The organism is Streptomyces tibetensis (assembly GCF_007655005.1).
In the GTDB taxonomy this organism is placed as follows: domain Bacteria; phylum Actinomycetota; class Actinomycetes; order Streptomycetales; family Streptomycetaceae; genus Streptomyces; species Streptomyces tibetensis.
Window position 1 is genome coordinate 1 of the sequence record NZ_SZVW01000029.1, and the last position, 53,214, is coordinate 53,214.

Consider the following 53,214-nt stretch of genomic DNA (forward strand, 5'->3'; position numbering starts at 1 on the left):
CTGCTCGCCGTCTGACACAACCGATCATGTGTTGCGACGATCCCTAGAAACCGCCGAAACCGCAGGTCGGGGGCCTACTGGTGTCGAGTTACTTCTTCTTGCCCTGGTTCTTGACCGCCTCGATCGCCGCTGCCGCCGCGTCGGGGTCGAGGTACGTGCCGCCCGGGTTCAGGGGCTTGAAGTCGGCGTCCAGCTCGTAGGAGAGCGGGATGCCCGTGGGGATGTTGAGGCCCGCGATGTCCGCGTCGGAGACGCCGTCGAGGTGCTTGACCAGGGCGCGGAGCGAGTTGCCGTGGGCCGCGACCAGGACCGTGCGGCCGGTCAGCAGGTCGGGGACGATCGCGTCGAACCAGTACGGCAGCATGCGGACGACGACGTCCTTCAGGCACTCCGTACGCGGGCGCAGCTCCGGCGGGAGGGTCGCGTAGCGCGGGTCGGAGAACTGGGAGTACTCGGCATCGACGTCCAGCGGCGGGGGCGGGGTGTCGTAGGACCGGCGCCACAGCATGAACTGCTCCTCGCCGAACTCGGCGAGCGTCTGCGCCTTGTCCTTGCCCTGCAGGGCGCCGTAGTGGCGCTCGTTCAGGCGCCAGCTGCGGTGGACCGGGATCCAGAGGCGGTCGGCGGACTCCAGGGAGAGCTGCGCCGTGCGGATGGCGCGCTTCTGGAGGGACGTGTGCACGACGTCGGGGAGCAGGCCGGCGTCCTTGAGCAGCTCGCCGCCGCGCGTCGCCTCCTTCTCGCCCTTCGCGGTGAGGTTGACGTCCACCCAGCCGGTGAACAGGTTCTTCTCGTTCCACTCGCTCTCGCCGTGGCGGAGGAGGATCAGCTTGTACGGTGCGTCGGCCATGCCTCAGAGCGTAATCCACGCTTTCGCCCGTTCGCGTGGCTGCCCGGCAGGCGGACGTTTGACGGAATCTGTTAATTGAGTGGCCCCCGTCAACCATCTGTTTGTAATGTGCGCTTACTGCCAGCGCTACTTACATGCGCTTTCCGCGCCTGTTGCCTCCGGGGGACCCATGCCGTACGCCCTGCGTGCCCGACGCGCCGTCCGGGAGACGGTCTCCGGTCTCCCCAGCGCGTTCTGGTGGCTGTGGACCAGCACGCTCGTCAACCGCCTCGGCGGCTTCGTCGCCACGTTCATGGCGCTGTACCTGACCCTCGACCGCGGCTACTCCGCCACGTACGCCGGTCTGGTCGCCGCCCTGCACGGGCTCGGCGGGGTGGTCTCCTCACTGGGCGGCGGGGTGATGACCGACCGGCTGGGCCGGCGGCCCACCCTGCTGATCGCGCAGTCCTCGACCGCCGCGTCCGTCGCGCTGCTGGGCTTCGTGCGCGACCCGGTCGCGATCGCCGGTGTCGCCTTCCTCGTCGGCATGGCGAGCAACGCCTCGCGGCCCGCCGTGCAGGCGATGATGGCCGACATCGTCCGGCCCGAGGACCGTATCCGCGCCTTCTCCCTCAACTACTGGGCCATCAACCTCGGCTTCGCCGTCTCCTCCATGGCCGCCGGGTTCATCGCCGAGGTCAGCTACCGCGCCGGGTTCCTGATCGAGGCGGGGATGACGCTGGCCTGCGCGATCCTCGTCTTCCTGCGGCTGCCGGAGTCCAAGCCGGCCGAGCGGGTGGTGACGGCGGGCGTCCGGGACGACTCCGTGAGCCTTCGCACCGTCCTGCGCGACGGGCGGTTCATGAGTGTCGTCGGACTGTCCTTCCTCGTCGCGCTGGTCTTCCAGCAGGGATCGGTGGGGCTGCCGGTCGCCATGGGCGAGGCCGGCTTCTCCCCGGCCGAGTACGGCATGGCCATCGCCGTCAACGGCGTGATGATCGTCGTCCTCCAGATCCCGGTCACCCGCTTCATCGAACACCGGGATCCGCGCCGGCTGCTGGTCGTCTCGTCCGTCCTCGCGGGCTACGGCTTCGCGCTCACCGCCTTCGCGGGGTCCCTGGGCGTCATCGCGCTCACGGTGTGCGTGTGGACGCTCGCCGAGATCGTCAACGCGCCGACGCAGACCGGTCTCGTCGTACGGCTGTCCCCGGTGCACGGGCGTGGGCGCTACCAGGGCATGTACACGATGTCCTGGTCGGTGGCCGCCCTCGTCGCCCCGCTGCTGTCCGGGTTCGTCATCGACCGGTTCGGGGCGGCGTGGCTGTGGGGGCTGTGCGCGCTGGTGGGGACGGTGGCCGGGGTGGGGTACGCCGTGCTGATGCGGCGCCTGCCGGGCGAGGAGAAGGTGGCCGAGCCGTCGGTGGAGGTGCGGCCGCAACCCGAGGTCGGTGCGGGGTGAGCGGGACCTGCCTGAGGTGCACACCAGGACGGCTTCCCACCCGGGACGGCCACCTCCCCGTCCCGGTGAGGCGCGCTACGTCGTGACCCTCCGGCCCGTCACATCGGCAGGGACCCGTCACATCGGGAGGGGCCCGTCGCGCCGACAGAAACCCGTCGCATCGGGAGGGGCCCGTCACATCGGGAGGGAGTACAGCCGCACCCGCCCGGGCGGCCAGTGCGCGTCGCCGCGCAGGGGGGTCACCATCGTCCGCAGCGGCATGGTCACCACACCGGAGCCGGGTTGTTCGACGAGTACGTCGGTGTCGAGCGGGTGCCATCCGAGGCGCCGGTAGAGCGGCACCAGGGGCGGCCTGCAGAACAGGAGCGCGTGCCGAGGGCCCTGCGTGCGAGCGTGGTCCAGGGCCGCCGCGAGCACGAGCCGGGCCAGGCCACGGCCCCGTACGCCGGGCGCTACGGCCACTCCGCCGACGCCCATCACCTCGGTCTCCTCGCCCTCGACCGCGACCGGCAGTCGCAGCAGACCGGCGTGGGCCACGAGCCGGCCGTCGAGCCGGACGCCGAAGTGCTCCTCCTTGGGGAGCCAGGTCAGACCGGCTGCGGCAACACCGAAGGGGTCGTCGCCGCTGCCGAGGATCTCGTCCTGCTCGGTCTTCGTGTAGCGGGAGAGCCGGGTGACGGTCGGTGTCCCAGGGGGCTCGTTCGCCGGCTGGTTCGCGGACTGGTTCGCGTGCACGGGCTGGTTCGCCGGCTGGTTCGCGTGCGCGGGCTGGTTCGCAGACATACCGGCATGATGATCCACCGGGTGCGCGGCCGGCGCTGGCAGGTTTCCTTCTGGCGATCGACGAAGCCCGACCGTCGGTTGGGTCCCGGACGACATCTCCGGGCCGCCCCCGGACAGGCCGGGGATACAAACCATTCCCTCTGGAGCTGGAACCCCCGGAAGCCGGCCGCGCACTGGTGACCATAAGGCCGGGCACCGACAACAGGCCCGGGCGTCGGCGCCCCGCCTCCGACCACGCCGGGCAGGAGGGGTCTGCCGACGCCCTCCCGGAACCGCCGTCCACAACGCCCGCCCGAAACCGGCCGCTCTACCCGTCCACGAACCCGAGCTCCGTGTCCGGCCGGCACTGCGGGCAGGCCTTGACCCCCTCGGCGAGGGCCCGCCGGGCGTGGTCACGGTCGACGCCCTTGCTGCGCCGGCTCGCGTTCCAGCAGCCGCCGACATGGACGTACACCGCTTCCTGGCCGGACAGACCGTGCTCGATCAGCCAGTCCGGCGCGGGGGGCCGGGCCAGGAGACCGCGTCGGTGTTCGGTCCGGCGGCGTTCCTCGTCCGCTATCCATCGGCGGGTGCGTGCCAGGTCGCGCTCCTGCACGCGCTCCAGGAAGCGGAGCAGCGCGAGTCGCGACTCTGGATCGTTCATGCGTTCGATTCTAGGAGCAGGGTGCTCCCGCGGCACCCACCCCACCCCATCTACAGCGGCGGCACCCCTTCAAGTCCTCCTCAGGTCGTCAGGCGGCGGCTCAGCCAGACGTACGCGGCCATGGCCAACGAGCCGCGTGCCATGAAGTCGGCCCAGACGGAGAGCAGCAGGGCGGGGTCGTCCGTCCTCAGGACAGCCCAGGTCAGCGCCGACGTGAGGGCGACCGTCACGGCCAGGACGCACGCGTACGCGGTACCGGCCCCACGGTTCCGGCCGAGCCGGGTGCCCAGCAGCCCGGCGGGGATCTGCACCGCCACGTGGTAACCCACACAGCTCAGCGCGATCGTCAGGAAAATCATGAACGGCGGCACGTCCGCCGACGAGTCGTGGGCCCGGGCCGTCCCGTAGGCGTCCAGGGCCCAGGCCGGTGGCACCAGGAAGGTGAGGAGCAGCACCGCTCCGCTCAGATGCATGGCGGCAAGGTGTGTCTTCACGGTCCCCCCACGGCCCGTCGGTACCGCGCCCCACCTCGGCGTCGGCAGTCTGCAGAGGTTACCTCCGAGGTAATCGACGCGCCCCGCGCGCCCCGGCAGGCTGGGTTCCATGACACCTGCCGACACCGCCGAAGTCACCCGCTCCACCGTCCAGAGGTTCCTCGAACTCCGGCTCGCCGGCGACACCGAGGGGCTGACGGCGCTCTTCGCCGACACCGTCGACTGGATGCTCGCCGAGAACCCAGCCGCGCCGTGGATCCGGCCTCGGACCACCGCCGCCGAATGCGCGGCGCAGGCCGATGAGCTGGCCCGGTACACCGTCCCCGAGGACGCCCGCGCGTCCGTCGACACGTTCCTCGTCGACGGGACGGACGCCGTGCTGATGGGGCATCTCTCCGGGACCGTGCGGGCGACCGGCAAGTCCTTCGCGGGGCCCTTCGCGCTGCGGCTCACCGTCGAGGGCGGGCGGATCACCCGCCACCACCTGTACGAGAACAGCGTGTCGATCGCCGCGGCCTGCACGCCCTGACGCCCACCGCCCGAGTCACCGGGGCCGTGCCGACGTCACCCCCTGCCCTCACCCCGCACGACCCGGACGTACTGCCGCCGGTCCTCGTCCCGCACGACCACCCCCAGGGCAAGCAGCTCCCGGCGCAACTCCCGGGCGTCCTCGGCACCGCCCTCCTCCGCGCGGGCCTGCGCGCGGGCCCGCAGCAGGGCGTCCGCGCCCGCGGGCAGGCCGGGAGTGCCGGGGACCCAGCGGCGGAACGCGGTGCGGTGCGGGTCCTCCTCCGCCCATGAGTAGCCGTGTGCGGTGAGGGCGTCGGCGAGGCGCCGCCAGTTCAGGCCGCAGTGCTCCCGGGCCAGTTCGAGGCTGTCCGGGCCGAGCAGGACGAGCTGCTTGCCGTCCCGGAAGAACACGGAGATCTCGTCGCGGGCGAAGTCCTGGACGCTGCCCCGGACGGCGAGGGTCACATGAGTGTCCCGGACGCGGACGGACAGCGACTCGTGCGCCGCCGTGAAGCCGAGCAGCAGGCCGCCGAGCACGCCCACCGCCGTCGTACCGAGGGTGAGGGCGGGTTCCGGGACCGATGTGAGCAGTTCGGCCGGGCCTTCGAGCGGTGCCCACGGCAGGGCGAGCAGCAGGCGGGCGAGGAGCGGGAGCAGCGCGCCGGCCACGGCACCGCAGGCGACGCAGAAGAGCACGATGGCCCAGGCCGATTCGGTGAGTTCCGTCGCCCTGCCCGCCTGCGGGCGGGGGCTCTTCCGCATGGGAACGTTCCTGGCTTCCTCCATACGGCCAGTCTCCTGAGCAGCCGTCCGCCCCGTCGTCAGCCGTTGGTCTACGCCCCCGCGACTTTGGTCGCCCGCCGGGCCGCCTCCCCGGCTCACGGGTGCATCCGCGCCCCCTTCACCACCTTGTCCACCGCGTTCTTCGGACCATGGACCGCGAGCCCGACGAGGTCCAGTTGCGTGGTCGGCACGGCCCGCACGGCGGCGCGGTTGTCGCGGTCGTTGCCCGTGGCGAAGAGGTCGGAGGTGAAGATCGCGCGGGGCAGGGCGCGGGAGAGGGCACGGGTGTGGGCGGTGGTCAGGGTTTCCTTCGTGGCCTCGAAGACCATGACCGGCTGACGGAACATGGGGAGGTAGGGCACGCCGTCCGCGTCCTCGTACGGTTCGCCGATCACCTCGGGGATCTGTGTTCCGAGGCCGCTGACCAGGAACGATGTCACATTGAGGCGCTGCCAGGGCTCCAGGTCCGCGCGCAGCAGTACGGCGATCTTCGTGTCGAAGCGGATCGGTTCGTTGTCCATGCTCCGAGCGTGCCCGCCGGTCCCCGCCGGGGTCTTGTACGTTCTTTGCATGGCCTCCGCGTCCTCCCGGATCGTCTCCGCCTGGCGGCCCGCCGTCGAGGGTGTCGTCGAGGTCTTCCACGCGCGGTTCACCGAGTACGCGTATCCGATGCACGTCCACGACTCCTGGACGCTGCTGATCGTCGACACCGGCGCTGTGCGGTACGACCTCGACCGGCACGAGCACGGCACCCCGCACGACACCGTGACGCTGCTGCCGCCGCACGTGCCGCACAACGGCTCCCCCGTCACCGCCGAGGGCTTCCGCAAGCGGGTGCTGTACCTGGACGGGACGTACCTCGGGGACGAGTTCATCGGGGCCGCCGTCGACCGGCCCGATCTGCGCGATCCCCTGCTGCGGCGGCGGGTGGGCCAGGTGCACGGCGCGCTGGGGCGGCCCGGTGAGGAACTGCAGGCCGAGAGCAGGCTGTTGTTCGTCGGGGAGCGGTTGCGCGGGCATCTGCGGAACGAGTCCGCCTCCGCCCGGCCGGCCGATCCGGTGCTCGCCCGGCGGCTGCGCGAGCTGCTCGACGAACGGATCGTCGAGGGCGTCGTCCTGCGCGAGGCCGCGAAGCTGCTCGGCGCCCATCCCGCCCATCTCGTGCGGGCGTTCAGCACGGCCTACGGCATCGCCCCGCACCAGTACCTGACGTCTCTGCGCGTGGGGCGCGCCCGGCGGCTCCTCCTGGAGGGGCGCACTCCGGGCGAGGTGGCGGTGGCGGCCGGTTTCTACGACCAGTCGCACCTCACCCGGCACTTCCGGAAGCTGGTGGGGGTGCCGCCGGGGCGTTACCGGGCCGACTAGGGCTTAGGTGTGCTGTCCGGACAGGTTGGTGACGCGGCTGGCCGGGGTGTGGCCGCAAAGTCCCGCCTGCCCCACGACGCCCTAGCGCTCGGGGCGCTGGGTGAGGTGGGCGAACGCGTCCAGGTTGCGCGTCGACTCACCCCGCGAGATCCGCCACTCGTACTCCTTGCGGATCGCCGAGGCGAAGCCCAGCTCCAGCAGGGTGTTGAAGGCGCCGTCGGAGGCCTCCAGGACCTGGCCGAGCAGGCGGTCGAGCTCGTCGGCGGTGACGGCGGACAGGGCGAGGCGCCCGGTGACGTAGACGTCGCCGTGCTGGTCGACGGCGTAACTCACGCCGTACAGCTTGAGGTTGCGCTCCAGGAGCCAGCGGTGGACGCCCTGCTCGTTCTCGTCGGGGTGGCGGATGACGAAGGCGTTCAGCGACAGGGAGTGGCGGCCGACGAGCAGGGAGAGCGTCGTCTTCAGCTTGCGGGTGCCGGGGAGCTGCGCGACGTACGTGCCGGGCCGGGGACTCTCCCACTCCAGGTCGGCGTCCTTCAGCACTCCCTCGATGACCTGTGCCGCACGCCGCTCCTGATCGGTTTCACCCATGCAGCGAGCGTACGCGACGGCGGTGCGCCTGCATCGCGGCCGTGTAGACGTCCGCCGTGGCGGCGGCCGCCGTGTCCCAGCCGAAGGACTGGGCGTGACGGGCCGCCTGGTCGCCCAGCCGGGGCGCCAGCTGCGGGTCGTCGGCGAAGTCGCGCAGCACGCGCGCGTAGTCGGCCGGGTCGTGGCCGCGGACGAGGAAGCCGGTGTGCCCGTCGCGCACGGCGATCGGCAGGCCGCCGACCGACGCCGCGAGCACCGGGGTGCCGGCCGCCTGCGCCTCTATGGCGACCAGGCCGAAGGACTCGCTGTAGGAGGGCATGACCAGCACGGAGGCGGCGCGGAACCAGTCCGCGAGCTGCTCCTGGCCGACCGGCGGGCGGAACCGTACGACGTCCGCGATGCCCAGGCGCGCGGCCAGTTTCTGCAGTCCCTCGGGCTTGGCGAGGCCGCTGCCGGAGGGGCCGCCGACGACGGGTACGAGGAGGCGCGAGCGCAGTTCGGGGCGCTCGTCGAGGAGGACGGCGACGGCCCGCAGCAGTACGTCGGGGGCCTTCAGCGGCTGGATGCGGCCGGCGAAGAGCGGGATCAGCGCGTCCCTCGGCAGGCCGAGGCGGGCCCGGGCTGCGGCGCGGCCGTCGGCGGGCGAGAAGCGGCTGAGGTTCACGCCGGGGTGGACCACGGCGACCTTGTCGGTCTCGGCCGCGTAGTGCCGCACCAGTTCGTCGGCCTCTTCGGTGGTGTTGGCGATGAGGCGGTCGGCGGCGGCGACGATCTGGGTCTCGCCGATGACGCGGGCGGCCGGTTCGGGGGTGTCGCCGTCGGCCAGGTTGGCGTTCTTGACCTTGGCCATGGTGTGCATGGCGTGCACCAGGGGGACGCCCCAGCGCTGGGCGGCGAGCCAGCCGACGTGGCCGGAGAGCCAGTAGTGGGAGTGGACCAGGTCGTAGTGGCCGGGGCGGTGATGGGCCCAGGCCTGCATCACACCGTGGGTGAAGGCGCACAGCTGGGCGGGGAGGTCCTCCTTGTTGAGGCCCTCGTAGGGGCCGGCGTCGACGTGCCGGACGAGGACGCCGGGGGCCAGCTCGACCGTCGGCGGGAGGGCGGCGGCGGTCGCGCGTGTGAAGATCTCGACCTCGACGCCGTGTGCGGCGAGGCGCTGGGCGAGCTCGACGATGTAGACGTTCATGCCGCCGGCGTCGCCGGTGCCCGGCTGGTGGAGCGGCGAGGTGTGCACGGAGAGCATGGCGACGCGGCGGGGCCTGCGGTGCAGCCGCAGACGGGCCGGCGACGACGCGGAGCGCCGACCGAGCCTGCCGATGTACTGGCTCACGTGGCGTTCCTCCTCGCTCCGGGCATGCCTTCGCAGGGCGCACGGTGCCCTCCGACGGGATGCAACACCGGAGCGAGACGCTCCATTTCCCGATTCGGGAGTTTTACCGAATCATTACCGCTTGTCGCTCAACCGTTCGAGGACGGAAGGGGGCGGGTCTCCCGGCTCCGGGGGCGTGACCAGCGGCCGTCACGCAGTCGCACACCGGCGACCGCTCCGGGTTCGTCTTCGTGATCGACGACGTGGTCCCGATCACCGCCGGGAACGGGTGCACCCACCCCGACGGCACGGACCTCACCAGGATCCCGCCCCACCTGACGGATCTCACCGGCCGGTGAGGACCGCACCGGGCTTCGCGTCGGCGGGGGCGCCGGGGTTCGGGACGTACGGGGGCGGGGCGTACAGGGCGGGGCGTAGCGGCCGCGGTACGGAAAAGGCGAGGCGGCAGGCACCCGGGGCCTCTACCCTCACCGGCATGACAGGCACACGGCATGACCCGGCTCCGCCCCCTCCGGTCGAGGAGCTCCTGCCCTGCCCGTGCTGCGGCCACCAGACCCTCGGCGAGCTGTGGGCCTACGAGATCTGCCCGGTCTGCTACTGGGAGGAGGACCCCTCCCAGCTCCGCCACCCCACGGCCGGCTTCGGCCCCAACCACGGGCTGAGCCTGATCGAGGCGCAGGCCAACTACCGGCGGATCGGCGCGGTCACCGAGGAGATGCGGCGCCACGTGCGGCCGCCACGGGACGACGAACCGCTGGACCCGGGCTTCCGGCCCGCCGACCCGGACCGGGACCCGTTCGAGCCGGGACCGGCCCACGACCCGATGCCCGACGACCTCACCGTCCTGTACTACTGGCGTCCCACGTACTGGCGGCGGCACCTCGGCCCCTGATCGATGCCGAGAGCCGCTTAACCTCGTAGGCATGACATCCCGCGCCGCGACCCGCCCCCTCGGCACGGTGACGCGCGGGACGACCAACCCCAACCGGCTGCGCCGCATGGACCGCTGGATCGCGGCCACGCACGGCGCCGAGCTGCGCCGCGCCGCCGATCCGGTGGCGGTCGACCTCGGGTACGGCGCCGCCCCCTGGACGGCCGTCGAGCTGCTCCGACGCCTGCGCACGGTCGCGCCACGCGCGCGCGTGGTCGGCGTCGAGATCGACCCGGCCCGGGTCGCGGCGGCACTGCCCTACGAGCGGGCGGGGCTCGCCTTCCGGCACGGCGGCTTCGAGATCCCGATCCCGCAGCGGCCCCTGCTCGTCCGCGCGGCGAACGTGCTGCGGCAGTACGACGAGGGCGAGGTCGCGGCCGTGTGGGAGCGGCTGTGCGCGCGGCTCGCCCCGGCCGGCCCGGCCACCGGGTCGCGCGGCGGGCTGCTGGTCGAGGGGACCTGCGACGAGATCGGGCGCCGGCACGTATGGGTCGCGCTCGGCCCGGAAGGGCCGCGCACGGTCACCTTCGCGACCCGGCTGGGCTCCCTGGAACGCCCCTCCGACCTGGCGGAGCGCCTGCCGAAGGCGCTCATCCACCGCAACGTCCCGGGCGAACCGGTGCACGCCTTCCTGCGCGACTTCGACCGCGCCTGGGCGGCCGCCGCGCCCTACGCCTCCTACGGCGCCCGGCAGCGCTGGATCCGCGCGATAGGGGACCTGACCGCCGACTGGCCGGTGGCGGACGGGCCGGCGCGCTGGCGGCAGGGCGAAGTGACGGTGCGGTGGGAGGCCTTGGCCCCGGGCGCCTGACTGCTCCCGCCCTGGCAGGGCCCGTTGGAACGATCTCTCTGAGTCGTTCGTCACACAGACGGGGAGATCGTCATGCCGGGGCATACCGGCACCGGAGTGGCGGGAAGTACTACCTCTGTCGCTTTCCGAGCCGACATGGCAGCATCCCCAGGCGAACCACAAGTTACTGATGGTTAATCAGTTGGGGGCTGAGGTATGGGAACGGGCAAGCGTGGCCTGATGGCGACCGCGGTGGCCGTGGTCTGCGCGGTCACGGTGCTGGCGGCACCGGGCACGGCGTTCGCGAATCCCACCCCCTCACCCACCCCCGGCGCGGGCGCGGCACTCGCACCCGCCAAGGACCTGGAGGCCGTCCGCAAGAAGCTCGACGGGCTCTACCGCGCCGCGGGCCGCGCCACCGACGAGTACAACGCCGCCGACGAGAAGGCGGACAAGCAGTCCGCCGAGGTCGTCGAGCTGGCCAAGAAGATCGTCAAGGGCCAGGAGAAGCTCAGGAAGCTGAAGGACCGCGCGGGCGCCGCGGCCGCCGCCCAGTACCGCGGCGGCGGGCTGCCGCCCGAGGCCCATCTGGTGCTGAGCGACGACCCGCAGGACTTCCTCGACGGCGCGGGCCGGGTCCGCGAGGGTCACCACGCCACCAAGGGCCTCCTGGGCGAACTGACCCGCACTCAGGAGGACTTGGAGCAGTACGCCAAGGACGCCTCCGCGCAGCTGAAGAAGCTGGAAGCGGGCCGCAAGGCCAAGGCCGCCGCGCAGAAGAAGATCGAGAAGCAGATCGCGCGGGCGGAGAAGCTCGAGTCCGCGCTACAGAAGGAGGAGCAGGAGCGCCTCGCCGAGCTGGAGAAGGAGGCCGCGAACAGGGCGCAGACCGCCTGGCTCGGCTCCGGCATCCTGGAAGAGATCGACGGCAAGGCCTCCGAGCAGGGCAAAAAGGCCGTGAAGTACGCCACGGCCCAGATCGGCAAGCCGTACCAGTGGGGCGCCGAGGGCCCCAGGACCTACGACTGCTCGGGGCTGACGTCACAGGCGTGGCTGTCCGCCGGGCACGGCATCCCGCGCACCTCCCAGGAGCAGTGGAAGCGGCTGCGGCACATCGACGTCCAGGACATGCGCCCGGGCGACCTCATCATCTACTTCGACGACGCCAGCCATGTCGCCATGTACATCGGCGACGGGGCGATCGTGCACGCGCCGCGCCCCGGGCGGACCGTGACGATCGCGGGCGCCGGAACCATGCCCATCCTCGGGGTGGTGCGGCCGGACGCCGGCACGGACGCCGACTGAACGCGGACTGCGGCCGGACAACGCCTTGGGGGGCGGCGGCTGGGGGACGTCCGGAGGGCGGGCGCCATCCGTGGGGAAGCCCACCGTCCGTCGGGCAGCCCACCGTCCGGAGGGCACTCGCCGAACAGCCGGGCGCCGCACACCGGATATCGGACATCCGCGGTGACCCGGCCCACGTGACCCACCGCACGCCTCGCCACGGGCAAACCGTGCGCTGACGTGACGTTCGTCATCCCCGCAGCATCTCCGACCTGTCCAACTGCGGGGCATATCGCGGCATATGACACAGGCCGGTGGCACAGCGGCGTGGCTCACACCATTCCAATGCGGCGCCGACACCCGCTATGGTCCCGCTCGGTGGGTCGAGGTCCCTCGCCCCACCGTGCCCTCGGGGGGAGGGAAGGAACCCAACACGATGCCCGTACCCATACCGCGGCAGAGAGCGATCCCGGCCGCGGAAAGTGGTCAGGCGCAGGCCGCGTCCCCGCGCGGCGGCTCGGCCGAGGAGTCCGTGAAGGACGCCTCGCCCGCCGGCCGCACACCGGACACCGCCGGGAACACCACGGACAAGGTGGAGAACAACACCGCCCACACCAACCTGACGCTGCTGCTGATCGAGGACGATCCGGCCGGTTCACCGATCGTGCCGGACATGCTCGACCAGGCAGGCAAGCCGATCCGCGTCCGCACGGCCCGCAACCTGACGGAGGCCGGCCGGCTGCTGACCGACGACGTCCACTGCATCCTGCTGGACCTGGCGCTGCCCGCGCCGGGCCACGCCGACTCCGAGGACGAGCTCGCCGTGCTCAGGCACGTGCTGGAGCTCGCGCCCCGGCACGCCGTCCTGGCGCTGACCGCGTCCGGCGACGCCGAGCGCGGCGCCGAGGCGGTGCGGGTGGGCGCCCAGGACTACCTCTTCCGCGACGAGCTGGACGGCAGGCTGCTGAGCCGCGCGATCCGCTACGCGGTGGAGCGCAAGCGCTCCGAGTCGGCCGAGCGCAGGCTCGCCGAGGGACGGCTGCGCGCGCAGGAGAACCGCCGCCTGGAGCGCGGTCTGCTGCCGACGCCGCTGCTGGAGGGCTCCCCGCTGCGGTTCGCCGCCCGCTACCGCCCGGGCCGCTCGCGCGCACTGCTCGGCGGCGACTTCTACGACGTCGTGCGCACGCCGGACGGCACGGTGCACGCCATGATCGGCGACGTCTGCGGGCACGGCCCGGACGAGGCCGCGCTCGGCGTGGAGCTGCGGATCGCGTGGCGGGCGCTGACGCTGGCGGGCCTGTGCGGCGACCAGCTGCTGGGCACGCTCCAGCAGGTGCTGGAGCACGAGCGAGCCGACGACGAGATCTTCGCGACCCTGTGCACGGTGGACATCGCGCCGGACGGCCGGCGCGCCGGGCTGTGCCTGGCGGGTCACCCGTCGCCGCTGCTGGCCCGCCCGGGCAAGCCGGCCCGCCTGCTGCCGTACGACAACAACGGACCGGCCCTCGGCATGCTCCCCGGTGCCCGCTGGCCGCGGATGCAGGTGGAGCTGGGCGCCGAGTGGAGCCTGATGCTCTACACCGACGGCCTGATCGAGGGCCACATAGGCCAGGGCCGGGAGCGGCTCGGCCAGGACGGCATGACGGAGATGATCCGCCGCCAGTTCGCCGAGGGGCTGCGGGGCGAGCAGCTGCTGCGGGCGGCGGTGAACGAGGTGCGCCGCCTCAACGGCGGCGAGCTGACGGACGATGTGGCGGTCCTGCTGCTGGACCGGGTGCCGTAGCCCCCGGCTCCGCTGCTCCGAGAGCCCTTACCGGCCGCCGTTCCACGGGCCGTAGGGGCCGTCGCTGCTGGAGCCGCGCCGGCTGCGGCCGCCGCCCGGGAGGGCCCGGATCGCGGGCCGGACGTCGACCATGTACACGATCGTCGCGATGAGGCCGATGATCGGCAGGAACGACAGGATCGGGAAGAGCAGGTTCACCACGAAGGCGATCCCGAGGATGATCAGCCAGAAGGGCTTGGTCTTCTTGTCGGCCGCGCGGTAGGCGTCCTCCCGGCGCACCGCCGCGTCGAACAACGCGAAGCCGCTGAAAACGATCAGGGCCATGCTCAGAAGCCACATAAACCCTGCGAAGCCCTGCATCAGCACAACGTCCACCACCTGACTCGGCTCGTCCTACGCGGTCACCGTACCCGTACAACGGGCCGGACACCCCCAGGGTGCCCGGCCCGTGTGGCCGCTCCGCCGTACTACTTCGCGGGCGGGGTGGTCTTCTTGGCGGTGGTGGTGGTCTTGCGCGCCGGGGCCTTCTTGGCGGCGGGGGCCTTCTTCGCCTGGGCGGCGGCGGCCGGCTTCGCCGGCTCCTCCTTGACCTCGACCGGCTGCGGCTTCGGCTCGACGGCCACGGCCAGCTCCTCGACGCCCTCGGCGACGTCCTCGATGCTGTCGGCGGCCTCGCCGCGCCAGGTCCGGACGGCCTGCTCGCCGTGCTCGGCGACCTTCTCGTAGGTCTCACGGGCCTTGACGGCGTACTCGGCGGCCACACCGACGCCGCGCAGCGCGAAGTCCTGGGCGCTCTCGCCGAACTTCTTCAGGTCCGAGTCGATCGTGCTGCCGAGCTTCTTGATGTCGACGTCGATGGAGCCGATGAACTCCGTGACCTTCGTCTGCAGGGTCTCCTGCGTCTCCTTGACGCGCGCGGAGGCCTCCTTGGCCCGGGCGGACGCCTTCTCCTGGACGGCCTTGGTGTCGGTGTTGCGTACCGCGTCGATCCGCGCGGGGGCCTCGGAACGCAGCTGCTCCACCAGGGCCGGCACCTTCTTGGCCTGCTGAAGGGCGAGGTCGGCGGTGCCTGCGGCGAAGTACAGCGGGGTCGGGTTGCTGAGGGTCTTGCGCAGGTCGTCGGTGATGGCCATGGTGATGGTCCTCCCGGATTCTGTATCGCTTGAGGGTTCGGCTGAGGGTTGTGTGATCCGCGGCGGGCGGCCCATGCCCTGGTCCGGCTCAGCCGGCCGTCTGCTGCGGATCGGTGTCGCTGCCGCCGGTGCTCTTGCGAGTGCGGCGGGTGGCGGTCGTACCGCCGTCGTTCGTGCTGTCGCTCCGAGCGGCGCTCTTGCGGCTGCGGCGCCGGGCGGAGGGGCCGCCGTCGGCCGGGCCGGCCGGGGATATCCCGGTGCCGGGAGCGTCCCCGTCGACGCTCACCGCACCGTCAGCGGTGACGACACCGACGACGCCGGCACCGCCCGCCCCGCCCGAGCCGTCCGCACCGCCCGAGCCGTCCGCCCCGTCCGAGCCGTCGCCGATCCCGAACCCGTTCTCCTTGCGGAAGGACTCGTAGATCTGCAGCAGCACCTGCTTCTGCCGCTCGTGCAGCGTCGGGTCGGCGAGGATGACGGCACGCGTCTCCACATCGTCCCGATCACGCTCGGCATCGAGGATGCCGGCCCGGACGTACAGCGTCTCGGCGGAGATCCGCAGCGCCTTGGCGACCTGCTGCAGCACCTCCGCGCTCGGCTTGCGCAGCCCGCGCTCGATCTGGCTGAGATACGGATTGGACACCCCGGCGGCGTCGGCGAGCTGCCGCAACGACAGTTGCGCAGTGCGCCGCTGCTCGCGCAGATAGTCACCGAGATTGCCGACGTTGAGCGATGCCATGCCTCCACCTTGCAACAGGGCGCTAACTATTGCAAGCACCCGCTTGCAATAGTTGCGCCACGCCGCCCGGTGCAGGCCGCCACTCCCCGCCGGGATGGCGGTCGGCCCGTCGGCAGTGTGACGTACGCCACTGGAGGGTCGACCGGTCGAGCGCCGCGAATGTGGCGCAAAACAAGCGTTCCACCCCCTTGGAACGGAGTATTCCCGGCCACCGACCACGCCTGCCCCGCCAAGTGGACTCCGCCGGACGGGTTCCGGAAAGAGTGATCTCTGCAGGTCTTTGTGACGCATTCGGCGTTCCGCTTCAATGCCCAGGCGGAGAAATAGAAGATCGACATCTACGGCATTTCCAGAAGGGTTGACAGGAATCAGTTTCTGAATGTTGCATGACGTCATCAACGGGGCGGGGTGGCAAACGGGGGCCATTCACAATGGGCAGGCGCCGCAGAGGTGCTCTTTCAACCTGCTGCCATCTCCATTTTGGGGGAGATGTCTTGACTAGGATCAAGCTCACGTTGTCGATCGCCACTTCGGCGATTGTGTTCACGGCCGTCAGCATCGCAGGTCCCACCTTCATCCAGACCGAGATGGCGAACGCATCGACGGCCGCACAGCGGACACCTGCTGCCGCGGACCCGGCAGAAGCCGGAAAAGCACTGCCCACCGCCGCGTCGCCGGCCGAGTTGCTGCAGCTCCTGGGCGAGCGGATCAAGGCCAAGGACGTGGACGGAATCGTCGCCCTCCAAGAACCGGAAGCGGCGATCGTCAATTACGACGGATCCGTCATCAGGGGTCACAAGGAGATCCGGGCGTTCTACGTCGACTGGTTCAAGTCCGATCCGGTACTCACGGTCAACCCTCGACAGACCGTCATGGCGGGAGGGAAGCGTACCGGTAAACAGGTACGTAACCGCACGGCAGCCATAATGGGCGACTATTCCCTGGAGCAGACCGCGCCCGACGGAACTCGCGAGAAATTCACCGGGAATTTCTGCGACACCGTGCAGGAGCAGCCGAACGGTACGTGGCTGTACGTGCAGGACAACCCTTACCCGCCCCACGGCAGCCCGACATCTGCCCACCACTGACCGGGCCTTGTCTGCCGACGATCGGCGGCGGGCATCGGTTCATGCACAGACAGCGAGTTGCCGGCAGGTTCGAGGTCTGGAGAAAAACTTGAACGTCACCTCGCCCGAGGTTTTACGGGCCTCGTTCGCGCGCCAGCAGCCTCAGTGGGGGGACCCGGCCCAGGTCGCGCAGGTCCGGGAGGTGCTGGCCGCCCTTCCCCCGCTCGTGGAGGCCGCATCACTGAGCAGGCTCCGGGCGTTGCTCGCCGAAGTGGCCGACGGGAAGGCGCAGGTGGTGCAGGCGGGTGACTGCGCGGAGGATCCGGCGGAATGCACCGCGGGCGACGTGGAGCGAAAAGTGGGACTCCTCGGGGTGCTCGCCGGCGTCATGAGCGCGATCACTCATCAGCCGGTGGTGCGGGTGGGCCGGATAGCAGGCCAGTACGCAAAACCCCGGTCGGCGCTCACCGAAAGGGTCGGCGGCACCGAACTCCCGGTGTATCGAGGGCACATGGTGAACGGTCCGGAGCCGGTCCCGGAAGCGCGAAGGCCCGACGCCCGGCGCCTGCTGACGGGCTACCGGGCGGCGAGCCAGGTCATGGCCAACCTCGCCCCGACGTCACGGGCGCGCATCGAGCCGGCCGTGTGGACCAGCCACGAGGCTCTGCTGCTCGACTACGAGATCCCGATGCTGCGTCGGGACCAGGAGGGCCGGGTCGCGCTCACCTCCACCCACTGGCCGTGGATCGGCGAGCGAACGCGTCAGCTCGACGGTGCCCACGTCGCGCTGCTGGCCGATGTGGTCAACCCGGTCGCGTGCAAGGTCGGGCCCCGCATGACGGTCGCCGAGCTGCTCGGGCTGTGCGCGCGGCTCGACCCCGGACAGGAGCCGGGCCGCCTGACCCTGATCGCCCGGATGGGAGCCGACGCCACGATGGATCTGCTGCCGCCGTTGGTCCGTGCCGTGCGCGCCGCCGGCCACCCGGTCGTCTGGCTGGTCGACCCCATGCACGCCAACACCGTGACCACCGCCGAGGGACGCAAGACCCGAGTCGTGGACACGATCGTCCGGGAGGTCACAGCGTTCCAGGTCGCAGTGCGCACAGCCGGGGGAACGCCGGGCGGGATACACCTGGAGACCACTCCCGACGACGTGACCGAATGCGTCGACTCCCACGACGGCGCCGGCCGGCTCGGTCGGAACTACACGACGCTGTGCGATCCGCGGCTCAACCCTCGCCAGGCGGTGTCGGTGGTCTCGGCCTGGCAGACGCAGACGATGACGGACCGGGCCGAAGGAGAACCGTGCCGGGCTTAGCACCGATCCCCGCCTATCCACTGCCGACGACGGCCGACCTGCCCACCGGCACGGCGAAGTGGACCCTCGACCCCCGACGGGCGGTGCTGCTCGTGCACGACATGCAGCGCTACTTCCTCGCGCCGTTCCCCTCGTCGGTGCGTGATCCGCTGGTGCGTCACTGCGCGCTGGTGCGGGAGCGCTGCGCCGCGCTCGGTGTCCCGGTGTTCTACACCGCCCAGCCCGGTGGCATGACGGATGAGGAACGCGGCCTGCTGAAGGACTTCTGGGGCCCGGGCATGAGGGTGGACCCCGTCGATCGCCTGATCGTCCCGGAACTCACGCCCCAGCCGGCGGACCAGGTGCTCACCAAGTGGCGCTACAGCGCGTTCTTCCGCTCGGACCTGCTGCAGCGGATGCGCGAGCAGAACCGCGACCAGCTGATCGTCTGCGGGGTCTACGCGCACGTCGGTGTACTGGTCACGGCCATCGAGGCGTTCACCCATGACATCCAGCCGTTCCTGGTCGCCGACGCCGTCGGCGACTTCTCCGCCGAGTACCACCGGCTGGCCCTCGACTACGCGGCCGCTCGCTGCTCGGTGGTCACCACCGCCGAGGAGGTCTTCCGATGACGACACGGCTGCTCGACCACGTGCTGGGCACCGACCCGGGTGCCTTCGCCCTGCTGCACCGCCCCGACACCCTGGGCCAGGACCGTGTGGAGATCCTTCTGGGCCGGGTCCGTACCCCCGCCTCGCTCGCCGACATCCCGGTGGCCGACCGGCCCGGGCGGCCCGGCGAGGCGCGGCCCGAGACGCTGGTCCTGGTACCCCACCGGCAGATCACCGAGCGAGGCTTCGTCGCCGCCGAGGACGGCTCACCGCTGCTCGCGATGGAAGTCACCGACCACGGGCAGATCAGCACGTCCGACGCGCTGAGGGCCCTGCCGGACGAGCCGATCGCCCTGACCGGCGGTCGCTTCGACACCGACGACGAGGCATACGCGGACACGGTCCGCGCGGTGCTCGACAACGAGATAGGCACCGGGGAGGGCTCGAACTTCGTCATCAAGCGCTCGTTCGTCACGACCATCACCGATTACTCGACGCGCAGTGCGCTGAGCCTGTTCCGCCGGCTGCTCACCCGGGAGAGCGGCGCCTACTGGACCTTCATCGTGCACACCGGCACGCGCACCTTCGTCGGTGCCACACCGGAGCGCCACGTGAGCCTGCGCGACGGCGTCGCGGCGATGACCCCGATCAGCGGCACGTACCGCTACCCGGCCACGGGGCCGGTCCTGTCGGAGGTCATGGAGTTCCTCACCGACGGCAAGGAGACCGACGAGCTGTACATGGTCCTCGACGAGGAACTCAAGATGATGGCCCGCGTCTGCCGGGGTGGTGGCCGTGTGACGGGGCCGTTCCTGCGGGAGATGGCCTGGCTCGCGCACACCGAGTACGTCATCGAGGGGCGCAGCGACCTCGATCCCCGGGACATCCTGCGGGAGACGATGTTCGCCCCCACCGTGACCGGCAGCCCACTCGAGAACGCCTGCCGGGTGATCGCCCGCTACGAGCCCCGCGGCCGGGGCTACTACGGGGGCGTCGCGGCCCTCATCGGCCGTGACGCCGACGGCGCGCGCGTCCTGGACTCGGCCATCCTCATCCGTACCGCCGACATCCGGACCTCGGACGCCGACGGCACCGGTCACGTCGAGGTCGGTGTGGGCGCGACCCTGGTCCGGAACTCCGACCCCGACGCCGAGGTCGCCGAGACCCGCACCAAGGCCGCGGGCGTGCTCGCGGCGCTGGGTGCCGACAAGCGGCTCGACGCGCACCCGCTGATCCGGCAGGCGCTGGGAAGGCGCAACGAGACGATCGCCAACTTCTGGCTCAGCGAGGCCGATCAGCGCGCACAGCCCCATCCGGTGCTGCACGGCCGCCGGGTGCTGGTCGTCGACGCCGAGGACACCTTCAGCGCGATGCTGGCCCACCAGCTGCGCGCCGTCGGCCTGACGGTGGAGATCGGAAGCTTCGACACGTCCCACCGCTTCGACGACCACGATCTCGTCGTCCTGGGCCCCGGACCGGGCGACCCGCGGGAGACCGGCCACCCCAGGATGGCCCGGCTCACCTCGGCCGTCGAGGAGTTGCTGGCCCGGCGTATCCCCTTCCTGGCGGTCTGCCTGAGTCATCAGCTGCTCTGCCGGCACCTCGGGCTCGAACTGCGGCGCCGGGACGTCCCGAACCAGGGCACCCAGCGCGAGATCGACCTGTTCGGCTCGCCCGAACGAGTCGGGTTCTACAACTCCTACTCGGCCCGAGCGCGAGCCGACCGGCTGGAGTTCCCCGGTGTCGGCGAGGTGAAGGTCTGCCTCGACCCCGGCACGGGCGAGGTGCACGCCCTGCGCGGACCGCACTTCGGCTCGGTGCAGTTCCACCTCGAGTCCGTGCTCACCCAGGACGGCGAGCGCGTCCTGGCCGGGCTGCTCGTACCGCTGATGAAGACCGCGGAGGTACTGAACGTATGAAAGCCACCATCTCCTGGTGGGACCTCACCGGGTCCGGCCAGACGATCGACTCCTTACGCGTCTACCTGCGCGACGAGGGCGTGGATCCGTGGAGGGAGGTCCCCGGAATGCGGTTGAAGTTCTGGATCTCCGACCGGGAGACCGAGCGCTGGGGCGCCGTGATGCTGTGGGATTCCGATGCCGACCTGACGGCACCGCTGCCGCCGAACCGGGCCACCGAACTCATCGGGCACCCGCCGACCGTCCGGATGGTGTCCGACGTCGAGGCCGTCGTCGAAGGTCTCCACTCCGGCCCGCTGGTCGAACGCGGTCTGGCCTTCGAGCCGGCCCGGGAGTCGTCGTGAGCGCGTCGACCCGGCCCCGGACCGCCGAGGAGTTCATCGCCCCGCCCGCCGAACCCATGGAGCTGCTCCGGACCTGGTTCGACAGTGCCGTCGCGGACGCCGTCCGCGAGCCGGGCGCGCTGGCGCTGGCCACCGTCGACGCCCAGGGTCTCGTCTCCAACCGGATCGTCCAGGTCCTCACGATCCGCACGACGGGCCTGGTGTTCGCCAGCCACTCCGACAGCCGCAAGGGCCGGGACCTGGCCGAGACGGGCTGGGCGTCCGGGGTCTTCTACTGGCGCGAGGCCGCCCGCCAGGTGAGCGTGAGCGGCCCGGCCCGCCCGCTGCCCGACGCGGAGTCCGAGGCCCTGTGGGCGGCGCGGCCCGTCGCCACGCACCCGATGTCGGTGGCGGCGCATCAGAGCGCGCCGCTGCCGGACGAGGACGCGCTGCGCCGGCGTGCCCGCGAACTGGGCCGGGACGGCTCGGCCCTGCCCCGTCCGGACCGTTGGCTGGGCTATCTGCTGGAGCCGGCGTCGGTGGAGTTCTGGCAGGCCGACCCGGAAGACCGGTTGCACCGAAGGCTGCGCTACGAGCGCGACGGTTCCGGATGGCGTACGGGCCGACTCCAACCCTGAGCGCGCTCCGGATCGTGGACTCGAGAGGAAGAAGGGCAAGTCGATGTGTGGAATGACGGGCTGGGTCTCGTTCGACCGGGATCTGACTCAGCAGCGTGCGCAGCTGGACGCGATGACGCAGACCATGGCCTGCCGGGGGCCGGACGCGGACGGCACCTGGCTCGACCGGCACGCGGCGATCGGCCACCGACGGCTGGCGGTCATCGACCTCGAAGGTGGCACGCAGCCCATGGTGGTGCCCACCGACGACGGCCCGGTGACGATCACCTACACCGGTGAGGTCTACAACTACACCGAGCTCAGGGACGAGCTGCGGCGTCGGGGCCATCGGTTCCAGACCCGCAGCGACACCGAGGTCGTGCTCCACGGCTACCTGGAGTGGGGCGAGGCGGTCGCCGAACGGCTCAACGGCATGTACGCGTTCGCGATCTGGGATTCCCGGGTCGAGAAGCTCGTGATGATCCGCGACCGGATGGGCGTCAAGCCGCTCTACTACTACCGCACCGACGACGGGGTGATGTTCGGCTCCGAGCCGAAGGCGATCCTCGCCAACCCGCTGGCGGACCGCGCGGTCGACCTGGCCGGACTGCGGGAACTGGTCAGCTTCACGCAGACTCCGGGCAGCGCCGTGTGGTGCGGGATGAACGAGGTGGTACCGGGCGGCCTGGTCACCGTCGACCGCTCCGGCCTGCGCGAGCACCGCTACTGGACGCTGCCCACCCGTGCGCACACCGACGACCGGGAGACCACCGTCGCCACCGTGCGCGAGCTGCTCGAGGACATCGTCAGCCGCCAGCTGGTCTCCGACGTCCCGCGCTGCACCCTGCTCTCCGGCGGCCTGGACTCCAGCGTGATCACCGCGCTGGCCGCCGCCAAGCTGGGCCGGCCCGGGGAGCACGGCGAGCCCGGTGAGAAGGTGCGCAGCTTCGCGGTGGACTTCGTCGGACGGGAGGACGACTTCGTCGCCGACGAACTGCGTGCCACGACCGACGCCCCGTACGCCCGCGAGGTCGCCGCGCACGTCGGCTCGAAGCACGAGTCCATCGTGCTCGACCACGCCTCGATCGCCGACCCGGCGGTGCGCCGGGCCGTCATCACCGCGCGGGACAGTCCGCTCAGCCTCGGTGACATGGACAACTCGCTCTACCTGCTGTTCCAGGCCATCCGGGAGCAGTCCACGGTCGCCCTGTCCGGGGAGTCCGCCGACGAGGTCTTCGGCGGGTACCGGTGGTTCCACCAGCCGGAGGTCCAGGCCGCTCGGACCTTCCCCTGGATGGCCGTGTTCGTCAGTGGCGCGCGGGCCCAGGTGTCCGACCGGTTCAACGCCGACATCACCGCCGCCCTCGACCTGCCCACCTACATCGGGGACCGCTACTCCGACGCGGTCGGCGAGGTCGAGCGGGCAGAGGGCGAGAGCGACCACGAGATGCGGATGCGGGTGATGTGCCACCTGCACCTGACCCGCTTCGTCCGGATGCTCCTGGAGCGCAAGGACCGGATCAGCATGGCCGTGGGGCTGGAGGTCCGGGTCCCCTTCTGCGACCACCGCCTCGTGGAGTACGTGTACAACACTCCTTGGTCGCTGAAGACCTTCGACGGCAGGGAGAAGAGCCTGCTCCGTGCCGCGTCGGCCGACCTGCTGCCCGAGTCGGTGCTCAAGCGGGTGAAGGCTCCCTATCCCGCGACTCTGGCCCCGGCCTACACCAACGCGTTGCTCCAGCAGTCCAAGGAACTGCTCACGACCGACGACCCGGTCTTCGATCTGGTCGACCGCAGCTGGCTGGAGGGCATGACGCGGCAGGACTCGGCCACCATGCCGATCGACGTCCGCAACGGCCTGGAGCGGGTGCTCGACCTGAGTACCTGGCTGGACATCTACCGGCCCGAGCTCCGTCTCTGAACGCCCGGCCCCCTTCAACGTCCATCCCCCGGCACGCCGGGAACACGGATCGAGGAACACGAGATGGGAACGGAAGACGCCCCGTCCGGCGGGCTCGAAGCCGACCGCGACCTGCGCGCCCGGCACCGGGCCGTCGTCGCGGACTACATGAGCCGCAAGGGCGAGAACCGGCTGACGCGCTACCTGCTCTTCACCGAGGACGGCAGCGCCGGCCTGTACACCAGCGACACCGGCGAACCCGTCACCTCCCAGGGACACGAGACGCTCAAGGCGCACGGCGAGTGGTCGCTGCGCATGTTCCCCGACTGGGAGTGGAAGAACGTCGAGATCTTCGAGACACAGGACCCCGACAGGTTCTGGGTCGAGTGCGACGGGGAGGGCCGCATCCTCTACCCGGACTATCCGCCCGGCTACTACCGGAACCACTTCATCCACTCGTTCCTGCTCGAGGACGGCAGGATCAAGCAGCAACGCGAGTTCATGAACCCGTTCCAGCAACTGCGTGCGCTGGGCATCGAGGTGCCGAAGATCAATCGGGGTGGGATCCCCACCTGAGGATCCGCCCGCTTTCCACGGACACCGACAAGGAGCATCGGATGGGATCTCAGCTCAACCCGTACATCGCCTTCGACGGGGACGCCCGGCAGGCGATGGAGTTCTACCATGAAGTCCTCGGCGGCAAGCTGGAGCTGGGCACGTTCGCCGACTTCGGCTCTTCGGAGTCGCCCGACGCGGACAAGATCATGCACGCCACGCTCAACACCGCGGACGGCTTCACCGTGATGGCGTGGGACGTCCCGGAGCGGGTCCCCTTCAACCCCGGCACCAACGTGGCGCTCTACCTCGGCGGCGACGACGCGGGCCTCCGCGACCACTTCGAGAAGCTGTCCGTCGGTGGCACCGTGGCGATGCCCCTCAAGAAGCAGATCTGGGGCGACGAGGCCGGCACGCTCGTGGACCGGTTCGGGATCACCTGGATGTTCAACATCACACAGCAGCGGTCCTGATCGCCCGCGGGGCCGCGTCCGAAGGAGCCCGGAACCGATGACGGACGAGTTGGACGACCGGCTGGACCGGATCGGGCGGCACCCCTTCCGCGCGAAGTTCCGGCTGCGCGGAAGGGATCGCGCGGTGGTCGACCTGCGCGGGATCACGACCGTCCGCAAGCACGCCGAGGATCTGATCGGTCAGAGGCTGGCGCCGGCCGAACCGCGCAACGACGGCCGTCAGACGCCCTACCGAGGGCACCCCGTCTTCGTCGCCCAGCACGCCACCGCGACGTGCTGTCGGACCTGTCTGACCCGCTGGCACGGCATCCCCGCCGGCCGGGCACTCGACGACGCCGAGCGGGCCTATGTCGTGGAGGTGATCTGCCGGTGGATCCGGAGGCAGTACGCCCCTGGTCACCCGCCGCCGTGACGGCGGCGGACCGGGGCCTGCGCGCGGTCCGGCGGGTGGCGAAGAGGCGATGCGTAGCACGAAGCGTGATGGCGTGCCGTGGAAGAGCACGGCGACATGGGCCGACCGGCGTCGGCCCGGAGGGCGGGACGGTGAGGGCTCAATGACAGTCGACGTGCAGGCCACGCGGGACGTGGTCGACATCATCACGGGGGGATGGAAGGCGCAGGCGCTCTACACCGCGGTCAAACTCGGACTGCCCGACCACATCGAGGCCGGCCGAAACACCGACGCCGAACTGGCCAAGGCGACCGGGGCGAGCGAGCAGGGCATCCACCGTCTGATGCGCCTGCTGGTGGCGATGGGCATATTCGAGGGCAGCGACTCCACCGGATACCGCGGTACCCGGGTGAGCGCCGCCCTCCTCGAAGGCCCCCAGTCCCTGAGCGACATGTGCCTGCTCTACGGCGAGGAGTTCTACTCCGCGTGGGGTCACGCCCACCACGCCATCAGCACGGAGAGCTCGGGATTCGCAGTCGCCTACGGCCGGTCGTTCTACGACCACCTGGGGCAGGACCCGGCCACCGCCCGCCGGTTCCAGCTCACCATGAACGCCGCGAGCATGTTCTTCCACCAGGTGCCCGAGGTGTTCGACTTCTCCGGCAAGAAGGTCGTGGACGTCGGTGGTGGCGGCGGGCACCTGCTCGCCACGATCCTCGGCGCCACGCCGGACGCCAGGGGCACGCTCTTCGACCGCGAGCACATGATGCCCAAGGCGCGGGAACACCTGTCCGCCACCGTCGGCCCGGACCGTGCCGAGCTGGTCGGGGGCGACATGTTCGAGGGCGTCCCGCCGGGCGGGGACGTCTACATCCTCTGCCGGGTGCTGGCCGGCCACGACGACGAAGCCGTCGTCGGTGTCTTCGAGCACTGCCGCCGCGCCATGGCGGACTCCTCCTCGCGGCTGCTGATCCTCGACCGGTTCGTCGAGGACGAGAACTCCACCGTGCTGCCCGCTCTGTGGGACCTGCACCTCCTGGTGACGACGGGCGGCGAGCACCGCACCGTCGACCGGATCACCCGGCTGCTGGACCGCGCCGGCCTGGAGATCGCCGAAACGGCGGAGCTGCCCATGGAGACGACCGCCCTGATCGCCGCACCGCGCACCCCGTAACCGCACGGCGGTACGCACAGAACGCGCCCGGGCCACAGCACCAACAGGAGATCTTCCGTGCTCAGACTGGCAACGATCGGCGTCTACGGCTTCGACGGCGATTCCTTCCTGAAACGACTGCGGCAGGCGGACGTGCGTCTGCTGCTCGACGTACGTCAGCGCCGCGGGGTACGCGGACCGGACTACGCCTGGGCGAACTCGCTCCGGCTGCAAGCGGCCCTCGCCGAGGCCGGGATCGCCTACCGGCACCACCGCGAACTCGCCCCGACCACCGAGCTGCGTCACCTCCAGTACGCCGAGGACGCCCGCCAGGGGGTCGGCAAGCGCTCCCGCCGCGAGCTCGCCGCCGAGTACACCCGCCGCTACACCACGGAGATCCTCGATCCGGTCGACCTCGATCCGATCGTGGCGGCGCTGCCGGACGGCGGCGTCGCGACACTCTTCTGCGTCGAACGCGACCCCGAAGCGTGCCACCGGTCGCTGGTCGCCCAGCGGCTGGCGGAACAGCACCACCTCACCGTCGAACATCTGAGGCCGCTGTGATGGACGACAGCCTTCCGTCCGGCAGGCCGCGGCCGCGGATCGCGGTGTTCGCCGGGCCGACGGCGACGATCCTGAACACACCGGACCTGGTCACGTCGAACAAGGCGCGGGCACGCCACGGTCTGCCGCTGCGCCCCTCCCGCTTCGACGTCCTGCGTCCGCAACGGCTCGCGGCGCCCGTGACGTTGTACGTCGAGGCCTTCAGCGCGCACCCGCTGGAGGCGGACGCGGCGGACCTGTACGCCCCGCCGGACGGCTGGCTCGACGAGGACGGCACGTTCCACGCCGAGCAGCCGTCCGGCGACGCCACCCCGGTGCACGTCGTCGAACTCGACCCCGCCGACGGTCTCTATCCCCTTCCCTACATGGGCAGGCAGGCGGACGGGTCCGCCTGGGAGGAGACCTCGACCGCACCGTACGCACCCCCGGGAGCCGCCCGGCAGACGTTCTACCCCGACGCCCGCCGCCTCTACGAGGAGATCGAGCGGTTCGGCCTCGCCGACCACGGCACCCCCGTCGAGCTCGGGTCCATCGCCGACTTCGCGTTCTTCCGCGCCGCTCCGTCCGGCGGATACACCACCGGCCCCGACTCCGAGCGCCTCGGGCAGGACTTCTTCGTCTACTACCCGTACCACCTCCAGAGCGAGCCCGGCCTGGGAGACCTCGCCCGGGCGACCAACCAGGTGCAGGCCGTCCTCGCGACGGGAGAGTTCTCCGGTGTCCAGTGGCTCGAGGGGAGCCCGACCGTCGACGAGACCCTGTACTGGCTCGGTCTGCTGATCGACACGAAGGTGCCCCTCGTCGGACACGCGGCGCAGCGCCGTCACCAGTCGCTGAGCTCGGACGGCGACCGAAACGTCGTGGACGGCGTGAAGTTCATCGCGTCCGGCGTCGCCCTGGACGAACGGGGCGAGGACCGCTTGGGCGCCTGCGTGATCGTCGACGAACTCGTCTACGCGGCCCGGGACGTGACCAAGGTCGATGCCCGGCCCGGCGGGTACGAGGTCACCGGCGGCCACGGAGGAGTGGTCGCCGACCTCGGCGGTTACGGCCCTCCGCAGCTCACCTACCTCCCCGCCCGCCGGCACACCCATCGCTCGGAGCTGCGCCTCACCGTGCTCCCCGAGCGGGTGGGCGGCGTCACCGGGAGCCTGGGCTCGGGCGTGCTCCCGGTCGACGTCGGGACGAAGGACGCCGAGGGGCTCGTACCCGCCGCCATGCCGCACGTCTCCATCACCAAGTACAGCCGGTACGCGGCGACGGGGACCGGCTCGGACAACCCGCCCGTCGCCGACGAGGAGGTCGAGATCCTCGCCCGGATCGACGCCAACCTCGCCCACGCGCCCCTGTCCGGCTTCGTGTGCGAGGGCATGTCGCCGTTCGGGATGGCCGACCCGACGAGGAACGCGGCGCTGGGCGTCGCCGTCTTCGCCGGCATGCCGGTGGTCCGCACGGGTCGCGGCAACACCGGAGGCATGGCGTGGCGCACCGACCCGGCGTTCATCTCGGGCAACAACCTCACGGCCACCAAGGCGCGGATGCTCCTCATGGCCGCACTGCTGAGGTTCGGTTCCCTGCCCCCGGCGGCGGACCCCTTCAACCCGACGCCGGACGAGCGTGCGGCCACCGAGAAGGCGGTCGCCCAGTACCAGGCCGTGTTCGACACTCACTGACCCGCTGACCACCTTCGAGAACGGAACCCATGGGTACGTACGAGTACGTGGTGGCCGACGTCTTCACCGACGTCCCGCTGGAAGGAAACCCGACCGCGGTCTTCCTGGACGCCTCCGGGCTCTCCGCCGGGCGCATGCAGCAGATCGCGCAGGAGATGCACCTGTCCGAGACCGTCTTCGTCCTCCCCGCGCAGGACGACGGCGATGTGCGGGTCCGTATCTTCACCCCGGTGAACGAGCTGCCGTTCGCCGGGCATCCCACCCTGGGCACGGCCGTGGTGCTCGGCGAGTCGCACGAGGCGAAAGAGCTCCGCATGGAGACCGCCAAGGGCACCGTGACGTTCGAACTGGAGCGTGACGACGACGGCCGGACCGTCGCGGCCGGCATGTGGCAGCCCCTGCCGACGTGGGAGCCCTACGACCGAGCGGACGAACTGCTCACCGGACTCGACCTGGTGGCCACCGGCAGCACCCTGCCGGTCGAGGTCTACGACAACGGGCCGCGGCACGTGTTCGTCGGCCTGGACGGCGTGGCCGCGCTCTCCGCCGTGGAGCCGGACCAACGGGCTCTCGCGCGACTGCCCGACATGGCCGCCAACTGCTTCGCGGGCTCGGGAACCCGATGGCGGCTGCGCATGTTCTCGCCCTCCTACGGCGTGGTGGAGGACGCCGCCACCGGCTCGGCCGCCGGCTCCCTCCCGGTACACTTGGCCCGGCACGGACTGATCCCGTTCGGGGAGTGGATCGAGATCCGGCAGGGGGTGGAGATGGGCCGTCCTTCGACGATGCGCGCTCGCGCGACAGGGACGCCGGAACGCATCGAGTCGGTTCAGGTGGCGGGGGCTGCTGTGGTCGTCGCCCGGGGAACGCTGTACGCGTAGCCACCGAGAACGTATGAGTGACCTGTCCACAGAGGAAGGGCCGCCACGCGTGTCCAGCAGAGCATCGTCCCTCGGCCGTTCCGGGGTCCGGCCGGCAGTCCGGGCCGCGGCGGGCCGGGGCGCCCGAGGTCCTCGGCCGACCGTCCCGCCCCGGCACCACGGCGTGCTCCGTGGGGAAGGACGGGTGGGGTGATGGCCGCCGAGGACGACGGGCTGTTCGCGTTACCGACGACGGACGCCCCTCCGCCCGCCGAGCCCGTGCCGACCTCCGCCCCGCTGGCGGCGCGGATGCGGCCGCGCACGCTCGCCGAGGTCGTCGGCCAGGCGCACCTGCTGCGCCCCGGCGCGCCGCTGCGGCGGTTGGCGGAGGGCGGGGAGGCGGCGTCGGTGCTGCTCTACGGTCCGCCCGGCACCGGAAAGACGACCCTCGCACGGCTGCTCGCCGATGTCGCCCCGCGGCACTTCGTCGCCCTCTCGGCGCTGTCCAGCGGGGTCAAGGAACTCCGCGACGTGATGAACGACGCGCGTCATCGCCGGGCCCGCCAGAACCGGCAGACCGTGCTGTTCATCGACGAGGTGCACCGCTTCTCCAAGACCCAGCAGGACGCGCTGCTCGGCGCCGTCGAGGACAGGCTCGTGCTGCTCGTCGCCGCCACCACCGAGAACCCGTCGTTCTCGGTGGTGACCCCGCTGCTCTCCCGCCTGCTGGTGCTGCAACTGAAGTCCCTGAGCGAGGACGAGGTCCGCGAACTGCTGCGCCGTGCCGTGAAGGACGAGCGGGGCCTCGGCGGCGCGGTCACCCTGTCCCCCGAGGCCGAGGACGCCCTCGTACGCCTCGCGGCCGGCGATGCCAGAAGCGCGCTGACCGCCCTGGAGGCGAGCGCCGACGGGGTGACCGACACCGGCGGCACGGTGGTCGACGTGGCCTCGGTGGAGCGGGCCGTCGCCGAGACGAGCGTCCGCTACGACCGGCAGGGCGACCAGCACCACGACGTCGTCAGCGCGTTCATCAAGTCGATCCGCGGCTCGGACCCCGACGCCGCGCTGCACTACCTGGCCCGCATGCTCGTGGCCGGGGAGGACCCGCGGTTCATCGCGCGGCGGCTGGTGGTGCACGCCAGTGAGGATGTCGGGCTGGCCGACCCCACGGCCCTGCAGGCCGCCGTCGCGGCGGCGCAGACGGTCCAGCTCATCGGCATGCCCGAGGCCCGCCTCGCCCTGGCTCAGGCCACCGTGCACCTGTCCACGGCACCGAAGTCGAACACGGTGATCACCGCCATCGACGAGGCCATGGCCGACGTCCGGGCGGGGGCGGTCGGCGAGATCCCCGCCCACCTGCGGTACGGCCGCTACGCGGGCGCCAGGGAGCTGGGCAACGCGATCGGCTACCGGTACCCCCACCGGACCCCCGAGGGAGTCCTGGAGCAGCAGTACCCACCGGACGAGTTGGTGGGGAAGGACTACTACCGCCCCACGCAGCACGGCGGGGAGCGCGTCCTGCACGAGCGCCTCGGCAAGCTCCGCCGCGCCGTCCGCGGCGAGGAGAGGTAGGGCCGGGAGCGCGTGAGACGCGGCCTGCCCCCCGAACGCGCCACGTGCCCGCTGCCCGTGCCGGTTCAGGGGCGGCGGGCAACGGGCAGCACGGCAGAGGGGGTCACATCACGCGACGGCGGTGCCCTCCAGCTCGACCATCTGGCCGGGGATCGCAAGGCGCGCCACACCGAGCATGGTGGTGGTCGGCGCGACCTGGGCGGCGCCCAGCCGGCCCGCCAGCACACCGTAGTGCTGGAAGAGCAGGTCGACGTCGGTCGTGTAGACGTTGAGCCGGACGAGGTTCGAGAGGGACATGCCGGCCTCGGCGAGCACCGCCTCGATGTTGTCGATGCTCAGCGCCAGCTGTGCCGCCATGTCACCGTCGTGCTCGGGCTTGCCTTCCTTGCTCATCGCGGTCTGCCCCGAGATGTACAGGGTCCGCGAGTGTCCGGAGACGACCTCACCCTGGTTGAAGCCCATCTCGACCGACCATGTCACCGGGTTGACCGCGTTACGTTCCATTGCCGACTCGCTCCATCCATTCGGTTCACTGCGTCACGTGCGTCCAACGACTCGGATTTCGCCGGGCCTTGTCGTCGCGCTCCGGAGCCTTCCAGCAAAACGTGACATCCTCGGTCATGTATTTGGTTAGTGTTTTTGCATGCGCGCCGACCGGTTGGTTTCCCTGGTGCTCCTGCTGCGTCAGCGCGGTCGGATGACCGCGGAAACCCTGGCTCGCGAGCTGGAGGTGTCCACGCGCACCGTGCTGCGCGACATAGAGGCGCTGTCCGCGGCCGGCGTCCCGGTGTACGCCGAGCGCGGCCGGCACGGTGGTTTCGCACTGCTGCCCGACTTCCAGACGGCGCTCACCGGGCTGAATCACGACGAGGCGCTCGCCCTGCTCGTGGCTGGGTCGCGGCGCGGCGCCCAGATGTTCGGTCTCGGCTCGGCGCTCGCCTCGGCCATGCTCAAGGTGGTCGACGCGTTGCCCGAGGGCCTTCGGGACACGGCGGCCGACGCGGCGCGGCGATTACTCGTCGACCCGGAGACCGACCTTCTCTCGCGCCGTGTGGCCACCGAGGAGATGTCCGACAGCATCGTGGCCGAGATCCGGCGCGCGGTGTTCGCCGGGCACAAGTTGCGCATCCACTACGAGGCGGTGGACCAGGCCCCCAAGTGGCGCACGGTGGACCCGATCGGCCTGGTCACCGTACGCGAACAGGGTTACCTGCTGGCCATGAGAGCCGGCGAGGACCGCACCTACCGGTTGTCCCGGGTGCTGGCCGCCGAGGAACTCGACGAGTGCGCGCAGCGACCGGACACCGTCGACCTGGACCGGGCCTGGCAGGAGCGTAACGCGCGGTTCCGGACCGGCGGTGACAAGGTCGCCGTGCTGGTGCGGGTGGCCCCGGCGCGGCGGGAGCACCTGGTGAGCAACGCCCTGGCCGTGTGCGCCGAGGAAGCCGACGCGGACGGCTGGCTGCGGCTGAACGTGATCTTCCAGGACTCGCGGCATGCCGAGTGGGCCCTGTGGCAGCACGCCACCGACGCGGAAGTCCTGGCCCCGCAGTGGCTGCGCACCTCCCTGCACAACCGTGCCACCACGATCGCCGCCCGCTACGGCCCGGTTTCCTGAGCATGTGATACCTCCGGCCACCGCTCAGGCCAGGAACGAGTGCAGTTCGGCCACCGCGAGGGTCTGTTCGGCTTCGTGGGCCTCGAAGGTGGCCACGCGTCGGAAGCCGAGGCGGGCGGCCAGGTCGAGGGAGCGGGTGTTGGCCGTCTGGGTCACGATCAGGACCGGCTGGTCCGGCAGTTCGGAGGCGGCGGCGCGCAACGCGGCGGTGGCTGCTTCGAAGGCCAGCCCCGAACCCCAGGCGGCGCGGCGCAGGACGTAGGTCAGTTCCAGTTCCCCTCCCTCCTCGGTGACGTGTCCGGGGAGGTCGCGGGGGCGTCGGTGGATCAGGAGCACCCCGACGAGGTCATCGGTCGCCCGATCGGCGATGACGAACGTGCCGGGCTTGTGGGTGACGTGCGCGACGCCCATCGCGTCGAAGTACTGCTCGACCGCGGCCCGCGGCCTCGGGCCACCGAGGTGTAACCGGACCTGGGGATCGGTCTGCAGCTCGATGAACCCGGCGCGGTCGGCGTCGTGCGCCTTGCGCAGCCGGAGCCGGGGCGTGGTGATCTCCGTGACGGACAGGGTGGGTGAGGTGGCCGCCGGGGCCGGGGGGTTCGGTGTGTGCGACGTCTTCGGTGTGTTCGACGAGGTCATGGATCCCATCCTGACCGAGCCGCCGCCCGTCGGCCGGGGACTCGTTCCCGGGACGGGCGGGCCGCCTCATTCAGGCTCGGCGAAACCCCCGACGATGCAGAAGGGGTGCCCCGCCGGATCCGTGAGGACCCGCCATCTGTCCGCGTTCGGCTGGTGTTCCGGCCTGTCGGCGCCCAGCTCCAGCAGCCGTGTCTCCGTCTCGTCCAGGTCCGCGACCCGGAAACAGCAGTGCAGCTGCTGGGGAACGGCGGGGTCGGGCCAGCTCGGTGCCCGATAGCCGTCGATCCGCTGGAAGGCGAGGGAGAGGCCGTTCTCGCCCTCCAGCGCGGCGAAGTCGGCGTCCGACTTCGGATGCAGCTCCAATCCCGTGGCCTGCTGGTAGAACGCCGCCAGGGCGAGTGGATCGGCGCAGTCCAGAGTGATCGCGCTCAGTTTCATCCGGCGAGCACCTCCCGACAGTCCGCCCAGGCGGGTTGGCTCAGCAGGGGACGGATGCGGGTGAAGAGGCTGAGCAGTTCGGGGCCCCACCGGTCGCGGAAGGCGGGGTCGAGGCGAGCGAGGTCGATCTCGTTGGCGGCGGACAACTCGGCGAAGTCCCGCCGCGCCTGCGGCTTGGGGGCGTGGCTCCGGCCGGTGAACCGGTCGTGAAACGGTCCGTCGGCCTCCGCCAGCGCCGGATAGGTGGCCCCTCGATCGCACGAGGCGTACAGATACACCAGAGCCTCGGCCTCGGCACCGACCGCCGCTGCGAGTTCGCCACGGCGGTCCAGGGGCAGCAGGCCGTCCGGAAAGCCGTCGGTGCCGTAGAACGCGTGGCACAGTCCCGCCAGTTGGAGGGCCGGGCGGGCGTCCCACGCGGCGAGTTGCCTCTGCACCCGCGTGAGGTGGGCGAGGAGGGTACCGCCCGGGTGGGCGATTTCGGCAGCGCCGAGCTCGCCCAGGAGCGCGACGGCCGGTCCGGAGTCAGCGAGGGAGACTGGCACAGAGGGGTCCTTCCCGCAGCGGTCGGGGACGGCAACCATCAAATCGGTGGACGGGCCGGGCCTGCCATCGGTTTGATCCGCGCATGACGACTCCGCAGCAAGCCCTCGTCCGGGCCGCCGCCCGGAACAACGCCGAGTGGTGTGCGGCGATGTGCCGGGCGCACGGGGTGCCGGGCGAGTTCGGGCCCGACGCCTGGGCCGCCCCGGTGCGGACGCCGCTCTACTACCCCGACGCCGTGACGCTGGGGCCGGACGCCGACACCGACGCGCTCACCGCCCGGATCGACACGGCCTCGCCCGGCGCCTCGGTCAAGGACGGCTTCGCCGACCTCGACCTGGCGGAGGCCGGGTTCCGGGTGCTTTTCGAGGCGCAGTGGATCCACCGGCCCGCCGGGTCGGCAACGGCGGCACCGGATCTCGAGTGGGACGTGGCGGGCGACCCGGACACGCTGCGCGCCTGGGCACTGGCCTGGGACGACGGGGCGGGGGACGCGGACCTGTTCCGGCCCGGGCTGCTCGCCGAGCCGGAGACCTTCGTGATTTTGGGACGCTCCGCCGACGACACCGAGGGCGGAGTGGTCGCCGGAGCGGTCGCGAGCCGCAGTGAGCACGTGGTCGGCGTCTCCAACGTCTTCGGCCGTGACGGCGGGCCCGACTCGGCCTGGCCGCTCGTCCTGCACGCACTCGCCCGTCTCTTCCCCACCCTGCCCGTCGTCGGCTACGAGCAGGGTGACGACCTGACGGTCGCCCTCCGGCACGGCTTCGAACCGGTGGGGCCGTTGCGCGTGTGGACGCACGGCGGGTAACCCTCTCAGGCGCCCTCAGCGTTCCGGCCCGGGCACGCGCATCCCCCGAGACTCGGCGACCCGTAGCGCGTCGGTCAGGCACTCGGCGAAACGGACCTCCCTGTACGGCGAGGCCGGGTCGTCCAGCACCTTGCGGGCGAGGCCGAGCACGTCGGTGCCGGTGGCGAGCTGGACGGCTATCAATTCGTCGGCGAGACGGGAGAGGTAGCCGCCGTTGTCGTCGGTCACCAGGTAGCAGGGGTTGCCTTCCGCGGACAGCCAGGGCAGGAGCCGGGGTGGCGGCGTGACGTGTGTCCGACCGGTGGGGCGTTCCATCAGGCGGCCACCTTCCGTACGCCGACCAGGTGCTGGTCGAGATCGATCCCGAAGTCGGCGGCGAGCACGAGGGCCAGGCGCCGGCGTTCCTGGAGAGCGGTTTCGTGTTCGTGGGCGGCGAGGTAGGGGCGGACGAGGGGGGAGGCGGTGCCGTCGAGAGGACTGTGCAGGCCGTACGGGGAGCGGTGGCGGGGAAGCTGCGGCGGCTGGGATGCGGAGGGGCAGCTGACGAGGGTGAGGTGCACGTGAGGGAGGAGGTGCCGCCGGGGGCGGCACCGACGCCGTTTCCCGGTGCCGGGGGCGAAGAGAAGGCGCAGCCATTGAAGGGCCCGGGGGATAAGGTCATGCATGTCGACGCTCCAGTTTCAGCGTTGGCCATGCCCCGGGAGGTCTAGCCCACCTCGCCGGGGTCTTTCCGTCTTCGACGTTACACCTGCATGCAGCCCTCTACATACAAGTACAGAGGGATCCACACGATTGGGCAGGTCGCTACCGCTCTACGTTGGACGTATGAGCGATACCAAAGGGTCGAAGTCCAGTCTGGACCCGATGAGCGCGAGGCCGCTCTACATGCAACTGGCCGATGTCATCGCCGGGAAGATCGCATCCGGAGAGCTGGCGCCGGACAGGCCCATCCCTTCCGAGAACCACCTCGCCGACGAGTACGGCGTGGCACGACTCACCGCGCGACGGGCCGCACAGGAACTCCGCGAGCGCGGTTTGATCGTCACCGTGCGAGGCAAGGGATCCTTCGTCGTCGAACAACCGGTCGGCAACGCCGCCGAAGAAACCGAACCGAACGGCTGAGGACCCCACCCCGGGCCCGTCCCGCTACTGCGGCTTGTACGCCAGAAACGTGCCCGCCCGCCGCTTCACCCCGCCCTCGGGTTCCTGCACCACCCGCGTCGTGACCACCAGCCCGGCCCGGGCCAGCAGTTCGGCGATGCGCTCCGGCGGCGGCGACGGTGTCGTAGGACTCGCGGACGGCGGTGACGTACGAGGGCTCGGTCATGCCGCGAAGGTAGGTGACGGCACTGACACGCCCCGTACTCCGATGCCAGTACGCCGGTTTACTCCCGCCGCAAGACGCCCGCACCGCCCCTCCCCCGGCACGGTGACAGCGTGAAGCCGAACCAGAAACTCAGCCGCCCCACCCGCCGGGCCGTGAAACCGAACCAGAAACTCAGCCGCCCCGTCCGCCGGGCCGTGCTGGTCGTTCACGTCACCGCCTCCGCGAGCTGGCTCGGGCTCTCGCTCGGGCTGCTCGCACTCGGGGCCACCGCGGCATCCACCGGGTCCGCCGTCACGGTGGAGGCGTCCGTCCGGGCCATGAAGCTCTTCGCCGACTGGCTCCTGATCCCCGTCGCGCTGCTCACACTCCTCAGCGGCCTGATGCTGTCGCTGGGCACGGTGTGGGGGCTGGCCAGGTACCGGTGGGTGTACACGAAGTTCTGGCTGACCCTCGCCACGACCACCGCCACGGTGTTCGCCCTGCGCCCCGGGGTGAACTCCGCGGTCACCGCGGTCGCCGCGGGCGGGCCGCTGCCGGACGCCGGTGACGTGCTGTTCGGGCCGGTCGTCTCGCTGTCCGCCTACGTGTTCATGACGGTGATCTCCGTCCTGAAGCCCTGGGGGAGGACCCGACGGGGCGAAAGGTCGCGCATATTTGCCTAAAGCCTTTAGGAAGATGCACACTCTCTTCAGGCAGAAGGGAGAGTCCTCATGGCACGCGTGGGACTGACACCGGAGCGGCTGACCGAGGCCGGTGCGGAACTCGCCGACGAGGTCGGCTTCGACCAGGTCACCGTCTCGGCGCTCGCGCGGCGGTTCGACGTCAAGGTCGCGAGCCTGTACTCGCACGTGCGCAACTCCCAGGACCTGAAGACCAGGATCGCCCTGCTCGCCCTCACCGAACTCGCCGACCGGGCCGCCGACGCCCTGGCCGGACGGGCCGGCAAGGACGCCCTGTCCGCCCTCGCGAACGTGTACCGCGACTACGCCCGGGCACACCCCGGCCGCTACGCCGCGGCCCAGCTGCGGCTCGACCCGCAGACGGCGGCCGCGAGCGCCGGCGTCCGGCACGCGCAGATGACCCGGGCGCTGCTGCGCGGCTACGACCTGACGGAACCGGACCAGACCCACGCGGTCCGGCTGCTCGGCAGCGTCTTCCACGGCTACGTCAGCCTGGAGCTCGGCGGCGGTTTCAGCCACAGCGCCCCGGACACCGAGGAGACCTGGGCCCGGATCCTCGACGCCCTCGACACGTTGCTGCGGAACTGGCCCGCGGCCCCCACCGACCCCCGAGGCTGACACCCATGCACACCGAGCACGACTGGATCACCACGCCCCTCACGGCGGACCTGCTGCGCGGCGCCCTCGACGTGGAGCGCACCGAGCACGGCCTGCTCCCGCACCGCCTGCCCGCCCGGGCCCGCGCGCAGAACACCAACGCGCAGCTGGCGATGGCCGAGGCCCAGCCCTCCGGCGTACGGCTGGTGTTCCGTACCGCCGCGACCACCGTCGAGCTGGACACCCTGCGCACCAAGCGCGACTACACCGGCTTCCCCTCGCGCCCGGACGGGCTGTACGACCTGCTCGTCGACGGCCGCCCGGCCGGTCAGGCCGCCGGGACCGACGGCAACGTCCTGACCGTCGACCTGGCCACCTGGCAGGCCGAGCTCACGTCCGGTCCGGTCGGCACGGTCCGCTTCACGGGCCTGCCCGCGCGGGACAAGGACGTCGAGATCTGGCTGCCGCACAACGAGACCACCGAGCTGGTCGCCCTGCGCACGGACGCCCCCGTGACGCCCGCGCCGGACCGGGGACGCCGGGTGTGGCTGCACCACGGCAGCTCGATCAGCCACGGTTCCGACGCCGCGAGCCCCACGGCCATCTGGCCCGCGATCGCCGCGCTGCGGGGCGGTGTGGAGCTGGTCAACCTCGGCTTCGGCGGCAGCGCGATGCTCGACCCGTTCACCGCGCGTGCCATGCGGGACACCCCGGCCGACCTGATCAGCGTCAAGATGGGCATCAACATCGTCAACCAGGACGCGATGCGGCTGCGCGCGTTCTCTCCCGCCGTGCACGGCTTCCTCGACACGATCCGCGAGGGGCACCCGGACACCCCGCTGCTCCTCGTCTCCCCCATCCACTGCGCCATCCACGAGGACACGCCCGGCCCCACCGCCCCGGACCGCGACGAGATCGGCAAGGGCCGCCTGGTCTTCTCCGCCATGGGCGACCCGGCGGAGACGCCCCTGGGCAAACTGACCCTCACCGTCATCCGCGAGGAACTGTCGCGCATCGTCGAACAGCGCGCCGCCGAGGACCCGAACCTGCACTACCTGGACGGCCTCGACCTCTACGGCGCGAAGGACGCGAGCGCCGTGCCCCTCCCCGACCACGTCCACCCCGACGCGGCCACCCACCGCCACATCGGCGACCGCTTCCACGCACTGGCCTTCGGAGACGGAGGTCCCTTCACCGCGGCGTAGCGACCGACCGGCCGGGGCAGGCCGGTCAGCCCTCGAAGCCCTGGTCCGCCAGGATCCTGTCGATGCGCGTGCGGTGGGCCGACTCCCAGTCGTCCAGGGTCTCCGCGGCCTCCTTGGCGAGCTTGGCCCGGGCCGCGGTCAGGACCTCCTCGCGCCGGGCCCGGGGGACGACCACGACACCCTCCTCGTCGGCGACGACCGTGTCGCCCGCGTCGACCTCGACCCCGCCGCAGCGCACCCGTTCGTTCAGCGGCCGTGCGGCCGACTTGGTACCGGGGATGGGGATGACACCGCGGGCGAACACCGGGAAGCGCAGGTCCCTGACCTCGGCGAGGTCGCGGATCAGCCCGTCGGCGACGAACGCGGTGATGCCCCGGCGCCGGGCGACGGCGCACACGTTGCCGCCGGCCAGGGCGTAGTCCAGGTCGCCCGACTCCACGACGACGACGCAACCGGGTCCGGCCCGGTGGATCGCGGCGTGCAGCATCAGGTTGTCGCCGGGAGGGCACCGTACGGTGAAGGCCGGTCCGGCCACCCGCGGCACCGGCCCCCACAGCGGCCGGATCCCGATGTCCATGACCTGCCCGCGGCCGAGCAGATCGGCCAGGGTGGTCGTGGGTATGTCCGTGAACGCGTCGACGTCAGTCATGACACGGACCCTAACCACCGTTCCCTAGAAGGGCAGTGGCCTTCCCCGCACCACCTCCAGCCGTGACACCGCCCGGGTCAGCACCACGTACAGCCGGTGCAGCCCCCGTTCCTCCGCCTCGGCGATCGCCGCCGGCTCCACGGCCACGACCTGGTCGTACTCCAGGCCCTTGACCACGCTCGCCGGCACCAGCGCGACCCGCGCGCCGAGTTCGTCCGGCCCCGCCGCGTCGATGCCGGCTGCGTCCAGTGCCGCCCGCAGCCGGGGAACGTCCGCGTCCGCCGCGACGACCCCGACCGAGCCCTCCCGCCCGAGTGCGTCCCGTACGGCCGCCACGACCGCACCGGCCACGCCGTCCGCCGTCGTCTCCCGCATCCGCAGCTCCCCGTCCCCGCGCAGCGAGCGGGCGGCCGGCACGTCCACCTCCAGCCGCTCCAGCAGCCGGTTGGCCAGCCCGACGACCGCCCGCGGCACCCGGAACCCGGTGGTCAGGGCGACCACGGCCGCGTCCGGTTTCCCCAGGTGCGCGAGGACCGTACGCCATGACCGGGCCGCCCACGGTGTCGTCCCCTGCGCCAGATCGCCCAGCACCGTCAGCGAACCGAAGCGGGCCCGGCGTGCGATGGCGCGGCACTCCATCGGGGACAGGTCCTGCGCCTCGTCGACGACGACGTGCCCGTACCCCTCGGGATGCTCGATCAGCCCGGCCACCTCGTCGAGCAGCACCTGATCGGCGGCCGACCAGCGCGCCGACTTCCAGGACCGGGGCGGCCGCTCCCACAGCAGCGCCCGCTGCTCACCGGCGTCGAGGAGCCCTTCGGCGGCCGACGCCAACACACCTGCGTCGCCGAGCAGTCCGGCCACGACCTCCTCGGGCCGCACCCGCGGCCACACGGCATCGACGTACGCCGACACCGGCCGCGCCCGCTCGATCCGCCGCACCCAGGCGTTCGGGGGCGGCCCGGACCGTCGCTCGGCCTGCTCGCGCAGGCACCGCACGATCCGCGCCCGCACCCGCTCCCGCCCGACCCCGTACGGCGGCTCCTCCTGCCGCACCCGGTCCACGATCTCCGCCAGCACCCCCGCCGGGACCCGCCACCGGTACGACCCGTCCGGCACGGCGAGCGACGCCCCGCCGCCGTCGGGACGCACCCGCGTGTACAGCGCCCGCCGCAGCACCTCGGCCATCCGGGCGTCGTGCTTCACGACCGCGGCCGCCTCCTCGTCCAGGCCCCGGACCGGGCACCGGGCGATCTCCTCCCCCAGCGTCGACTGCCGCACACCGGTCTCCCCGAGGGCCGGCAGCACCTCCGCGATGTACGACAGGAAGGTGCGGTTGGGTCCGAGGATCAGCAGGCCGCCGCGCCGGATGCGCTGCGGGTGCGTGTAGAGCAGGTACGCGGCCCGGTGCAGCCCGACGGCGGTCTTGCCGGTGCCCGGCGCGCCCTGCACACATACCGACACCGCCAGGTCCGCCCGTACGAGGTCGTCCTGCTCGGGCTGGATCGTCGCGGCGATGTCCCGCATGGGCCCGACCCGGGGCCGTTCGATCTCCCGGGTGACGATCTCGCTGTCGCGGGTCTCCCCCTGCTCCAGGTGCTCGTCCTCCAGGCCGGTGAGGTCCGCGGAGTCGCCGCGGCTGCCGGGCGCCCAGCCGAACCGCCGCCGCACGGCGACGCCCTGCGGGTCGCGGGCCGAGGCCTGGTAGAAGGCGCGCGAGACGGGCGCACGCCAGTCGACGACGAGGGGCGGTTCGGCCGGGTGCTCGGAGATCCGCAGCCGCCCGATGTGCAACGGCCCGTCCCCGCTCTCCAGAGCTCCGAAGAACAAGGGCCCCTCGGGCAGTTCCCGCAGCGCCTTCGCCCGGCTGCGCAGCCGGTACCCGAGGACCTCGGCATCGGCCCCGGACGCGGACACGTCCTCCCCGATGACGACCTGTTCACCGGCGCCCTCGACCATCGCGGCGAGGGCGGTCCGGCAGCGCTCGTGATGGGCGCGTTCCGTGTCGAGGGCGTGCTGGAGGGCGGGCTCGGTCGAGGTCATTCCACCGAGCGTACGCGAAAAGGTAACCGAGTTAAATAATTTACCGAGTTTCACTCGGCTGCGGCGGGCATGACTGATGCGACGGGCGCACCGGATGCGACGGGCGCTGCAGATGTGGCGGCAGCCCGGCCGCCAGCCGCCCGAACGCCCGCTCCGCCGCCGCCACCGCGTCCGGCCGCACGTCCGCCACCCGCTCCCCCGCCGCGATCCGCCGCCAGTTCTCCAGGGCGAGCACCCGCAGCACGGCCATGATCTGCCCGGCCGCCAGCCGCGCGTCCAGATCACCCCCGAGCACGTCGGCGAGCGCGGCCTCCGACCGCTCCTGGTGCGCGTGCGCCCGGGCGACCAGGGAGGGCGTCCCGTACAGCAGGGCGTGGAAGGCCAGGACGTCGGGATGGCCGTTGAGCCCGGTCACCGGATCCCCCCGCTCCAGCCCGTCCACGAAGTGCCGCCGCAACGCCTCCACCGGCGCGGTCCCAGACCCCTCCGCAACCACCCGGGCGGCCTCCCCCTCATGGTCGGCGATCCGGTACAGCACCAGATCCTCTTTGGCCGGGAAGTACCGGAACAGCGTCGGCTTGGAGATCTCGGCCGCCGCCGCCACCTCCGCGACGGACACCGCGTCGAACCCCTTCTCCAGGAAGAGCCGCACGGCGATGTCCGACACGGTCTCGTACATCCGCTGTTTCTTGCGCTCACGCAGGCCGGGGGTGCTCATGCCTGGGAGCCTACGCAGTGCCGGGGAGCGGCCGGGAGGCGAAGGCGCGGGCGAGGTACGGGTTCGCCGTGGAGCGCGTGGGGAGGCCGAGGGAGGCGGTGGCGGCGGCGAGGGTCACCGCGTAGGAGTCCACCGCTCGCCGGACGTTCGGGGCGTCCCGGCTCGCTCCGGTCACGATGCGGTCCAGGTCGACATAGGCGGAGCGCACGATCTCCAGCCAGCGGTACACCTGCCAGTCCCTGCGCCAGTCGTGGGTGTACTCGGCCGGCAGCAGGCGCTCCCAGCGGCGGAACATCCGCTCCCTGATCTCCGGCCGGGTCGGCGTGAGGTGCATGTGCCGGACCAGGTCGTAGAGGGGGTCGCCGACGACGGCCATCTCCCAGTCGATGATGGTCAGCGCCAGGTGGTCGTCACGGCGTACGAGGTTCCAGGGGTTCAGGTCCCCGTGCAGCAGGGCGGGCTCACGCTCACTCACCTCGTGCCGGGACAGGATCAGTCGCAGGCGGTCCGCGTCGGGCAGTCCGAGATGCCGCGCCAGTTGCTGCGACTCCTTCGGCAGATCCCGTACCAGCGCGACGAGCTGCTCCCGCAGCCGGCGGTGGAACCGGCCGTCGCCGGCCGTCGGATCGACCTGCTGGTACCGCACGCGCGTCAGGGCGCACAGCTGGTCCACCAGACCGTCGGCCTCGTGCGGCAGCAGGCCGTGGACGGGGTGGTCGGGGGGCCGGCCGACGTCCCGCGGCCCGACGTAGGTGTGGAAGGCGATGGTGTCGCTCTGCAACGTCTCGCCCAGTGCGAGCACCCTCGGCGCCGCCACGTCGGCGGACGACTCCTCGATCGCCCTGAGTACGGCGTGCTCGCTGAGGAAGCCACGCTCCCGCCGGCACACCTCGGGCAGCTTCCGCCGGACGACGACTGGTGAGTCGACGCCCGGCACCGTCACCACCGTGTTCAGGTGGGCGGTCCCCTTGAACACCCTGCCCGCGGGAGCGGCTCCCTCCGCCAGCAGGGCCTCCCGCACCGCGGTGGGCGGGAAGTCGGGGCGCTCCGGAACGCGCCGGTCAGGGCTCCACTCGAACGCCTTCGCGATCCAGGCCCGGCCGCCGATGTCCCCGTTCACACGCGACACCAGCCACCGGAACAGGGCCCGTTTGATCTCGCCCCCGCGCGGCACCTTCGTGAGGCGCAACGGTTCCGCCGCCGCCTCGAGGGCCCGGCGCACCCGCGCGGTCGCCTCGTCCAGGCTCGTCTGCGTGAACGATTCCTCCAGGGACCGGGCGGCCCGCATCACGTCCGGGAAGACCGACTGGGCCCGCTCGAAGGCCAGGTAGTGCCTCAGGTCCCTGGTCAGGCCGTTGACGGCGGCCGGACGGACGTCCTGCATGGCCCCGGCCCACGCCTCGACCACCTCGGCCCGCTGGTCGGTCGGGTACCGCATACGGATGAGGTGCGACGCGAGGTCGTGCAGCGGGTCACCGTAGGTGGCGAGCTCCCAGTCGACACAGACGAGGGGCGGGTCACCCGCGTACGACACGATCACGTTGTCCCGGTGCAGGTCGGCATGGAGCAGGCTGAAGGGCCGCCGGGCCATCGCGGGAACCCGCCCGGCCAGCTCGGCCAGCGCGTCCTCCGGAATGCCGAGCGCGGCGAACAGCCCGCCGAAGGCCGTCCAGTCGGGCCGTTTGATCTGCCGGTCGGCCAGATGGACCAGCGTCCGGAGGAAACCCTGACTGTCCGTGTCGTTGCGGGGCCAGACGGGCGGAAGGGCAGGCAGCGCGCCACGCCGTACGTGTGTCAACTGGGCGAGCAGACCCGCCAGGGCCTGGATGAGCAGGGTGTCGACGGGCTTGCCGTTGCCGCAGACGCTGGAGAGCGGAACACCTTCCACAAAGCTGTGGACAGCGCACCCGTCCAGCGTGACCAGGCACTCCGGCGCGTGGGGCAGGACTGCCCGGACGGCGTCGAGGATCTTCGCCTCGTCCTGCCAGGTCCGGATGACGACGGGCAGCGCGTCCGGACGCCGGATCCGGACGGTCACCGACGTCCCCGCTTCACGCCCGACCAGGCGGGCCATGTCCTCCGTGAGCGGTAGGACGTAGTTCCGGTTGTGGTGGCCGCTGGTCGCCTGACCCGTCTCGACGGCCAGCTTCACGAAGGCCCGGCAGGTGGCGTCGTGCGAGGCGCGCTCCCCGTGAAGAGGGCGGGGAAGAGGGGGTGCGCCCACTGGCCGCTCCGGAAGTACGAGTGAAGCCCGAGTGAAGTACAAGTAAGGGGGTGACGGTAAGGCAAACCGTAGGTTCGCGGCCGGTGCCGCGCATGGCGGAGTGAGCCGATACGGGTCGGTTGCCACTCACCTGCGTGAGGTGGCGCAAACTCGTTCGATGGCAGGCCGGTCGGCCCTCTCACATACGAACGAGGACGAGCGTTTGACTCAATCGCTGCACGGTGCGGGAATGCTACACCCAGTCGCCCCTCGTCCCTCTCCGACCTCACCAGTGCTTTTTCGCCCCGCAAGCGGGCAGGTGGGCGCCTAGGTGCGCAGCAGACGCAACAGCGGCTCCAGGGACTCCAGCACCACATCGGCCCCGGCCGCCCTCAGCAGCTTGGCCTTCCTTCCGTTGCGCGCGTAGCCCAGGAAGGGCACCCCGGCCCGTCCGGCCGCCTCGTGGTCGGAGGGCGTGTCTCCGATCATCAGGGCGTCGCCCGGTGCCACCCCCATCGCGTTCAGCGCCCGGTTCAGGCAGTGCGGATCGGGCTTGAGGTGACGGAGTTCCCGGGTCCGGCCGTAGATGTGGGGAGCGAAGCAGCCGACGAGGCCGCGGCTCGCGAGGTACGTGCGGACCACTCGTGGGGAGTTGTTCGTGGTGATCGCCAGGCGGGAGCCCACCGCCGTCCAGGTGCGGATCAGCGGGTCCGCGTACGCGGTCGGCCACGCCGAGGAAGCGGCCCGCAGCTCCTCCTGGGTGAGACGTTCCTCCAGCTCGGCGACCAGGTCGCTGCCGGGGTGCCGGCGGTCCACCGCCCGCAGCACCACGTGCGGGTCGAGGGACTCACGCTCGGCATCGGTCAGCAGGCCGTGCAGGCCACGGCTCTCGAGCCAGGAGACCAGGTCGGTCGCCACCTGCTCCGCCGAGTGCCCGGCGAACAGGCGGCAGATGGGGCCGTCGAAGTCCCAGAGCACGACACGCGCGCGTCTGGCCAGATCGCGAAGTTCGTACGGATCGTTCTCGGTCTCGCTCGTCACCGCATCAGTCTGCGCCGCATCAGGAGTCACTAGGAGAGTGTCAGGTCCGTCGTGATGGTTTCCCAGAGGGCGTTGAACCACTTCTGGGATTCCTTTACGAAGGCCGCGTCCCGCCGGCCCGTCCGCTGCACGAAGGAGAAGAGCAGGGACTGGGAGCCGAGGACGTCGTACATGTCCAAGGTCTGGCTGCCCCACTCCTCCTCGCGCCTGGTCAGCATGTAGTAGCCGATCAGGGCCTCCTCCTCGTTGAGGAGATACAGCTTTACCGGCGGGGTGAAGGGCAGCGCCCGGAACGTGACGTGCACGTCGATGCCGTGCGTCGAGCGCAGCGCCCGCAGGTTGTGCTGGAGGACCTGCCCCTGGGCGTTGCGCATGGCCAGCCAGCGCTGGTGGACCGGGTTGTCGTCGCCGTGCGCCTCGACCGGTACGGGGAACGCCAGCTCGATGTCCCGGGACGGGACCAGGATGCGGACGTCGATCGACTCGGGGAGGATGCGGCCCTCGTGGATCAGGCGCAGCGGCTCGCCGATGGCGACCATCAGCGTCTCCGCCGTGTGGCAGACCACGTCGACCCGGACGTGCCGGGCCGAGAACGCCTCGGTCAGCCGCGGGGCCAGGCCCACCATGGTCGGCTGGGGTTCGCCACGGGCGGGCGTCGGGGCGGCGACCCGGGGCGGGCTGCCCTTGCTGACGTTGGTGAGGAGACCGTCGTCCTGGAGGACCCGCAACGCCTGGCGGACCGCGCCGCGCTCCACGCCGAACCGCTCCGCGAGTTCGGCCTGGGTGGGCAGGCGGTCTCCCGGCTTGAGCTCGCCGGCTCGGATGCGTTCCCGCAGGCTGTCGGCGATCTCCTGGGGCGATGACCTTCTGCTGCCGTTCGCTGCCACGTTCTCCGCCACGCTCTCCTGGGCCACGACCAAACGCTACAACTCTGATCCACTTGACGGGAGTTGCTTGAAAGTTGTTTATAACTAGGGGCCAAGTGGGGACAACTTAATCAGAGTTGGTTGCCAACTTCTCGAAGTTGGCGGAAGTTTTGCTTCCGGACTTCCGAAGGGGGAACACCGATGCCCGCCCTCGCTCTCCTCTCCGCCGCCTTCGTCGTCGCCTTCGAACAGATCGTCCAGTGGAAGTACGGTCCGGCCGGCCTCGTCGGCCTGATCCTTCTCACCGTCGGCGTCAAGGCCAAGAGCCCGGCCGTCAGCTCCGCGGGAGCCGTCGTGCTCGCGCTGCTGATCACGGGCCCCGCCCGATGAGTCACCGCACCACCCCGGAACGGCCCGTGGGGGACGTCAGCTCGTGAGCACCAGCTCCGAACTGATCGTCTCCCACAGTGCGTTGAACCACAGGTGCGACTGCTCCACGAACGTCGTGTCGCGCAGCCCGGCCCCCTGCCGGAAGGCGAACAGCATGGACTGGGTGCCCTGGGCGTCGTACAGCGCCGGCTGCTCGTGATCGGTCTCGGCCTCCCGGCGCGCCAGCGTGTAGTACGCGAACAGCGCCTCCGTGCCGTTCAGCAGGTACAGCTTCACCGGCGGGGTGAAGGGCAGCGCCCGGAACGTGACGCGCACGTCGATGCCGTGCGTGGCGCGCAGCGCCAGCAGGTTGTGCTGGAGTACCTGCCCCTGGGCGTTGCGCATCGCCAGCCACCGCTCGTGCACCCGGTCGTCGTCGTGCCCCTCGACCGGCACCGGGAAGGCCAGGTCGATGTCCCGGCTCGGCAGCAGCACCCGGACGTCGACCTTGGCCGGTTTCAGCCGTCCGGCGTGGATCTGCCGCAGCGGTTCACCGATGGCGAGCGTGAGGGAGATGGACGTCAGGCACACGGCGTCGATCTCGACGTGCTCGGCCGCGAAGGCGTCCGCTATCCGGGGAGCGAGAGCCACCGTCGTGGGCCGCGGCGGCGCTTGCGGGCCGGTCAGCGCACCGACGGGGTCGGGCGCGACGGTCGCCGGACTGCCCTTGGACACGTTGGTGAGCAACCGCTCGGACTGCAGGATCCGCAGGGCCTGCCGGACGGCACCGCGCTCGACGCCGAACTCGTGAGCCAGCTGAGCCTGGGTGGGCATGCGCTCACCGGGGCGCAGCGCCCCCGACCTGATCCGGGCGCGCAGCTCGTCGGCCACCTGGTGATGTGTTCTCTGTGGCCGTCCTGACCTCTTCCGTCCGTTGACGGAGTCATGTTCCGGGTCCACAACCGAACAGTACAACTTCCCGCCATCTTTAGGCAGTTCAGGGAAAGGTGGTTATGAGCCGCTTCCAGGCGGAGATAAGAACAGAGAAGTTGGCAGCCAACTTGGGGAACATGGTCAGACCTTCAAGGGGTTGGCCACCCGCCCAGGGACTCCCTTCCGGAGGGGAGCCGGGAGTCCCGCCCGGCCGGTACGGCCGCACGACAACCACAACTGAACAGCTCGCTACGGATGCGGGTCCCCAGCACACCGGCAGGAGGGAGCGGCTCAGAACATGTCCGGGCACCAAGGCCGCCTGGACGTACGCAGCAGGGCGTCGGCCTTCCGGGCGGCGCCCACTCGTCCTTCGTGCACCCGCCCCAGCGCCGCCAGCCGCACCGCCGACTCGTCCCCGAGCCACAGCGCCGCCAACTCGCCCGGTCCCAGCTCGAGTTCCGCGCTCTCGGTGGTCGGCGTGCAGGACGCCCCCTCCGGCGAGGCCTGAAGCCGGTAGCGCCCGCCGGTCAGCCCGTCCACCCCGGCGACCTCCAGCACCAGGGCCCCCCGGCCCTCGTACGTCCGCGCCTCGAGCGCCCGCCCGACGTCCAGGATCCGCACCCACAGCCAGTCCGCGAGCGAGGTGATCCGGGCCGCCCTCGGGTCGGGCAGGAGGTGCGGGAGCAGGTCGTCGGGCGCCCGCCAGCCGCTCTTCACCTTCACGACCCAGTCGACGGAGCAGACGTACTCCCACAGCGCGCGTTCGGCGGCCGGTGTCGTGCCGAGCAGCCACCGCACGGTCGCCGTGTTCAACGGCTGCTTGGCGTCACCCCAGGTGTCGTCCACCTCGTAGGCGGCCATGCCCTCGACCTCGCCGGACGCCGAGCGGTACACGGCGTAGAAGGGCTGCTTCCACGTCGGGTCCCAGCGCAGGGCGCCGGTGTTCGTCTTCCACCACGTCTCGTCGCGGTCGATGGCTCCGGGCAGGCCGCGACGCAGCCGCTCGTGCAGTTCGGGGCCGAGCTTGCGGACGTCCTCGCCCTCCACCAGATCGATCCGGCCGCCGTCAGCCGGGCCCGCCCAGCGGGCGTCGAGACCCGCGCGCGGCACGTCGACCGTCCACTCCGCCATCCAGGTCGCCGGCCCGAAGCCGTAGCGCCCGTAGATCGGGTACTCGGCGGCGATCAGCGTCGCGACGACGTCCCCGCGGTCCTTCGCGGCCGCCAGGTCCTTCGCCATCATCCGGCTGAGCAGTCCGCGCCGGCGGTGGGTGGCGGTGACGGTGACGCCCGAGATCGCGTCGGCCGGGACGGCGGCCCCGCCGACGGCCGTGAGCTCCTGGTCGAAGGAGCGGAAGGTCGCCACGCACCTGCCGTGGTCGAAGGCCCCGAGGTAGCGGCCCTCGACGAACCGCACGCGCCGGCCCTCGACCTCCTCCTCGGTGAGAGGGGACGCCCGCAGGAAGCCGGTGTTCACGGCCCGCAGCCAGTCGGCGAACTCGCCTTCGGTGATCGGGCGTACGTCGATGTCGTCGGCACGGGGCATGGGGGTCATGACCCAACGCTAGGCACAGGACCGGTCGGTGTCGCGTGAATATCCGACCGGCCCTCCCCCGCCCCCGGAGCTTCGGCCCCGCAGCCCAGCCCGGCGGCTCGGCCACGCAACCCAGCCCGGGGACTCGGCCCCGCAGCCCAGCCCGGCGGCTCGGCCCCGCAGCCCAGCCCGGGGGCTCGGTGCCGCAGCTCAGCCCGGGGACTCGGCCCCGCAGCCCAGCCCGGGGACTCGGCCCCGCAGCTCAGCCCCTGTGCTCGGCCCCGGAGCGGCTCACACCAGCAGGTCGTCGACCTGCGCCTCCCCCTCGCGGTAGCGGCGCGCGATCTCCGCGCTGCACTCGTCGGCCGCGCGCTGGAGCCGCTGACGGCGCCGGGAGACCTGCTGCTCGTGCCGCTCGAGCCGCCCCATCGCCGTGTTCAGCTCCAGGTCCGTGCGCGCGCCGAGGTCGGACAGCTCGACCTCGGCGAGCATCTCCGCGGCCAGCCGCCGGTACTCCTCCCCCTGCGGGGTGCCCAGGGTGACGTGGCGGGCCGAGGAGCGGTGCCGGGCCGGGGCGTCCCGCAGGATCTCCGCCAGCCGCTCCACCACCGAGGTCCTCTCCGCCACGGCGACGGAGGCAGCGTCCGCCGGGGCACGCCGGGTCACCTCGGCACGCAGGATGTCGATGCGCCCCTGGAGCAGCCGCCGCAGATAGCTGAGGTCGGCCTCGTCGCGCTGGGCCTCGCGGCGCAGCGTGCGCAGCTCGGGCAGGCTCAGCGCGGGCAGCTGAGGCCCGGAGGTGTCCGAGGGCAGCCGCGGGCTGTCCGTGCGCTGTGTGGGCGGCCGGTGATACTCCGACGCGCCGATCCCCGTGTATGTCGACCGGAAAGCCGCCTGCTGCTGTCCGGTGCTTGATGTGCTCATGTGCCTCAACCGTCCCCTCGACCGGTGTGTGCAAGCATCGTGCCACCCCAAGTGGCCGCTATGGGAACGAGTGCCCCCGATAGACCCCAGATGGGCGGTATAGCAGCAAAATACGGCCGTGCAGGGGCTGTTGGCGCCCGCGCAAACCACCCTTTCGGGCCATGCGCCGACCAGCCGCGGCGCGGATGTCACCGCCCTGCATGATGGACGTATGCGAGCAGTGGTGCAGAGGGTGGACGGCGCGAGCGTCGTCGTGGACGGCGAGACCGTGGGTGCGATCGAGGGCGAGGGGCTGTGCGTCCTCGTCGGCGTCACCCATGAGGACACCAAGGAGAAGGCGGCCCAGCTGGCCCGCAAGCTCTGGTCGATCCGCATGCTGCACGACGAGAAGTCGTGCAGCGACATCGACGCACCGCTCCTGGTGATCAGCCAGTTCACCCTCTACGGCGACGCCCGCAAGGGCCGCCGCCCCACCTGGAACGCCGCCGCCCCCGGCGACGTGGCCGAACCGCTGGTCGACGAAGTCGTCGCCCAACTGCGCTCCCTGGGCGCGACGGTGGCCACGGGCCGCTTCGGAGCGGCGATGAGGGTATCGCTGACGAACGACGGCCCGTTCACCGTGCAGATCGAAATCTGACCCGAAAGATCTACAAGTCCTACGGCTCGACGACGACTTCCTGCGCCGCGGCGGTGTCCCCGGCCACCAGCGGGGCGTCCACCGCCACGTTCCGCTTCACCAGGGCGAGGGCGACCGGGCCGAGCTCGTGGTGGCGGGCGGACGTCGTGATGAAGCCGACCTTGCGGCCGTCGGGGCCTCCCCCACTCTCGGCTTCGCTCGAGCGGGAGGTGCCCCCACCCGCCAGCCGCAGCTCCGTCCCGGCCACGGGCAGGTGGACCTCGCTGCCGTCGAGGTGCAGGAAGACCAGCCGTCGCGGCGGCTTGCCCAGGTTCTGCACCCGGGCGACCGTCTCCTGCCCCCGGTAGCAGCCCTTCTGCAGATGCACCGCCGAGCCGATCCAGCCCAGCTCGTGCGGGATGGTGCGGTGGTCGGTCTCGAAACCGAGCCGGGGGCGGTGCTGCTCCACGCGCAGCGCCTCGTGGGCGAGGATCCCGGCGGGCGGCCCGGCCTGCGCCGCGTAGGCCTCCAGGTCGGCGCGCGGCAGGAACAGGTCCCGGCCGTGCGGCGTCTCCCGCACGACGGCGTCCTCGGGGACCTCGGCGATGGAGCCGGCGGGGAGGTGCACGACGGCGATGTCGGCCGTGCGGTCGGCGACCTCGACCCTGTAGAAGAACTTCATCGACTCCAGGTACGCGATCAGCGCCTCCTGGGTGCCCGGCTCCACATGGGCCCAGACCGTCGCGCCGTCGTCGACGAGGTACAGCGCGTGCTCGATGTGGCCGTTCGCGGAGAGGATCAGCGCCTCGGTCGCCCGGCCCGCCGGCAGGTCGCTGACGTGCTGGGTGAGCAGCAGGTGCAGCCAGGCGAGCCGGTCCTCGCCGGTGACGGCGACGACCCCCCGGTGCGAGAGGTCAACGAATCCGGTGCCGTCGGCGAGGGCGCGCTGCTCACGGAACAGATCGCCGTAGTGGGCGGCGACACCTTCGTCCACGCCCTCGGCGGGGACGGCGCCGGGCAGGGTCAGCAGGGGGCTCTTCATATCCGTAAGCCTACGACTCGGTAGTTGAAGCCTTGAGCGTGCAGTCCTCGCACCGGCCGAAGATCGCGAAGTGCTTCATGTCGGTGTCGAACCCGAAGGTCTGCCGCAGCTTGTCGGTGAACTCCGCGGCCACCGAGACATCCGCCTCGATCACGTTCTGGCAGTCCCGGCACACCAGGTGGATGTGGTGGTGCCGGTCCGCGAGGTGATACGTCGGCGCCCCGTGCCCCAGATGCGCGTGACTGACCAGACCGAGCTCCTCCAGGAGCTCCAGCGTCCGGTACACCGTGGAAATGTTGACCCCCGACGCCGTCTTCCTCACTTCCACGAGGATGTCGTCGGGGGTCGCGTGCTCCAGGGTGTCCACGGCTTCGAGCACGAGTTGCCGCTGCGGGGTCAGCCGGTAGCCGCGCTGCCGCAGATCGCTCTTCCAGTCGGTGCTCACCACACCCAAGAGTCTAGGACCACTTGCGTACGACCGGTCGAGGAAGACGTGCGGCTACTTGAAGAAGGCGATGCCGTCGTCCGGCATGTCGTCGGGCAGGGCCTTGGCCCAGCGCTCGACCTCCTCCGGGGTGACGACCTTCTTCAGGTGGGCGGACATGTAGGGGCGCAGCTCGACCTCGGGGGTCTGCTTCTCGCCGACCCACATCAGGTCGCTCTTGACGTAGCCGTACAGGCGCTTGCCGCCGGTGTAGGGCTGGGAGGCGGCCGTGCGGGCCACCGCGTCCGTCACGAGGTCGATCTGCGGCTTCTTGTCGGCCAGCTCGCCGTACCAGATCTCGATGACGCCGTCGTCGCGGGTCATCGTCACCTCGACCTTGCGGGCGGCGTCGATCCGCCAGTAGCCGTGCTCGGACTCCAGGGGACGGACCTTGTTGCCGTCCTGGTCCAGCACCCAGCTGTGCGACTGGTACTCCAGGAAGTCCCGGCCGTCGTGGGTGAAGGTGACCTCCTGCCCGAAGTTGCACTTCTCGGAGCCGGGGAAGTCGTGCACGCCGGCGCCCGCCCAGTTGCCGAGCAGGAAGGCGAGCGGGACGAGGTCCTTGTGAAGGTCGGACGGGATCTCGATCATGGGAACTTCCTAGACGGGGGTCAGCGCTGGCCCTGGTACAGCTTCTTCACGGTCAGTCCGGCGAAGGCGAGGACGCCGACGGCGACCAGGACCAACAGGATTTCGAAGAAGATCTCCACGGGGTGCTCCTTGAGCGGGGGTGCGAACGGTTGCACAGGGCCGAGCCCAGCTTACGCGGGCCCTTTCGGCACTACGATTCCGGCTATGGCGAAGAAGCTGGTGATCAAGGTGACGGCGGGGGCCGACGCCCCCGAGCGGTGCTCCCAGGCGTTCACGGTGGCGGCGGTGGCCGTCGCCAGCGGCGTCGACGTCTCGCTGTGGCTGACCGGCGAGTCCGCCTGGTTCGCCCTGCCCGGCCGGGCCGCCGAGTTCGAGCTGCCTCACGCGGCTCCCCTGCCCGACCTGCTGGACTCGCTCCTCGCGGGCGGCCGCGTCACCCTGTGCACGCAGTGCGCGGCCCGCCGCGACATCACGGAGCAGGACGTGATCAAGGGTGTCCGGATCGCGGGCGCGCAGGTCTTCGTCCAGGAGGCGACGGCGGACGAGACGCAGGCGCTCGTCTACTGAGAGTCCGTGTACAGGCAGAACGGGTGCCCTGCCGGATCCAGCAGCACCCGGACGTCGTCCTGCGGCTGGTACGCGGCGAGCCGCGCCCCGGCGGCGACGGCCCGCGCGGTCTCCCGTTCCAGGTCGTCGACCTCGATGTCGAGGTGGATCATCATCTGCTGCCGGTCCGGGCCGCTCGGCCAGACGGGCGGCACGTACGCGGACTCCGTCTGGAAGGACAGTCCCGTGCCGCCGTCGGGGGGCCGGATGTGCACCCAGTCCCGCCGGTCCTCCCCCTGCCACACCCGCCAGCCGGGCAGCAGCCGCAGATAGAAGTCCGCCAGTTCACGGGCATGCGGGGCGTCCAGAACCGCCGCTG

The 53,214-nt window shown here is 71.4% G+C and carries 61 protein-coding genes (1 of these 61 only partly in view); 31 read left to right on the plus strand and 30 right to left on the minus strand.

From position 1 onward, the window contains the following. Positions 1-88 precede the first annotated feature (88 nt). On the minus strand, positions 89-850 hold the full coding sequence (locus FDO69_RS36820) for a phosphoglyceromutase (protein WP_104787459.1): 762 nt from the start codon (positions 848-850) through the stop codon (positions 89-91). A 169-nt stretch (positions 851-1,019) separates the two neighbouring features. On the opposite strand from FDO69_RS36820, the gene FDO69_RS36825 reads away from it, so the two are divergent. Beyond that, a complete protein-coding gene (locus tag FDO69_RS36825; protein WP_104787462.1) occupies positions 1,020-2,288 on the plus strand; it encodes an MDR family MFS transporter in 1,269 nt (422 codons plus the stop codon). Positions 2,289-2,462: 174 nt separating this feature from the next. On the opposite strand, the gene FDO69_RS36830 is transcribed toward FDO69_RS36825, so the two are convergent. From FDO69_RS36830 to FDO69_RS42505, 3 genes are all read right to left on the minus strand, one after another. Beyond that, positions 2,463-3,071: a GNAT family N-acetyltransferase gene (locus FDO69_RS36830; RefSeq protein ID WP_104787464.1), complete on the minus strand. Its 609-nt coding sequence runs from the start codon at positions 3,069-3,071 to the stop codon at positions 2,463-2,465. A 307-nt stretch (positions 3,072-3,378) separates the two neighbouring features. Continuing rightward, a complete protein-coding gene (locus tag FDO69_RS36835; RefSeq protein WP_104787467.1) occupies positions 3,379-3,714 on the minus strand; it encodes a DUF6233 domain-containing protein in 336 nt (111 codons plus the stop codon). Between the two features lie 80 nt (positions 3,715-3,794). Continuing rightward, positions 3,795-4,208, minus strand: coding sequence for a hypothetical protein (locus FDO69_RS42505; RefSeq protein WP_234388259.1), 414 nt, complete (start codon positions 4,206-4,208; stop codon positions 3,795-3,797). A 109-nt stretch (positions 4,209-4,317) separates the two neighbouring features. Between FDO69_RS42505 and FDO69_RS36845 the strand changes: the two genes are divergently transcribed. Further along, positions 4,318-4,737, plus strand: coding sequence for a nuclear transport factor 2 family protein (locus FDO69_RS36845; RefSeq protein WP_104787470.1), 420 nt, complete (start codon positions 4,318-4,320; stop codon positions 4,735-4,737). A gap of 35 nt (positions 4,738-4,772) precedes the next feature. On the opposite strand, the gene FDO69_RS36850 is transcribed toward FDO69_RS36845, so the two are convergent. Both FDO69_RS36850 and FDO69_RS36855 read right to left on the minus strand, forming a co-directional pair. Beyond that, positions 4,773-5,480: a YqeB family protein gene (locus FDO69_RS36850; protein WP_234388260.1), complete on the minus strand. Its 708-nt coding sequence runs from the start codon at positions 5,478-5,480 to the stop codon at positions 4,773-4,775. Positions 5,481-5,596: 116 nt separating this feature from the next. Beyond that, complete coding sequence (locus FDO69_RS36855; RefSeq protein ID WP_104787475.1) at positions 5,597-6,073, minus strand: DUF2000 domain-containing protein; 477 nt, start codon at positions 6,071-6,073, stop codon at positions 5,597-5,599. Here FDO69_RS36855 and FDO69_RS36860 point away from each other — a divergent pair. Then, on the plus strand, positions 6,072-6,866 hold the full coding sequence (locus FDO69_RS36860) for a helix-turn-helix transcriptional regulator (protein ID WP_104787477.1): 795 nt from the start codon (positions 6,072-6,074) through the stop codon (positions 6,864-6,866). The two genes, FDO69_RS36855 and FDO69_RS36860, sit on opposite strands and share 2 nt — an antisense overlap. A gap of 81 nt (positions 6,867-6,947) precedes the next feature. Here FDO69_RS36860 and FDO69_RS36865 read toward each other — a convergent pair whose 3' ends face one another. Together FDO69_RS36865 and mshA are read right to left on the minus strand one after the other, a co-directional pair. Beyond that, entirely contained in the window at positions 6,948-7,457 is a 510-nt protein-coding gene (locus FDO69_RS36865; RefSeq protein ID WP_104787480.1) for a type III secretion system chaperone family protein, read from the minus strand. Then, on the minus strand, positions 7,450-8,787 hold the full coding sequence (mshA, locus tag FDO69_RS36870) for a D-inositol-3-phosphate glycosyltransferase (protein WP_199838356.1): 1,338 nt from the start codon (positions 8,785-8,787) through the stop codon (positions 7,450-7,452). Before mshA ends, FDO69_RS36865 begins: the two co-directional genes overlap by 8 nt. A 475-nt stretch (positions 8,788-9,262) precedes the next feature. Between mshA and FDO69_RS36875 the strand changes: the two genes are divergently transcribed. The 4 genes from FDO69_RS36875 (at position 9,263) to FDO69_RS36890 (ending at position 13,575) form a co-directional block, all read left to right on the plus strand. Then, positions 9,263-9,679: a CPCC family cysteine-rich protein gene (locus FDO69_RS36875; RefSeq protein ID WP_104787486.1), complete on the plus strand. Its 417-nt coding sequence runs from the start codon at positions 9,263-9,265 to the stop codon at positions 9,677-9,679. 31 nt (positions 9,680-9,710) lie between these two features. Next, entirely contained in the window at positions 9,711-10,529 is an 819-nt protein-coding gene (locus FDO69_RS36880; RefSeq protein ID WP_104787489.1) for a class I SAM-dependent methyltransferase, read from the plus strand. A 195-nt stretch (positions 10,530-10,724) separates the two neighbouring features. After that, on the plus strand, positions 10,725-11,813 hold the full coding sequence (locus FDO69_RS36885; RefSeq protein ID WP_104787491.1) for a C40 family peptidase: 1,089 nt from the start codon (positions 10,725-10,727) through the stop codon (positions 11,811-11,813). Between the two features lie 415 nt (positions 11,814-12,228). Next, entirely contained in the window at positions 12,229-13,575 is a 1,347-nt protein-coding gene (locus FDO69_RS36890; RefSeq protein WP_167526761.1) for a PP2C family protein-serine/threonine phosphatase, read from the plus strand. Positions 13,576-13,602: 27 nt separating this feature from the next. Here FDO69_RS36890 and FDO69_RS36895 read toward each other — a convergent pair whose 3' ends face one another. The 3 genes from FDO69_RS36895 to FDO69_RS36905 form a co-directional block, all read right to left on the minus strand. Further along, positions 13,603-13,935, minus strand: a complete 333-nt coding sequence (locus FDO69_RS36895) for a DUF2516 family protein (RefSeq protein WP_161369208.1) — start codon at positions 13,933-13,935, stop codon at positions 13,603-13,605. Between the two features lie 107 nt (positions 13,936-14,042). Continuing rightward, entirely contained in the window at positions 14,043-14,708 is a 666-nt protein-coding gene (locus FDO69_RS36900; protein ID WP_104787497.1) for a hypothetical protein, read from the minus strand. An 88-nt stretch (positions 14,709-14,796) separates the two neighbouring features. Further along, complete coding sequence (locus FDO69_RS36905) at positions 14,797-15,447, minus strand: helix-turn-helix domain-containing protein (protein WP_104787499.1); 651 nt, start codon at positions 15,445-15,447, stop codon at positions 14,797-14,799. A 494-nt stretch (positions 15,448-15,941) separates the two neighbouring features. Between FDO69_RS36905 and FDO69_RS36910 the strand changes: the two genes are divergently transcribed. The 15 genes from FDO69_RS36910 (at position 15,942) to FDO69_RS36980 (ending at position 30,422) form a co-directional block, all read left to right on the plus strand. After that, a complete protein-coding gene (locus tag FDO69_RS36910) occupies positions 15,942-16,535 on the plus strand; it encodes a YybH family protein (RefSeq protein ID WP_104787502.1) in 594 nt (197 codons plus the stop codon). Positions 16,536-16,623: 88 nt separating this feature from the next. Further along, positions 16,624-17,832: a 3-deoxy-7-phosphoheptulonate synthase gene (locus tag FDO69_RS36915; RefSeq protein WP_104787504.1), complete on the plus strand. Its 1,209-nt coding sequence runs from the start codon at positions 16,624-16,626 to the stop codon at positions 17,830-17,832. Beyond that, positions 17,820-18,443 carry an isochorismatase family protein gene (locus tag FDO69_RS36920; RefSeq protein WP_104787507.1) on the plus strand — a complete coding sequence of 208 codons (624 nt, stop codon included), beginning with the start codon at positions 17,820-17,822 and terminating at the stop codon, positions 18,441-18,443. The genes FDO69_RS36915 and FDO69_RS36920 overlap by 13 nt, the downstream gene beginning before the upstream one ends. Then, positions 18,440-20,341, plus strand: coding sequence for an anthranilate synthase family protein (locus FDO69_RS36925; RefSeq protein ID WP_104787509.1), 1,902 nt, complete (start codon positions 18,440-18,442; stop codon positions 20,339-20,341). Before FDO69_RS36920 ends, FDO69_RS36925 begins: the two co-directional genes overlap by 4 nt. After that, positions 20,338-20,685 carry a hypothetical protein gene (locus FDO69_RS36930; protein ID WP_104787512.1) on the plus strand — a complete coding sequence of 116 codons (348 nt, stop codon included), beginning with the start codon at positions 20,338-20,340 and terminating at the stop codon, positions 20,683-20,685. The genes FDO69_RS36925 and FDO69_RS36930 overlap by 4 nt, the downstream gene beginning before the upstream one ends. Then, complete coding sequence (phzG, locus tag FDO69_RS36935; protein WP_234388262.1) at positions 20,682-21,302, plus strand: phenazine biosynthesis FMN-dependent oxidase PhzG; 621 nt, start codon at positions 20,682-20,684, stop codon at positions 21,300-21,302. Before FDO69_RS36930 ends, phzG begins: the two co-directional genes overlap by 4 nt. A 43-nt stretch (positions 21,303-21,345) precedes the next feature. Then, entirely contained in the window at positions 21,346-23,202 is a 1,857-nt protein-coding gene (asnB, locus tag FDO69_RS36940; protein ID WP_104787515.1) for an asparagine synthase (glutamine-hydrolyzing), read from the plus strand. 63 nt (positions 23,203-23,265) lie between these two features. Further along, on the plus strand, positions 23,266-23,757 hold the full coding sequence (locus FDO69_RS36945; RefSeq protein ID WP_170320997.1) for a PhzA/PhzB family protein: 492 nt from the start codon (positions 23,266-23,268) through the stop codon (positions 23,755-23,757). Between the two features lie 41 nt (positions 23,758-23,798). Then, entirely contained in the window at positions 23,799-24,209 is a 411-nt protein-coding gene (locus tag FDO69_RS36950) for a VOC family protein (RefSeq protein WP_104787518.1), read from the plus strand. 37 nt (positions 24,210-24,246) lie between these two features. Continuing rightward, the gene (locus FDO69_RS36955; RefSeq protein WP_104787521.1) at positions 24,247-24,621 is read left to right on the plus strand and encodes a DUF4186 domain-containing protein; all 375 of its coding nucleotides are present in this window, start codon (positions 24,247-24,249) and stop codon (positions 24,619-24,621) included. Between the two features lie 142 nt (positions 24,622-24,763). Continuing rightward, positions 24,764-25,774 carry a methyltransferase gene (locus FDO69_RS36960; RefSeq protein ID WP_104787524.1) on the plus strand — a complete coding sequence of 337 codons (1,011 nt, stop codon included), beginning with the start codon at positions 24,764-24,766 and terminating at the stop codon, positions 25,772-25,774. Positions 25,775-25,831: 57 nt separating this feature from the next. Further along, on the plus strand, positions 25,832-26,317 hold the full coding sequence (locus FDO69_RS36965) for a DUF488 domain-containing protein (RefSeq protein ID WP_104787527.1): 486 nt from the start codon (positions 25,832-25,834) through the stop codon (positions 26,315-26,317). Continuing rightward, entirely contained in the window at positions 26,317-27,990 is a 1,674-nt protein-coding gene (locus FDO69_RS36970; protein WP_234388263.1) for an asparaginase domain-containing protein, read from the plus strand. Before FDO69_RS36965 ends, FDO69_RS36970 begins: the two co-directional genes overlap by 1 nt. 29 nt (positions 27,991-28,019) lie before the next feature. Beyond that, a complete protein-coding gene (locus FDO69_RS36975; protein ID WP_104787530.1) occupies positions 28,020-28,871 on the plus strand; it encodes a PhzF family phenazine biosynthesis protein in 852 nt (283 codons plus the stop codon). A 192-nt stretch (positions 28,872-29,063) separates the two neighbouring features. Beyond that, positions 29,064-30,422, plus strand: coding sequence for a replication-associated recombination protein A (locus FDO69_RS36980; RefSeq protein WP_104787533.1), 1,359 nt, complete (start codon positions 29,064-29,066; stop codon positions 30,420-30,422). 108 nt (positions 30,423-30,530) lie between these two features. On the opposite strand, the gene FDO69_RS36985 is transcribed toward FDO69_RS36980, so the two are convergent. After that, complete coding sequence (locus tag FDO69_RS36985; protein WP_104787535.1) at positions 30,531-30,926, minus strand: RidA family protein; 396 nt, start codon at positions 30,924-30,926, stop codon at positions 30,531-30,533. Between the two features lie 139 nt (positions 30,927-31,065). Between FDO69_RS36985 and FDO69_RS36990 the strand changes: the two genes are divergently transcribed. Then, complete coding sequence (locus tag FDO69_RS36990; RefSeq protein ID WP_104787538.1) at positions 31,066-32,040, plus strand: helix-turn-helix transcriptional regulator; 975 nt, start codon at positions 31,066-31,068, stop codon at positions 32,038-32,040. Positions 32,041-32,064: 24 nt separating this feature from the next. On the opposite strand, the gene FDO69_RS36995 is transcribed toward FDO69_RS36990, so the two are convergent. The 3 genes from FDO69_RS36995 to FDO69_RS37005 all read right to left on the minus strand — a co-directional run bounded on the left by FDO69_RS36995 (position 32,065) and on the right by FDO69_RS37005 (position 33,662). Continuing rightward, on the minus strand, positions 32,065-32,679 hold the full coding sequence (locus FDO69_RS36995) for a GNAT family N-acetyltransferase (protein ID WP_104787540.1): 615 nt from the start codon (positions 32,677-32,679) through the stop codon (positions 32,065-32,067). A gap of 66 nt (positions 32,680-32,745) precedes the next feature. Then, positions 32,746-33,117, minus strand: coding sequence for a VOC family protein (locus FDO69_RS37000; protein WP_104787543.1), 372 nt, complete (start codon positions 33,115-33,117; stop codon positions 32,746-32,748). Next, the gene (locus FDO69_RS37005) at positions 33,114-33,662 is read right to left on the minus strand and encodes a DUF6817 domain-containing protein (RefSeq protein ID WP_104787546.1); all 549 of its coding nucleotides are present in this window, start codon (positions 33,660-33,662) and stop codon (positions 33,114-33,116) included. The genes FDO69_RS37000 and FDO69_RS37005 overlap by 4 nt, the downstream gene beginning before the upstream one ends. Positions 33,663-33,745: 83 nt before the next feature. Between FDO69_RS37005 and FDO69_RS37010 the strand changes: the two genes are divergently transcribed. Beyond that, positions 33,746-34,468 carry a hypothetical protein gene (locus tag FDO69_RS37010; RefSeq protein ID WP_104787549.1) on the plus strand — a complete coding sequence of 241 codons (723 nt, stop codon included), beginning with the start codon at positions 33,746-33,748 and terminating at the stop codon, positions 34,466-34,468. A gap of 15 nt (positions 34,469-34,483) precedes the next feature. On the opposite strand, the gene FDO69_RS37015 is transcribed toward FDO69_RS37010, so the two are convergent. Next, positions 34,484-34,783 (minus strand): hypothetical protein, encoded by a 300-nt coding sequence (locus tag FDO69_RS37015; protein ID WP_104787551.1) that lies wholly within the window; start codon positions 34,781-34,783, stop codon positions 34,484-34,486. Further along, positions 34,783-35,133 carry a hypothetical protein gene (locus FDO69_RS37020; protein ID WP_104787554.1) on the minus strand — a complete coding sequence of 117 codons (351 nt, stop codon included), beginning with the start codon at positions 35,131-35,133 and terminating at the stop codon, positions 34,783-34,785. The genes FDO69_RS37015 and FDO69_RS37020 overlap by 1 nt, the downstream gene beginning before the upstream one ends. Positions 35,134-35,293: 160 nt before the next feature. Here FDO69_RS37020 and FDO69_RS37025 point away from each other — a divergent pair, with 160 nt between their 5' ends. The 4 genes from FDO69_RS37025 (at position 35,294) to FDO69_RS37045 (ending at position 38,277) form a co-directional block, all read left to right on the plus strand. Beyond that, positions 35,294-35,590 carry a GntR family transcriptional regulator gene (locus FDO69_RS37025; protein ID WP_234388264.1) on the plus strand — a complete coding sequence of 99 codons (297 nt, stop codon included), beginning with the start codon at positions 35,294-35,296 and terminating at the stop codon, positions 35,588-35,590. A 357-nt stretch (positions 35,591-35,947) separates the two neighbouring features. Further along, a complete protein-coding gene (locus FDO69_RS37035; protein WP_104787765.1) occupies positions 35,948-36,457 on the plus strand; it encodes a DUF2269 domain-containing protein in 510 nt (169 codons plus the stop codon). A 48-nt stretch (positions 36,458-36,505) separates the two neighbouring features. Further along, complete coding sequence (locus FDO69_RS37040) at positions 36,506-37,093, plus strand: TetR/AcrR family transcriptional regulator (protein WP_104787560.1); 588 nt, start codon at positions 36,506-36,508, stop codon at positions 37,091-37,093. A 5-nt stretch (positions 37,094-37,098) separates the two neighbouring features. Then, a complete protein-coding gene (locus tag FDO69_RS37045) occupies positions 37,099-38,277 on the plus strand; it encodes a GDSL-type esterase/lipase family protein (RefSeq protein ID WP_104787563.1) in 1,179 nt (392 codons plus the stop codon). A gap of 25 nt (positions 38,278-38,302) precedes the next feature. Here FDO69_RS37045 and FDO69_RS37050 read toward each other — a convergent pair whose 3' ends face one another. The 6 genes from FDO69_RS37050 to FDO69_RS37075 form a co-directional block, all read right to left on the minus strand. Beyond that, positions 38,303-38,926 (minus strand): RraA family protein, encoded by a 624-nt coding sequence (locus FDO69_RS37050; protein WP_104787566.1) that lies wholly within the window; start codon positions 38,924-38,926, stop codon positions 38,303-38,305. A gap of 24 nt (positions 38,927-38,950) precedes the next feature. Then, entirely contained in the window at positions 38,951-40,969 is a 2,019-nt protein-coding gene (locus FDO69_RS37055; protein ID WP_104787568.1) for a HelD family protein, read from the minus strand. A 40-nt stretch (positions 40,970-41,009) separates the two neighbouring features. Next, on the minus strand, positions 41,010-41,687 hold the full coding sequence (locus tag FDO69_RS37060) for a TetR family transcriptional regulator (protein ID WP_167526762.1): 678 nt from the start codon (positions 41,685-41,687) through the stop codon (positions 41,010-41,012). Between the two features lie 10 nt (positions 41,688-41,697). Next, positions 41,698-43,911: a phosphotransferase family protein gene (locus FDO69_RS37065; RefSeq protein WP_104787574.1), complete on the minus strand. Its 2,214-nt coding sequence runs from the start codon at positions 43,909-43,911 to the stop codon at positions 41,698-41,700. A gap of 306 nt (positions 43,912-44,217) precedes the next feature. After that, complete coding sequence (locus tag FDO69_RS37070) at positions 44,218-44,931, minus strand: HAD family hydrolase (protein ID WP_234388266.1); 714 nt, start codon at positions 44,929-44,931, stop codon at positions 44,218-44,220. 29 nt (positions 44,932-44,960) lie between these two features. After that, positions 44,961-45,851, minus strand: a complete 891-nt coding sequence (locus FDO69_RS37075) for a FadR/GntR family transcriptional regulator (RefSeq protein ID WP_234388267.1) — start codon at positions 45,849-45,851, stop codon at positions 44,961-44,963. Positions 45,852-45,998: 147 nt separating this feature from the next. Here FDO69_RS37075 and FDO69_RS37080 point away from each other — a divergent pair, with 147 nt between their 5' ends. Beyond that, positions 45,999-46,187, plus strand: coding sequence for a hypothetical protein (locus FDO69_RS37080; protein WP_104787582.1), 189 nt, complete (start codon positions 45,999-46,001; stop codon positions 46,185-46,187). Positions 46,188-46,223: 36 nt separating this feature from the next. Here the strand turns inward: FDO69_RS37080 and FDO69_RS37085 are convergent, their stop codons facing one another. The 3 genes from FDO69_RS37085 to FDO69_RS37095 all read right to left on the minus strand — a co-directional run bounded on the left by FDO69_RS37085 (position 46,224) and on the right by FDO69_RS37095 (position 49,556). Further along, positions 46,224-47,141 (minus strand): winged helix-turn-helix domain-containing protein, encoded by a 918-nt coding sequence (locus tag FDO69_RS37085; protein ID WP_104787584.1) that lies wholly within the window; start codon positions 47,139-47,141, stop codon positions 46,224-46,226. Between the two features lie 249 nt (positions 47,142-47,390). Then, the gene (locus FDO69_RS37090) at positions 47,391-48,653 is read right to left on the minus strand and encodes a GNAT family N-acetyltransferase (protein WP_420878573.1); all 1,263 of its coding nucleotides are present in this window, start codon (positions 48,651-48,653) and stop codon (positions 47,391-47,393) included. A gap of 270 nt (positions 48,654-48,923) precedes the next feature. Then, on the minus strand, positions 48,924-49,556 hold the full coding sequence (locus FDO69_RS37095; protein WP_104787590.1) for an RsiG family protein: 633 nt from the start codon (positions 49,554-49,556) through the stop codon (positions 48,924-48,926). 211 nt (positions 49,557-49,767) lie between these two features. Here FDO69_RS37095 and dtd point away from each other — a divergent pair, with 211 nt between their 5' ends. Further along, positions 49,768-50,193 (plus strand): D-aminoacyl-tRNA deacylase, encoded by a 426-nt coding sequence (gene dtd / locus FDO69_RS37100; protein WP_030242984.1) that lies wholly within the window; start codon positions 49,768-49,770, stop codon positions 50,191-50,193. Positions 50,194-50,212: 19 nt separating this feature from the next. Here dtd and ygfZ read toward each other — a convergent pair whose 3' ends face one another. From ygfZ to FDO69_RS37115, 3 genes are read right to left on the minus strand one after another with little or no spacing between them, the layout of a single operon-like run. Then, positions 50,213-51,214, minus strand: a complete 1,002-nt coding sequence (gene ygfZ / locus FDO69_RS37105; RefSeq protein ID WP_104787593.1) for a CAF17-like 4Fe-4S cluster assembly/insertion protein YgfZ — start codon at positions 51,212-51,214, stop codon at positions 50,213-50,215. Positions 51,215-51,224: 10 nt separating this feature from the next. Beyond that, on the minus strand, positions 51,225-51,662 hold the full coding sequence (locus FDO69_RS37110; protein WP_097217438.1) for a Fur family transcriptional regulator: 438 nt from the start codon (positions 51,660-51,662) through the stop codon (positions 51,225-51,227). Between the two features lie 51 nt (positions 51,663-51,713). Next, entirely contained in the window at positions 51,714-52,289 is a 576-nt protein-coding gene (locus FDO69_RS37115) for a heme-binding beta-barrel domain-containing protein (protein WP_104787596.1), read from the minus strand. A 204-nt stretch (positions 52,290-52,493) separates the two neighbouring features. Between FDO69_RS37115 and FDO69_RS37125 the strand changes: the two genes are divergently transcribed. Next, complete coding sequence (locus FDO69_RS37125; RefSeq protein WP_104787598.1) at positions 52,494-52,856, plus strand: DsrE family protein; 363 nt, start codon at positions 52,494-52,496, stop codon at positions 52,854-52,856. Here the strand turns inward: FDO69_RS37125 and FDO69_RS37130 are convergent. After that, positions 52,850-53,214: the 3' portion of a VOC family protein gene (locus tag FDO69_RS37130; protein WP_104787601.1), read on the minus strand. It continues 10 nt past the right edge of the window; 365 of the gene's 375 nt are visible here — the last part of the coding sequence; its start codon lies beyond the right edge, outside the window; its stop codon occupies positions 52,850-52,852. The genes FDO69_RS37125 and FDO69_RS37130 overlap by 7 nt on opposite strands.

What these genes read in the sequence shown, in the direction of transcription:
- FDO69_RS37125 (WP_104787598.1), top strand. Translation starts at nt 52,494, where the DNA reads ATGGCGAAGAAGCTGGTGATCAAGGTGACGGCGGGGGCCGACGCCCCC.
- FDO69_RS36820 (WP_104787459.1), bottom strand. Translation starts at nt 850, where the DNA reads ATGGCCGACGCACCGTACAAGCTGATCCTCCTCCGCCACGGCGAGAGC.
- FDO69_RS37095 (WP_104787590.1), bottom strand. Translation starts at nt 49,556, where the DNA reads ATGAGCACATCAAGCACCGGACAGCAGCAGGCGGCTTTCCGGTCGACA.
- FDO69_RS36890 (WP_167526761.1), top strand. Translation starts at nt 12,229, where the DNA reads ATGCCCGTACCCATACCGCGGCAGAGAGCGATCCCGGCCGCGGAAAGT.
- dtd (WP_030242984.1), top strand. Translation starts at nt 49,768, where the DNA reads ATGCGAGCAGTGGTGCAGAGGGTGGACGGCGCGAGCGTCGTCGTGGAC.
- FDO69_RS37025 (WP_234388264.1), top strand. Translation starts at nt 35,294, where the DNA reads ATGAGCGATACCAAAGGGTCGAAGTCCAGTCTGGACCCGATGAGCGCG.
- FDO69_RS36930 (WP_104787512.1), top strand. Translation starts at nt 20,338, where the DNA reads ATGAAAGCCACCATCTCCTGGTGGGACCTCACCGGGTCCGGCCAGACG.
- FDO69_RS36850 (WP_234388260.1), bottom strand. Translation starts at nt 5,480, where the DNA reads ATGCGGAAGAGCCCCCGCCCGCAGGCGGGCAGGGCGACGGAACTCACC.
- FDO69_RS36825 (WP_104787462.1), top strand. Translation starts at nt 1,020, where the DNA reads ATGCCGTACGCCCTGCGTGCCCGACGCGCCGTCCGGGAGACGGTCTCC.
- FDO69_RS36885 (WP_104787491.1), top strand. Translation starts at nt 10,725, where the DNA reads ATGGGAACGGGCAAGCGTGGCCTGATGGCGACCGCGGTGGCCGTGGTC.
- FDO69_RS36830 (WP_104787464.1), bottom strand. Translation starts at nt 3,071, where the DNA reads ATGTCTGCGAACCAGCCCGCGCACGCGAACCAGCCGGCGAACCAGCCC.
- FDO69_RS36960 (WP_104787524.1), top strand. Translation starts at nt 24,764, where the DNA reads ATGACAGTCGACGTGCAGGCCACGCGGGACGTGGTCGACATCATCACG.
- FDO69_RS36855 (WP_104787475.1), bottom strand. Translation starts at nt 6,073, where the DNA reads ATGCAAAGAACGTACAAGACCCCGGCGGGGACCGGCGGGCACGCTCGG.
- FDO69_RS36995 (WP_104787540.1), bottom strand. Translation starts at nt 32,679, where the DNA reads ATGACCTCGTCGAACACACCGAAGACGTCGCACACACCGAACCCCCCG.
- FDO69_RS36875 (WP_104787486.1), top strand. Translation starts at nt 9,263, where the DNA reads ATGACAGGCACACGGCATGACCCGGCTCCGCCCCCTCCGGTCGAGGAG.
- FDO69_RS36845 (WP_104787470.1), top strand. Translation starts at nt 4,318, where the DNA reads ATGACACCTGCCGACACCGCCGAAGTCACCCGCTCCACCGTCCAGAGG.
- FDO69_RS37115 (WP_104787596.1), bottom strand. Translation starts at nt 52,289, where the DNA reads ATGATCGAGATCCCGTCCGACCTTCACAAGGACCTCGTCCCGCTCGCC.
- FDO69_RS36865 (WP_104787480.1), bottom strand. Translation starts at nt 7,457, where the DNA reads ATGGGTGAAACCGATCAGGAGCGGCGTGCGGCACAGGTCATCGAGGGA.
- FDO69_RS36975 (WP_104787530.1), top strand. Translation starts at nt 28,020, where the DNA reads ATGGGTACGTACGAGTACGTGGTGGCCGACGTCTTCACCGACGTCCCG.
- FDO69_RS37040 (WP_104787560.1), top strand. Translation starts at nt 36,506, where the DNA reads ATGGCACGCGTGGGACTGACACCGGAGCGGCTGACCGAGGCCGGTGCG.
- FDO69_RS36860 (WP_104787477.1), top strand. Translation starts at nt 6,072, where the DNA reads ATGGCCTCCGCGTCCTCCCGGATCGTCTCCGCCTGGCGGCCCGCCGTC.
- FDO69_RS36905 (WP_104787499.1), bottom strand. Translation starts at nt 15,447, where the DNA reads ATGGCATCGCTCAACGTCGGCAATCTCGGTGACTATCTGCGCGAGCAG.
- asnB (WP_104787515.1), top strand. Translation starts at nt 21,346, where the DNA reads ATGTGTGGAATGACGGGCTGGGTCTCGTTCGACCGGGATCTGACTCAG.
- FDO69_RS36945 (WP_170320997.1), top strand. Translation starts at nt 23,266, where the DNA reads ATGGGAACGGAAGACGCCCCGTCCGGCGGGCTCGAAGCCGACCGCGAC.
- FDO69_RS36880 (WP_104787489.1), top strand. Translation starts at nt 9,711, where the DNA reads ATGACATCCCGCGCCGCGACCCGCCCCCTCGGCACGGTGACGCGCGGG.
- FDO69_RS37060 (WP_167526762.1), bottom strand. Translation starts at nt 41,687, where the DNA reads ATGAGCACCCCCGGCCTGCGTGAGCGCAAGAAACAGCGGATGTACGAG.
- FDO69_RS36895 (WP_161369208.1), bottom strand. Translation starts at nt 13,935, where the DNA reads ATGCAGGGCTTCGCAGGGTTTATGTGGCTTCTGAGCATGGCCCTGATC.
- FDO69_RS36835 (WP_104787467.1), bottom strand. Translation starts at nt 3,714, where the DNA reads ATGAACGATCCAGAGTCGCGACTCGCGCTGCTCCGCTTCCTGGAGCGC.
- FDO69_RS37000 (WP_104787543.1), bottom strand. Translation starts at nt 33,117, where the DNA reads ATGAAACTGAGCGCGATCACTCTGGACTGCGCCGATCCACTCGCCCTG.
- FDO69_RS36925 (WP_104787509.1), top strand. Translation starts at nt 18,440, where the DNA reads ATGACGACACGGCTGCTCGACCACGTGCTGGGCACCGACCCGGGTGCC.
- FDO69_RS37055 (WP_104787568.1), bottom strand. Translation starts at nt 40,969, where the DNA reads ATGACCTCGACCGAGCCCGCCCTCCAGCACGCCCTCGACACGGAACGC.
- ygfZ (WP_104787593.1), bottom strand. Translation starts at nt 51,214, where the DNA reads ATGAAGAGCCCCCTGCTGACCCTGCCCGGCGCCGTCCCCGCCGAGGGC.
- FDO69_RS37015 (WP_104787551.1), bottom strand. Translation starts at nt 34,783, where the DNA reads ATGGAACGCCCCACCGGTCGGACACACGTCACGCCGCCACCCCGGCTC.
- FDO69_RS36990 (WP_104787538.1), top strand. Translation starts at nt 31,066, where the DNA reads ATGCGCGCCGACCGGTTGGTTTCCCTGGTGCTCCTGCTGCGTCAGCGC.
- FDO69_RS37010 (WP_104787549.1), top strand. Translation starts at nt 33,746, where the DNA reads ATGACGACTCCGCAGCAAGCCCTCGTCCGGGCCGCCGCCCGGAACAAC.
- FDO69_RS37080 (WP_104787582.1), top strand. Translation starts at nt 45,999, where the DNA reads ATGCCCGCCCTCGCTCTCCTCTCCGCCGCCTTCGTCGTCGCCTTCGAA.
- FDO69_RS36980 (WP_104787533.1), top strand. Translation starts at nt 29,064, where the DNA reads ATGGCCGCCGAGGACGACGGGCTGTTCGCGTTACCGACGACGGACGCC.
- FDO69_RS37045 (WP_104787563.1), top strand. Translation starts at nt 37,099, where the DNA reads ATGCACACCGAGCACGACTGGATCACCACGCCCCTCACGGCGGACCTG.
- FDO69_RS37090 (WP_420878573.1), bottom strand. Translation starts at nt 48,653, where the DNA reads ATGACCCCCATGCCCCGTGCCGACGACATCGACGTACGCCCGATCACC.
- FDO69_RS36985 (WP_104787535.1), bottom strand. Translation starts at nt 30,926, where the DNA reads ATGGAACGTAACGCGGTCAACCCGGTGACATGGTCGGTCGAGATGGGC.
- FDO69_RS36900 (WP_104787497.1), bottom strand. Translation starts at nt 14,708, where the DNA reads ATGGCCATCACCGACGACCTGCGCAAGACCCTCAGCAACCCGACCCCG.
- FDO69_RS37020 (WP_104787554.1), bottom strand. Translation starts at nt 35,133, where the DNA reads ATGCATGACCTTATCCCCCGGGCCCTTCAATGGCTGCGCCTTCTCTTC.
- FDO69_RS36955 (WP_104787521.1), top strand. Translation starts at nt 24,247, where the DNA reads ATGACGGACGAGTTGGACGACCGGCTGGACCGGATCGGGCGGCACCCC.
- FDO69_RS37050 (WP_104787566.1), bottom strand. Translation starts at nt 38,926, where the DNA reads ATGACTGACGTCGACGCGTTCACGGACATACCCACGACCACCCTGGCC.
- FDO69_RS36970 (WP_234388263.1), top strand. Translation starts at nt 26,317, where the DNA reads ATGGACGACAGCCTTCCGTCCGGCAGGCCGCGGCCGCGGATCGCGGTG.
- FDO69_RS36950 (WP_104787518.1), top strand. Translation starts at nt 23,799, where the DNA reads ATGGGATCTCAGCTCAACCCGTACATCGCCTTCGACGGGGACGCCCGG.